We start from the raw sequence: 57,671 nt of genomic DNA, 5'->3' as shown, positions 1-57,671 counted from the left end.
ACCCAGGCCGACTGGATCATGGGCGACTACATCGAAGAAGCCGTGGCCAAGATCCGCGAGCAAGTCGGTGACGAAGAGGTGATCCTGGGCCTGTCCGGCGGTGTGGATTCCTCCGTCGCTGCCGCGCTGATCCACCGCGCCATTGGCGACCAGCTGACCTGCGTGTTTGTCGACCACGGCCTGCTGCGCCTCAACGAAGGCGACATGGTCATGGAGATGTTCGAAGGCAAGCTCCACGCCAAGGTTATCCGCGTGGATGCGTCTGACCTGTTCCTGGGAAAACTCGCTGGCGTGAGCGAGCCAGAAGCCAAGCGCAAGATCATCGGCGGCCTGTTTGTCGACGTCTTCAAGGCCGAGGCCGCCAAGCTCAAAGCAGGCGACGGCGGCCACAAGGGCGCGACCTTCCTGGCCCAGGGCACCATCTACCCTGACGTGATCGAATCGGGCGGCGCCAAGAGCAAGAAGGCTGTCACCATCAAGAGCCACCACAACGTGGGCGGCCTGCCAGAGCAGCTGGGCCTCAAGCTGCTCGAGCCGCTGCGCGACCTGTTCAAGGACGAAGTGCGAGAGCTGGGCGTAGCCCTGGGCCTGCCGCGCGGCATGGTCTACCGCCACCCCTTCCCCGGCCCAGGCCTGGGGGTGCGGATCCTCGGCGAGGTGAAAAAGGAATACGCCGATCTGCTGCGCCGCGCCGACGCGATCTTTATCGAAGAGCTGAACAACTGGGTGGACGACGCCACCGGCAAGACCTGGTACGACCTGACCAGCCAGGCCTTCACCGTTTTCCTGCCCGTCAAGAGCGTGGGCGTGATGGGCGACGGCCGCACCTACGACTACGTCGTGGCGCTGCGCGCGGTGCAGACCAGCGACTTCATGACGGCTGACTGGGCTGAGCTGCCTTATGGCCTGCTCAAGCGCGTGTCGAACCGGATCATCAATGAAGTGCGCGGGATTAACCGCGTTACTTATGATGTGTCTAGCAAGCCGCCTGCGACGATTGAGTGGGAGTGATTGAATTAATAAGTTGTTAATTTAGCTTATTAAAGTTTATGCCATTGATGGTGTTTTTGCATCATTAATGGCATTTTTTATTTAAGGTGCCAAGTACTTCTAGTAGCGAGCGTTGAATCCCTGTTTTGCGAAAAAATCAGTGTATCGGACTAGCCCATTGCTTCATTTTTCATAAAGGTTCATGGCGCGAATTTTCTGACGGCCATTCGAGCGCAGAATTTGTACTCATCAAGTCATCGAAGCCACAATCTTTAAGGAAGTTATAGATGGATTGATAAACTTCGGGCGCCCGAGTTGCATCTTCATCGGTTCCTTTCGGTACAAAAACTACCATTCCTTGTCGGCCGCGAGTCAACAGGACTCGGTAAGCGTTAGCGACATAAGTCTTGCGCGCTTCGTCATTGACAGCTTGCCATCGCGTACCTTTAAAATGGAAGGCTCGCCATTGTTTTCCCTCGCGCCGATAATTAGCATCCCAGCATAAGCAGGTCCAATCTAGCTCCAAGCCCTGGATATCGAACTCTGTGGCAGCATCTTCAAGCGCATCAGACGATCTCACGTCATTTTTTGGAGCCAAGAACCATTTCGCAGGCTCTATCTTAGATTTCACAAACACACCGTGCGGTTTGAGGCGAATGGCGTTTGACGAAGCCAGCAAGCCTGCACGTTCAGTGCCGCGACATTTGGAACGAAGCCACTGCCTTGCTTGCGCTAGATCCTGAGTGATGTAAAGTGAAAAATTACTTATTGTCTTTTTTACTTCTATTGCTGCTGCCGCATTTCCATCTACTAAATGACCAACAAAATCGGATAAGCGTTCTGCTCTGAAGGAGCGCAGTGAAGTGGCCAAATGCAGCGCGGGTGCGATCACGGAGTTAGTGAGCTGGCCTGAATAATTTAAACCATTGGGGATATGGGCTTGCCAATGCGGGAAACTCTGTTCTAGGGAGTGCAGCCATTCTTGAATGCCGGCCTCTCCTGTGTTGATTTCTTGGCCATTGCCTACCAAACAGATAATCGCGCACCAGTCTTGATGTCTATCCATTACAGACAGTAAAAATTCAGGCTCCGACATGGAAAAGCCGGACTGACCTTTCTTCTGTTGCATAAATTTTGACGTTTGTTTGGAATCCCAGGCGCGTTGCGCCTCATCGAATATGGCGACTTTTTCTATGGGTGCGTCTTGAGAAATAAGTGCATCATCGCGAAAGTGGTGGATGTTTTGTATGAAGGATGCGGCTCGGCGATCTTCTTGCACTTTAGACGTTCTAGTGCCTTTCTCCCTTGCTTTTGCTTGGGCATTCAAAGCTAGAGCTTCACGTAAAACGTCCACTAAAGGGCCATTGCCTGAAAGAAAAACAGCGTGTTCTTCGCTATGAGCACGTTGGCGGGCTGTGGCAAGATTAAGGCCTGCTAATGTCTTTCCCGAGCCAGGAACGCCAGTGATAAAACAGATTATTTTGCGTTTGTCGCGTTTAGCGATATCGATGGCCTTAGTAATATATTCGGCGGTCTTAGTAAGATTTTCAGCTCCAGCCTCAGAGCGGGCAATTTCTTCGACAGAATGCCCCTGATACAATGCTTGGGCGGCCTCTACGATGGTGGGAGTAGGGCGATAACGCCCATTTTTCCATGCAGTAGCGCTAATTGGGGTGCTCTTGTATACGCTGCATAGATATAGGATAGCCTGCAGAAGGCCTGTGGCATTGACGGTTAAAGGTCGTGCGAGGCCATCTTCATCCCACTGTGGATGCAAATATTCACTGCTCTGGGCATCGGTGGCAACTAGTATCGGCACGATACGTAGGGAATGACTAGTCTCGTGAAAGTGTTTTAGGTCTAGCCCATATCCGTAGACTTGATCCAGACTGGCACGATCAAATTGACGTGCGCCGAGCTTGTACTCAATTACAAACACGATGCCGTGGGTCAGCAAGATCAAGTCTGCTCGCCGGCCCATGCGCGGAATTAAGAACTCCATAAAGATGTGGGTATCGTCGAGTTCTTGTGTCAGGTAGCGCAAATGCTGGATCTGATAGTTCCATGCGGTGCGCTGCGCGGGTTCCAGACTGAAGGGTAGGTCCGATGCCAGTCGGCCCAAGAGTTCGGCATCACTTAAAGTTGTGAGGTCTTGGCTATGTAAGGAAAGATAGGCTCGTTTCATCGATCATTTCTAATGAGCATGCGAGGGATTGAAAAAATTTCAATTCCGTCTTCAAGTTACTCTAGTTCGTTTAACAGTGTCCATTAGAAAATAATGCTATAAGCCGCTTACGAATTCGTGATTTGAGCTAATCGTTGTTGGAATAGCACTTTGAGGTAATGATTGACGACTCAGAGTTGGATGCATGTGTTGTGCCCGCTACCGTTGTGCTGCGGATACTACCGCAGCAGCCTGAAGATCGACAGGATTCTCGTCCAGATTTTGAGAATCCACTCCTTAAGAATCGAGTACTCTTGCTGAAAAATCCTCCGGTGGGAGATCAACACAAGCCTAAACGCGCACGATACCTTGCATGGCTATTGCCAACCACTCCCTCGGCGACACCCCCACCTTCCCCGCAAACGCCCGCGACAAGGCCGACGGATTCGCATACCCCAGCTCCTCCGCCAGCACCTTGATCGAGCGCCTCTCGCGCAGCCCGTTCTGGGCCAGCGCCACGCGCCAACCCGTCAAATAATCGGCGGGCGTTTGCCCCACCAGATCGCGAAAGGTATTGGCAAAGGCGGTACGTGACATCCCCGCTTGCGCTGCCATGCGCTCCAAGGTCCAGGCGTCGCCCGGGGCGTCGTGCATGGCGACCAGGGCGCGGGCCAGGCGTGGGTCGGACATGCCATTGACCAGGCCAGGGCGGACGCCCGCGTCCTGCGGGTGGTCCAGCAGCCAGCGCAGCAGCTGGATCACGACGACTTCAAACAGGCGGTCGACCAGCAGGCGCTGGCCGCAGCGCAGTTGGTCGGTTTCGGACAGCAGCAGTTGCAGCGCCATGTCCATGCCGGGCACCTGGGCCAGCGGCAAGGCCACCAAGGGTGGCAGGGATCGGGCCAGCGGATTGGTGGCGCCGCCTTCGAACACCAGGCGCGCGCAGCTGAAGTCGGCGCCTTCTTGCGGTGGGTTGTGAAAGCGGTGGGTGAACGGGGCAGGGTAGAGCAGTACGGTGGGCTCTTCAAAGCGCAGCGATTGCGGCACATCGCGGGCGCCAGGGTGGCTCACTTCCAGCTCGCCACGGCGCAGCACATGCAGGTAACCAAAGCCCTCACTGGCATCAAAGTGGGTCAGGCCGCAGAGCGCGCCGGAGTGGTGCAGCTGCGCCTTGACGCGAAAGCGCTCCAGGATGCTGGAGAGACGGTCGATTGAGGCTGCGGGTTGCATGCTGTACGAATTGGTGTTATTTGTGAATTAATTAGTCCAAATTATACATTCGGGGCGCGCATACTGACTCTGCGTTTCAACCCCTTCAGGAGTCTTTCATGTCCCGCGTTTCTACCGACAACACCCCCGCCGCCAGCCAAGCCGTGATGGCCCAGATCCAGAGCGCCTTTGGTGCCACGCCCCATATGTTCAAGGTGGTTGCCAACTCTCCCGCCGCGCTGCACAGCATGTGGGCCGCCTTTGGCGCACTGGGCAAAGGCAGCATTGGTGCGAAGCTTGGCGAGCAACTGGCGGTAGCCATTGCCAACTACAACCGCTGCGAATACTGCCTGGCCGCCCACATGGTGCTGGGCCAAAAGGCCGGCGCCAGCCTGGCCGATATGTCGGCCGCCCAGATTGGCCAATCGGGTGATGCCAAAACCGCAGCCGCCTTGGCGTTTGCGTTGAAGGTGGTGGCGCAGCGTGCGCAGATCAGCGATGCCGACATTGCCAGCCTGCACCAGGTCGGTTTTGGCGATGAGCAGGTCGTGGAGATCATCGCGCATGTGGCTTTGAGCCTGTTCACCAACTACATCAATGTCGCCTTGGATGTGCCAGTGGATTTTCCGAAAGTCGCACTGAAGTGAGCCCGACGCCTGCGCTGCCCATCGACCTGTTGCAAGAGGTACTGAATGAAGATCGCTGTTTTTGACACCTATGTGCTGCGGCCCGATGGGCGCAGCATGCATTTCGATATCCTCGTGCGCGACCAGGAGCCCGATAAGGGGATCGATACCGTGCTCGCGCATGGCCGCCGCTATCTGGCCGCCAAGCGGCTGCCGGCTGAATCGTTGACAGCGCAGGAATGCCGCTTTTGCCATGTCCAAGCGGCTGCGCCAGCGGTGGAGCAAGAGATCGCGCGCAGCGGCTTTGCCATCATCGAGCTGCAGCATTGCGATTGATGCACCGGCAGATTCGCACCTACGCACCAGAGAAAGCATCGGCATGAAAGCAGACACTCAGCGGACCACCGTGACCCGGCATGACCAGCATGGCCGCTGGCCACAGGCCGAATCCGTCGATGACTTTCGCCACAACCTGGCCATCGTCCATGCCCGTATCGCGGCGGCCTGCCAGCGGGTGGGGCGCGACCCGGCCGCAGTGCGCCTGTTGCCTGTGAGCAAGACCAAGCCCGAGTCCAGTCTGCGCCTGGCCTATGCCGCCGGCTGCCGCATGCTGGGTGAGAACAAGCCGCAAGAGGCCTATGGCAAATGGAAGGCAATGCAGGATTTGCCCGATCTGCAGTGGTCGGTTATCGGCCACCTGTAAACCAACAAGGCCAAGCTGGTGGCGCGTTTTGCGACCGAGTTCCAGGCGCTGGACAGCCTGCGTGTGGCCGAGGCGCTGGAGCGGCGCCTGCAGGTGGAAGGGCGCAGCTTGGATGTATTTGTGCAAATCAACACCTCGGGCGAGGCGAGCAAGTATGGCCTGCCTCCTGAGGAAGCTGCTGCTTTCATCAAAGCGCTGCCCGCGTTCTCTGCGCTGCGTGTGCGCGGGCTGATGACCTTGGCGCTGTTTTCTGCCGAGGCCGCGCAGGTGCGCCAGTGCTTTGTGCGCCTGCGTGGCTTGCGTGATCAGCTGCGGCAGGACGCGCCGGCTGGTATCAGCCTGGATGGGCTGTCGATGGGCATGTCGGGGGACTACGAAATGGCGGTGGAGGAGGGGGCCACCGTTGTGCGCGTGGGGCAGGCGATTTTTGGCGCCAGGGCTATGCCGGACGGCCATTATTGGCCGGTGGCTGGCGAGTGCGCTGCCACTTGATGCCAAGTAACTTCTGTGCAGTGATGGCCGGAATTTCAGCGCGGCTAGGCGGCCTTTCAGCGGGGTCAGCGTTGAAGTTCCCTCCGGAGAACCCGATGCAGCACAGATCGGTATGGTGTCCACGCTGATGTCGAGCATGGCTAGCGCGGCAATGCTTATTCGTTGAATTTTCAGTGATATCGATAGCTATTAACTATTTTATTCCAGGTACTGGTACTCCTGGCTGAAATACATGCTTGACTACATAAATATCACTATTTTTGGGGATGGTAAAAATAGTAAATACCCACTAAATTACGCGCACGTCAATATGCAACAAAATGATGCGTGCGCAACATTTTGCTATGTGACGATTCTTTAACCGCAAGGTCTCCCATGCGCATACCCAATGTATTACGCGATGCATCTGCAGCGAAACGCAGTGCTCCCCCTATGTCCCAGAGGGGCCTGCAAAGAGGTGCTTCATGGCTTCTCGGTCTTGCTGCTTTGCTGGGTGTCGCATCGGCCAGCGCACAGAGCTGCGCAGTAGGTGAGACGCCTGCGGCCTTCGGCTTCACGGGCGGAGAGCAGACTGTCACAGTGCCTGCCGGTGTCTTTAGCCTCACGGCCTACCTCAGCGGAGCGCAGGGCGGCTCAGGCCGTAGCGGAGCGGGCAGTATTGGTGGCAGCCCCAATTCGCCCGGTGGCAGTGGCGGACTTGGCGGGCGTGTGCGAGGCACCGTGGCCGTTACTCCCGGTGCCACCTTGTCCGTCTGGGTCGGTGGGCAGGGATCGCAGGCTGTCAACCCTGGCGGCCTTGGCCAGGGTGCTGATGGTATTGGCGGTGGGGCGACAGACCTTCGCATAGGCGGCAATGGCATCGGCAACCGGGTTGCCATAGCAGGCGGAGGCGGTGGTGGCGGCAATGCGGGCTGGAGCACCGCCAATGTCATTGCCGGTGGCAGCGGCGGTGTGGGTGGAGGTGGAACTGGCGGCGCAGGTGCCACGGTACCTGGTGGCCCAGGCCCCTTTGGCGGTGGGGGCGGCACGGTAGGTACCGGTGGCGCTCGCGGTGGAGGGTGTGGAACCTTCCCCGCTACGCCTGGCAACGCCAGCAATGGCGATGGCGGTGACTCTTTCAACTTTTCTGGTTCGTTCAGCGGCGCCGGGTTTGGCGGCGGTGGCGGTGGCGGTGCCACTGTAGGTGCAGGCGGTGGCGGCGCGGGTGTTGGTACCACAGCTTGCCAGCAAAACTGGAATGGTGGTGGCGGCGGCGGTGCCGGTGGCTCCTCCGGGGCAACCGGTATGTCGGCAGTCACCATCAACAATGGCGTGCAGGCTGGAAATGGCGCAGCACTTCTTTGTTTTGCGCCAAGTACATTCTCTGTGGGCGGAGTTGCTTCAGGGCAGACTGCCAGCGTCACATTGCAGCTCAATGCAACCAATCCTGTCAGTTCCCAGCAAGTCGTGGTGTCGCAAGCCGCTAGCAGCTACAACTTTGCCACGCGGCTTCCACAAGGTGCCAACTGGAATATCAGTGTTTCAAGTGCGCCTTCGGGGCAGCTGTGCAGCGTGGCCAATGCATCCGGTGCTGCGATCAGCAGCAATGTGGTCAACGCCAATCTGAGCTGTGTGACCGTAGCCGTCGGCGTCAATCCGGTCACCTTGCCCAACGGCGCGTTCAATGGTGCGTACTCGCAGACCTTGACGGCAACGAGCGCTAATGGTGGCACTGGCCCCTACACCTTCTCGGTAACGGCAGGCACAACGCCCACTGGGCTGACGCTCTCTCCTGCAGGCGTACTGTCCGGTACAGCAACAGCGGCAGGTTCGTTTAACTTCACGGTGCAAGCGACGTCCAGCAACGGCTTCAGTGGTTCACGGGCTTACACCGTTGCCATCGCACAAGGCAGTCAGGCCATCAGCGGCTTTGCGGCAACCCCCGGCAGCCCTGTTTATGCCCCAGGCGGCACATTTACCGTCACGGCCACTGGCGGTGGCTCCGGCAACCCGGTGGTATACAGCTCGACGACGCCAGGTGTATGCACCGTTGCAGGCAGCACCGTCACTATGGCTGCCAGCGGCGTTTGCGCGCTGCAGGCCAACCAGGCGGGTAATGCCAACTACAGCGTGGCCAGCCAGGCCGCATTGAATGTCACCATCGGCAAAGCCGCGCAAGCTATTTCCGCCTTTATTGCGACCCCTGCCAGCCCGGCGTACAGCGCCGGTGGTTCGTTCTCGGTGGCGGCCACTGGCGGCGCCTCTGGGCTGCCTGTGGTTTTCAGCGTGGCAGCGTCCAGCAGTGCAGTGTGTTCGATCAGCGGCAACACCGTCTCCATCTTGGGTAGTGGGGTCTGTGCTTTGTTGGCCAACCAGGCCGGCAATACCAATTACAACGCTGCCACTGAGGCAACTTTGAATGTCACCATCACCAAAGCTGCACAAGTGATTTCCGCGATCGATGTGACTCCCGCTGTTCCGGCCTATAGTGAGAACGGCACCTTCACGGTGGCGGCTACCGGTGGTGCCTCGGGCCTGCCGGTGACCTTCAGTGTTGCGCCGGCCAGTGCTGCGATCTGCTCGTCGGGCGGGGCCAATGGCTCGGTCATCACCATGGTCGCTGCGGGGGTCTGCACAGTCCAGGCGGACCAAGCTGGCAATGACAACTACTTGGCCGCCCCGCAAATACAGCGGAATGTGACCGTTGGCAAGGGTGCACAGGTGATTAGCTTTAGCTCCAGCGTCCCTGCGACACCCAAGGTTGGTGGTACCTACATGGTGACAGCCACCGGAGGTCAATCCGGCAATGCGGTGACTTTCGCGATTGACGCTGCAAGTGCTTCTGTCTGTAGCGTGACTGCGGCTGTGGTGGAGTTCAACGGCGTGGGTAGCTGCGTGATCAATGCCAACCAGTTGGGCAATGCCAATTTTGATGCGGCTGAGCAGGTGCAGCAGACCATTGCAGTGGGCCAAGGGGGCTCGTCGATCACGGTCTCGTCCAGCCTTAATCCCTCGCAGCCTGGTCAGAACGTGACCTTTAGCGTAGCGGTAGCCTTTGATGCTGCCAAGCGTGCTGCGCTGCAGACCAAGGCAGCGCCTGTGCCCACGGGCAGCTTGGAGGTGTTTGACGGCGCGACTTCGCTCGGCGTTGCCCCCTTGGTGGATGGCGCAGCCAGCCTGACCACGAACAAGCTGTACGCGTTGGGAGCGCATGAGATCGTGGCGCGGTACAGCGGTGATGCGAATTACCCGGCAGAGGACAGCCCGGTCTTTGTGCAGACGGTCGTCGCGCCTACGCCGGTGCCGAGCGTCAGCGCATGGGGCATCTTGCTGGTCTCCGGCCTGCTGGCGGCGATGGGCATGTTTGGTGTGGCAGGCAAGTGCCGCCGTCGCGGATAGCGGCTCGGGCTGTCGCCCTCACAAGCCGCCTTCGGGCGGCTTTTTGCTGGGTAACGCTGGTGTCGGTTCATCACGGCACGAAAGCGATGGCGTACACATGCAAGCGGCGGTTCGCATGCAACGTGCTCGCGTGTCGCGTCTGCAAAGGCGAGTCCCGTGCTTGGGCGCAGAAGGCGGGCATGATCAGCCGCAGGGCGTGGTCAGCACTCGAAGTCCGCAGACGCTGGCCCCTATCCGTTTTCTTTTGTATGATGAATGACTCTATACCACCACCGATTGCCATGTCCTTATCCTCACAGCCCGGCAGCAGTCTGCACCACCAGGTGATGGACAGCCTGGGGCGGCTGATTGCCAGTCCCGAGTACGGGCCTGGCGCAACCTTGCCCAATGAGGAGGAGCTGTGCGAGCGGCTGGGGGTTAGCCGAACCGCAGTGCGCGAGGCGATCAAGGCGTTGAGCGCCAAGGGCATGCTGGAGGCGCGGCCCCGCACCGGTACGCGCGTGCGGCCGCAGGAGCAGTGGAGTCTGTTTGATGCCGATGTGCTCGGCTGGCTTTGCAGCCAGGGGGTGGACCAGGCGCTGGGCCGGCACCTGATGGTGATGCGCGGCATTCTTGAGCCGGCGGCCGCCTCGCTGGCAGCGCGCATGCACACCGATGCGCAACTGCAGGCGCTGCAGCAGGCCTTTGCGGCGATGGAGGCCGCGACATCAATTGATGAATGGGTGGTCGCCGACCTGGCCTACCACCAGAGCATCTTGCAGGCCACCGGCAACCCCTTGCTGATCTCGCTGGGCGGTATTGTGGCCTCGGCGCTGGAGTCTTTGCTTACTGTCAATGCCCAGCAGGCCGGACAGTTCAACGATGGCCTGCTGATGCACGGCAAGGTGCTGGCCGCCATTGAGCGGCGCAGTGCCGACGATGCGCAGCTGTGGATGCGGGCGCTGCTGGCTGACACGATTGCCCGCTGGGGGGCGCCCGCCTAAAAGCCTGCATATCCAGGTTTCGCGCGGCTGTCGCGCAAAGCGCAAGGGCGGTAAATTCCTAGGGTTTGCTCTGATTTAATCATCATACAAATAAACCGATGATGGCGACTTCTGAAATTCTCAAGGTCGCCATTCCATGTCTCGTTCCCTGTTTGATCTGTCGGGCCGTACGGCGCTGATTACCGGCTCCTCGCGCGGCATTGGGCTGGCGCTGGCCCAGGGCCTGGCGGAATCGGGGGCAACGGTGGTGGTCAACAGCCGCCAGCAGGCAGCGGTGGACGTGGCCGTGGCGCAGCTGCAAGGTCTGGGCCTGAAGGTGCAGGGGGCGGCGTTTGATGTGGCCGACCAGGCGGCAGTGGAGGCGGCCTTTGCCGCGTTTGATGCCCAGGGCCTGGCGATCGACATCGTCGTCAACAATGCCGGCATCCAGCACCGCGAGCCCTTGCTTGATGTGTCGCTGGAAGACTGGAGCCGGGTCATCAACACCAACCTGACGGCGGCCTTTGTCGTGGGCCGCACGGCAGCGCGCCGCATGATCGAGCGCGGCACCGGCGGCAAGATCATCAATATCGGATCGCTGACCAGCGAGGCGGCCCGTGCCACGGTGGCGCCCTACACGGTGGCCAAGGGCGGCATCAAGATGCTCTCCAAGGCGATGGCGGCCGAGTGGGCCATGCATGGCATCCAGGCCAACTCGATCGGCCCGGGCTACATCCTCACCGACATGAACGAGGCGCTGGTCAACAACGTCGCGTTCGATGCCTGGGTCAAGGCCAGCAATCCCACGCAGCGCTGGGGCCGGCCCGATGAGCTGGTGGGCACGGCCATCTACCTGGCCTCGGGTGCATCCAATTACGTCAACGGCCAGATCATCTATGTGGATGGCGGCTGGCTGGCGGTGCTGTAAGCGGGCGCACCACCATGGCTACCTTGATTACCGACGTCAAAGTCATCGCGACGGCGCCCGAGGGCATCAACCTCCTGGTCGTCAAGATCGAGACCAACCAGCCCGGTCTCTACGGCCTGGGCTGCGCCACCTTTGCCTACCGGCATCTGGCCGTGCAGTGCCTGGTCGAGCAGTATCTGCGCCCGCTGCTGATCGGCCGCGATGCCAGCCAGATCAAAGAGCTGTGGCAGCTGATGCACCAGAACGCCTACTGGCGCAACGGCCCGATCGAGAACAATGCGATCTCGGGCGTGGACATGGCGCTGTGGGACCTCAAGGGCAAGCAGGCCGGCATGCCCCTGTACCAGCTGCTGGGCGGCAAGCTGCGCGAGGGCGTGCCCATCTACCGCCATGCCGATGGGCGGGATCTGGAAGAGCTTTGCGACAACATCCAGAAGTACCGCGAGCAGGGCATCACCCATATCCGCTGCCAAAGCGGCGGCTATGGTGGTGGCGGCTTTGGCGCGGCGCCCGTCACGGCCCCCCAAGGTGCCGCTGACGGCATCTACCTCGATGCGCGCAAGTACATGCGCGAGACGCTCAAGATGTTTGACGCCATCCGCAGCCGCATCGGCTTTGAGGTGGAGCTGTGCCATGACGTGCACGAGCGCTTGAAACCCGCCGATGCGATCCGCTTTGCGCAGGCGCTCGAGCCCTATGAGCTGTTCTTTCTGGAAGACGCCATCGCGCTGGAAGAGGGCGACTGGCTGCGCCAGCTGCGCGACAAGACCAATGTGCCGCTGGCCCAGGGCGAGCTGTTCAACCACCCGTTTGAGTGGCGCGGCATCATCGCCGAGCGGCTGATCGACTTTATCCGCGTACACCTGAGCCAGGTGGGCGGCATCACCCCGGCGCGCAAGCTGCAGCTGTTTGCCGAGCAGTACGGCGTGCGCACGGCCTGGCATGGCCCGGGCGATATGTCGCCGCTGGCGCATGCGGCCAATATCCATATCGACCTGACCTCGCGCAATTTTGGCGTGCAGGAGTGGTCGGGCACGGAGCCGCCCAATTTTGTGATCCAGGAGCTCAAGGGCCCGCGCGACGCGCTACTGGCCGTGTTCCCTGGTTTGCCCACATTCCGCAATGGCTATGTCTACGCCAATGAGCAACCCGGCCTGGGTGTGGACATTGACGAGCGCGAAGCGGCCAAGTACCCCTGCAGCAGCGCAGTGACCACCTGGACGCAGACGCGCCTGGCCGATGGGAGCCTGCAGACCCCCTGATTCCCAGCATGCCGGGCCAGCAGCGCCGGCTTTTTTCGATTGACAACAAAGACGGAGACAGACAGATGACCACTCACTTCCAACTGCGCCGCATCGTGCTGGCCACCCTGGCGGCATCAGCAATGGGCGCTGGCGCCGCTTATGCTGAAGTCAAGGCCCGCGTGGGCCATGCGATGCCCGAGAGCCACCCGCAAGCCATTGCGATGAACAAGTTCGCCGAGCTCGCCTCCACCTACACCAATGGCAATGTCAAGGTGCAGGCCTACCACAGCGCGGTGCTGGGCAGCGATGAGAAGCAATTGCAGGCCGTGCAGGCCGGCACGCAGGATCTGTACATCGGCACCCTGGCGCCGCTGTCCTCGCGGGTCAAGGAAGTGCAGGTCTGGGATCTGCCCTTTATGTTCCGCAACTCGGCCGAGGTCTATGCGGTGCTTGATGGCGCCTCGTCCAAGAAGATTTTCGAGAAGATCGCACCGGCCAACCTGGTGGGCCTGACCTGGACCGGCATGGGCTTTCGCAACCTGTCCAACAGCAAGCACCGCGTGGCCAAGCCCGAGGATGTGAGCGGCCTCAAGATCCGCGTGATGACCAACCCGGTGGCCCTTGATACCTGGAAGACCCTGGGCGCCAATGCCACCCCGATGGCCTTTGCCGAGGTGTTCCCGGCGCTGGAGATCAAGGCGCTCGACGGCCAGGAGAACCCGCTGCAGCACATGTGGGCCAACAAGATGCAGGAAGTGCAGAAGTTCATCACCATCACCAACCACGTCTACACGCCTTCCGCTCTGGTGGCGTCCAAGAAGTTCTGGGATGGCCTCTCGCCCGCCGACAAGGCCGGTGTGCAAAAGGCCGCGACCGAAGCGGGCCTGCTGCAGCGCAAGCTGCTCGATGAAGGCGACAGCCAGGCCATCGACAACTTCAAGAAGGCCGGTGTGACGGTGGACACCATGCCCGCTGCCGAGCTGGCGCGCATGCAGGACAAGGTCAAGCCCGTGCTGGCCAAGTTCTCGCCGCAGATCGGTGATGAGTTCGTCAAGGGCTTCTTTGCCGAAATCGAGCAGGCGCGCAAGGCCCAGTAAGGACCAGGAAGGGTATGGGCCCAGGCCGGCATAGGCTGGGTCCGCTCCCTGCATTTCTTTTCAAGGTTCTGGCAGCGCCCCATGGCGCGGCGCTGCCGGCTTAGACATACAAGCATTCAGGTGGCGGCACGGCACAAGGCCGCGCTGCCGGGAAAGGTGTTGCCATGGGCAAGGTACTCAAAATGCTCGCCGACGGGCTGACGCGCGCGCTGGAAATCGCCATGGTGCTGTGCATGCTGGTCATGCTGGTGATGGTGTTCGGCAATGTGATGCTGCGGCTATTTTTCAAAACCGGCATTGATCTGTCGGAAGAGGTGCCGCGCTTTGCCTTTGTGTGGCTGACCTTTCTGGGCGCCATCGTGGGCATGCGCAAGCGCGCCCATCTGGGGGTGGATCTGATGGTGCAGATGATGCCGCTGGTGGGCCGCCGCGTGTGCTGGGGCCTGAGCCAGGCCATCATGCTGCTGTGCTGCGTCTACATCGTCTACGGCACCTGGCTGCAGCACGACATCATCGCGGGCAATGCCTCGCCGGTGGCGCAGCTGAGCATGCTCTGGGTCTACGGCGTGAGCTATTTCACCGGGGCGGCCATTGGCTTTATCTGCCTGTCGAACCTGGTGCGTCTGGTGCTGGGCAAGGTGGCGGACTATGAGCTGATTGACGTGCAGGAAGAGGGCATGGAAGAGGCGCGCGAGGCCGAGCACGCCATGCAGGAGCAGACCCAATCGCAGGCCCGGTCCCAAGGAGGTCGCGCATGACCATCTTCATTTTTATCTCGTCGCTGCTGGGCCTGATGGCTCTGGGCATGCCCATTGCCTTTGCGCTGATTGGCTGCGGCCTGGCGCTGATGTACTACATGGGTTTTACCGATCCGCAGATCGTGGTGCAGAACATGTGGGATGGCGCCAACAGCTTCCCGCTGCTGGCCGTGCCGTTTTTCATGCTGGCCGGTGAATTCATGAACGCCGGTGGTATGACGCGCCGCATCATCCACATGGCGATGGCCTGGATTGGCCATATCCGGGGCGGCCTGGGCTATGTGGCCGTTGGCGCTGCGGTCATCATGGCCTCGCTCTCGGGCTCGGCCGTGGCCGATACGGCGGCACTGGCCGCCGTGCTGGTGCCGATGATGCGCAAGGCCGGCTATGAGGTCAACCGCTCCTGCGGCCTGATCGCCTGCGGCGGCATCATCGCGCCGGTGATTCCGCCATCGATCGCGATGATTCTGTATGGCGTGACCGGTGGCGTGTCCATCACCAAGCTGTTCATCGCCGGCATTGTGCCGGGCCTGTTGATGGGTGTCGCGATCTTGCTGGCCTGGCGCTGGTGCATTGGCCGTGACCCGATCGTGACCGAGCCCAAGCGCAGCACTGCCGAGCGCCTGGCCGCCACACGCCAATCGCTGTGGGCGCTGGTGCTGCCCATCGTGATCATCGGTGGCCTGAAGTTCGGCTGGTTCACGCCGACCGAGGCCGCCGTCATGGCCGCGATGTACTCGCTGCTGGTGGGCATGTTTGTCTACCGTGAGATCAAACTGAACCAGCTGTTTGCGCTGATCTACCGCGCCGCGGAGACCACGGCCATCATCATGTTCCTGGTGTCGGCCGCTGGCGTATCGGCCTGGCTGATCACCACCGCGAACATTCCGCAGCAGCTGGCCGCGCTGGTCGAGCCGCTGATGGACAACAAGATGCTGCTCACCTTTGCGCTGATGGTGCTGGTGCTGCTGGTGGGTACGGCGCTGGATTTCACGCCCACGGTGCTGATCATGACGCCTGTGTTGATGCCGGTGCTCAAGCAGGCGGGCATCGACCCGGTCTACTTCGGCGTGCTGTTCATCATGAACAATGCCATTGGCCTCGTCACACCTCCGGTGGGCACCGTGCTCAATGTCGTCTGCGGGGTCGCCAAGATACCGATGAGCGGTGCCATCAAGGGCGTGATTCCGTTCATGGTGGCCCAGACGATCGTGATGTTCCTGCTCGTGGTGTTCCCACAGATCGTCATGTGGCCGCTGGAGATGATGAGCCGCTAAGCCTCAAACCGTCACCCCAAACCCATTCATTGAAGAGCCTTGGGCGCTTGCCAGCCGCAAGCGCCAAGGGCGGGCTTTGCCCAAAAAAGACAAGGAGCCGACCATGAAACTGATTCCACGCCGCAGCCTCGTTGCAGGCCTGGCCTGCGCCACCTTGGCGATGCTGGGCCTGGCGCCCGCCCAAGCCCAGGAGGGCAAGCGCGCTCGCCTGGGCCATTCCTTTGCCGATTCGCACCCCCGCGCCATCGCGATGAAGCAGTTTGCTGCCGATGTCGCCAAGTCCACCGATGGCAAGGTGCAGATCGATGTGTACAGCAGCGCCACCTTGGGCAGCGAAGACAAGATGCTGATTGCAGTGCAAAGCGGCACGCAGGACCTGTACATGGGCGCGCTCTCGCCCATCGCCGCACGCAAGAAGGCGCTGCAGATTTTTGATTTTCCGTTTCTGTTTGCCAGCGATGCCGAGGCCGCCCATGTGCTCGATGGTCCGGTGGGCCGCCAGATGTTGGGCGACATTGCCGATATGAAGATGCGCGGCCTCGTCTGGGCGGGCGGTGCCTTCCGCAATATGTCCAACAGCAAGCGGCCGCTGGCCTCGCTGGCCGACATGAAGGGCCTGCGCGTGCGCGTGATGCAAAGCCCGATGGCGCTGGCCAGCTTCAATGCCATGGGCATGAACGCCGTGCCGATGGCCTTCTCCGAGGTCTACCCGGCGCTGGAGATCAAGGCACTGGACGGCTATGAGCACCCGGTGGTCGACATGTATGCCAACAAGATGTACGAGGTGCAGAAGTACCTGACCATCACCAACCATGTCTACACACCCGTCGCGCTGATCGCGTCCGAGAAATGGTGGTCGGGCCTGACGCCCGCGCAGCAGCAGGCGGTGCAGCAGTCTGCCGAGAAGGCCCGCACCCTGCAGCGCAGCGAAGAGCTGCGCCAGGCCGGCGAGGTGGTCGTCCAGCTCAAATCGCATGGCATGCAGGTGGGCGAGATGCCGGCTGCCGAGCTGGAAAAGATCCGCGCTGCGGTGCAGCCGGTGATCGACAAGAACCAGGCGACCGTCGGCCAGGAGTTTGCCCAGTCGTTCTATGCGGCGTTGGCCAGCTACCGCAAAACCAAGCCTTAAGCCACTCACTTATCCAAGCCAATTAGGAACTTCTGATATGGAAGCGCTTGTTATCCACGCACCCGGCGATCTGCGGGTGCAATCCGTCCCCGCGCCTGCGCCCGGGCCTGGCCAGATGCTGGTGCGGGTGCGCTGCGGCGGCATCTGCGGCTCTGATCTGCATTACTACCAGCACGGCGGTTTTGGCACGGTTCGCATCAAGGAGCCGATGGTGCTGGGCCATGAGGTCTCGGGTGTCATCGAATCGGTAGGCGCCGAGGTGACGGGCTTTGCTGCCGGCCAGCGCATCGCAGTCAGCCCCAGCTGGCCTTGCGGCCAGTGCCGCTTTTGCCAGATGGGCCTGCAAAACCACTGCCTGGACATGCGCTACTACGGCAGCGCGATGCGCACGCCCCATGTGCAAGGGGCGTTCCGCCAGCAGATCGTCATCGAGTCGCACCAGGCCCATCTGCTGGCCGCGCAGGTGAGCGACGCCGAAGGCGCCATGGCCGAGCCGCTGGCAGTTGCCCTGCACGGCGTGCAGCGGGCAGGCCCCCTGCTGGGCCGCAAGGTGCTGGTGACGGGATGCGGGCCGATTGGTGCGCTGGCCATCATTGCCGCGCGCCGCGCAGGCGCCGAGCACATTGTGGCCACCGACATGAGCGCGCACCCGCTGGCCAAGGCCTTGCAGGTGGGCGCCGATGAGGTCGTGCATGTGGGCGAGTCGCCCGATGGCCTGGCCCGCTACGCAGCCGACAAGGGCCAGTTCGATGTGCTGTTCGAGGCCAGCGGCAACCCGCATGCCTTGCGCGGTGCCTTCGATGTGCTGCGCCCGCGCGCCACCATCGTGCAGCTGGGCCTGGCCGGTGCCGAGATGACCCTGCCGATCAACACGCTGGTGGCCAAGGAATTCGACTGGCGCGGCTCCTTCCGCTTTCATGAGGAGTTCGCCACTGCGGTGGCCCTGCTCAACAAGGGCCTGGTCGATGTGAAGCCGCTGATCTCCGCCACCTTGTCCTACCGCGATTCGGCCCGCGCCTTTGCGCTGGCGGCCGACCGCTCGCAGGCGATGAAGGTGCTGCTGGACTTTGAGTGAGCCCCCGCACCAGCCCCAGTCACCACTGCTGATTCCCACCCCCATTTTTCTCAGTTCGTCCCATGAAAATCGTCAAGCTCACCACCTTTATCGTGCCACCGCGCTGGTGCTTTCTCAAGATCGAAACCGACGAGGGCATCGTTGGCTGGGGCGAGCCGGTGGTTGAAGGCCGCGCCCACACGGTGGCCGCAGCCGTCGAGGAACTCTCCGACTACCTGGTGGGCCGCGACCCGCGCAATGTGCAGGACCTGTGGAATGTGATGTACCGCGCCGGCTTCTACCGGGGGGGGCCGGTGATGATGAGCGCCATTGCCGGCGTGGACCAGGCGCTGTGGGACATCAAGGGCAAGGCGCTGGGTGTGCCGGTGCATGAGCTCTTGGGCGGCAAGGTGCGCGACCGTATCCGCGTCTACTCCTGGATCGGGGGTGACCGTCCGGCAGATACGGCCGCGCAAGCGCAAGCGGCCGTCGCCCGAGGCTTTACCGCCGTCAAGATGAACGGCACCGAGGAGATGCAGTACATCGACAGCCATGCCAAGGTGGAGCAGGCCGTGGCCAATGTCGCGATGATCCGCGAGTCGGTGGGCAAGCACATCGGCATTGGCGTGGACTTCCACGGCCGGGTACACAAGCCCATGGCCAAGGTGCTGATGCGCGAGCTGCGCGACTTCAACCTGATGTTCATCGAAGAGCCCGTGCTCAGCGAGCACCTGGAGGTGATCCCGGAGCTGGCTGCCATTGGCGCCGCTCCGATCGCGCTGGGCGAGCGCCTCTATTCGCGCTGGGATTTCAAGCGCGTGTTTGCCCAAGGCGGTGTCGACATCATCCAGCCCGACCCCTCGCATGCTGGCGGCATCACCGAGACCTGCAAGATCTCCGCGATGGCCGAGGCCTACGATGTGGCGGTGGCCCTGCATTGCCCGCTGGGGCCGATTGCGCTGGCCGCCAACCTGCAGATCGATGCGGTCTGCTACAACGCCTTCATCCAGGAGCAAAGCCTGGGCATCCACTACAACCAGGGCAATGACCTGCTCGACTATGTGCACAACCGCGATGCCTTTGACTACCAGGACGGCTATGTCGCGATGCCCGGCGGCCCGGGCCTGGGCATCGAGGTGAACGAGGCCTATGTGGTCGAGCGCGCCAAGGAGGGCCACCGCTGGCGCAACCCGGTATGGCGCCATGCCGATGGCAGTGTGGCAGAGTGGTGAGGCCAGGCGCCTCAACCCGGGTGTCTTGCCGGGTGGGGCGGCGGTTTAAGCAATGCCGCCATTGGCGCGCAGCACCTGCCCGTTGATCCAGCCCGACTCCTTGCTGGCCAAAAAGGCGACCACCGCCGCGATGTCCTCGGGCTCGCCCAGGCGCTCCAGCGGCGGCATCTTGGCAAAGTGCTCAATTTGCGCCTCGCTCTTGCCGGCAAAGAACAGCTCGGTGGCGACCGGGCCGGGAGCGACCGCGTTGACGGTGATCTGGCGGCCGCGCAGCTCCTTGGCAAACACGCGGGTAAATGCCTCGACGGCGGCCTTGCTGCCGTTGTAGATCGCGTAGCCGGGCAGGTTCAGTGCCAGCGCGGTGGTCGAGAGGTTGATGATGCGCCCGCCTGCGTTGAGGCGTGTGGCCGCTTCGCGCAGCGTGTTGAACACGCCCTGGGTGTTGATCGCAAAGGTCTTGGCAAACAGCGCGTCGCTGGTCTCGGCCAGGGTGCTGGTGGCGAGCACGCCGGCGTTGTTGACGAGCACATCAATCTGGCCCAACTGCCGCTCGACGGTGCTGAACATCGCCTGCACCTGGTCAGCCTGCGAGATATCGGCACGGATGGCGATGGCTCGGCCACCTTCTTGCACCAGCGCCTGGGCCAGTGCTTCGGCCTCTTGCGCGTTGTTGGCGTAGTTGATGGCGATGGCGTGGCCGTCCTGGGCCAGGCGGCGGGCAATGGTGGCACCGATGCCGCGCGATGCGCCGGTGATCAGGGCAATGGATGTGGGCTTGGTCATGTCTGCTTTCCTGTCGTTGATCGAATGGCTGGATTTTTCACTATTCCATTCAAAAGATCATTGTGCTGATTTGAATTTTATAATTCGGTTTACTTTAATAATATGCGCCGCATTGGGTAGGCGTTGTTGCGATGGACCGCTTTCAGGAAATGCAGGTATTTGTGCGGGTGGCCGACCGCAGCAGCTTTGCGCAGGCGTCGGACGATCTGCAGATTCCGCGTGCCACGGTAACCAACCTGGTCCAGCGGCTGGAAGCGCGGGTGGGCGCACGCCTGCTGGACCGCACCACGCGCCAGGTGCGGCTGACGGCCGAAGGTGAGGACTACTACCGCCGCTGCACCCGGCTGCTGGCCGATCTGCAGGAGGCCGAGAGCGCCTTTCGCCATGCGCCGCCGCAGGGCCTGCTGCGGGTCAACCTGCAGGGCACCTTGGCGCGCTTTTTTGTGATGCCCCATCTGGGCGCGTTTGCGGAGCAGTACCCTGAGGTACAGCTGCACATGGCCGAGGACGACCGGCTGGTGGACCTGGTGCGCGAAGGGGTGGACTGCGTGCTGCGGGCCGGCAGCCTGCAAAGCTCGTCGCTGATCGGGCGCCAGGTGGCGTCGCTGCGCCAGGTGACGGTCGTCAGCCGGGCCTATGCCGAGCGCCACGGCCTGCCGCAGTCACTCGATGACCTGTCCCAGCATGCCGCTGTGGCCTATGTCTCCAGCGCCACGGGCCGGCCGGTGGCGCTGGAGTTTTGCGTGGGCAAGCAGGTGGTGGAGCGGCGGCTCAAGCCCAGCATCACCGTCAACGGCGCCGATCTGTACACCGGCGCAGCCATGGCGGGCTTGGGGATGGTGCAGGTGCCGCGCTACCGCATTGCGCAGGCGCTGCAAGAGGGCGAGCTGCTGGAGGTGCTGCCCGATCTGCCACCGCCGCCGATGCCGGTCTCGGTGCTGCACCCCTACAGCCGCCAGCCGTCGGCGCGGCTGCGGGTGTTTATTGACTGGCTGGCAGAGCGCTTTGTGGATGCGAATTAGTGGCGCATTGGGTGGAGCCGAAAGGCAAGGCAGCCCAGCCATTGGGCCGGGCACTTGCACGAGCGGATGCGGACAGCGGACAAAAAAACAGGCCCACAGCCTGGAGGGCGGTGGGCCTGGGTTCAGCCAGCAGTGGCTGGCATCTGCGGTCGCTTAGCGGTTGGCGCGGGTTGCAATGCCGGCCACCACATGGGCAGGCGCTTCGGTGTAGCGCTTGAACTCCATCGTGTAGGTGGCGCGGCCCTGCGTCATCGAGCGCAGCTGCGTGGCATAGCCAAACATCTCGGACAAGGGAACCTCGGCCTTGATGCTCTTGCCGCCACCGGCGATGTCATCCATACCTTGCACCATGCCCCGGCGCGATGACAGGTCGCCCATCACCGTGCCGGCATAGTCCTCGGGCGTTTCGACCTCGACGGCCATCATCGGCTCCAGGATGACCGGGTTGGCCTTCTTCATGCCTTCCTTGAAGCCGAAGATGGCCGCCATCTTGAAGGCCTGCTCGGACGAGTCCACATCGTGGTACGAACCAAAAGTGAGGCGCACGCGCACATCCACCACCGGGTAGCCGGCCAGCACGCCGCTCGCCAGCGCCTCGCGCACACCTTTCTCAACGGCCGGGATGTACTCGCGTGGCACCACGCCGCCCTTGATCTCGTCGACAAACGCAAAGCCTTCGCCGGACGCCATCGGCTCCAGCGTGAAGACCACATGGCCATACTGGCCCTTGCCGCCCGACTGGCGCACAAACTTGCCGTCCACATCCTTGACCGTGTTGCGGATGGTCTCGCGGTAGGCCACCTGGGGCTTGCCCACATTGGCCTCCACATTGAACTCCCGCTTCATGCGGTCCACGATGATCTCCAGATGCAGCTCGCCCATGCCGGCGATGATGGTCTGGCCCGATTCCTCATCGGTGCGCACGCGGAACGACGGATCCTCGGCGGCCAGGCGCGACAGGGCAATGCCCATCTTTTCCTGGTCGGCCTTGGTCTTGGGCTCGATCGCTTGCGCAATGACGGGCTCAGGAAAGGACATGCGCTCCAGGATGATGGGCGCGCTCGGGTCGCTCAAGGTCTCACCGGTCGTCACCTCCTTGAGGCCCACACAGGCGGCAATGTCGCCGGCGCGGATCTCGTCGATTTCCTGGCGCTCATTGGCATGCATCTGCACGATGCGGCCAATGCGCTCCTTGCGGCCCCGGATCGGGTTGTAGACCAGGTCACCCTTGCTGAGCACGCCCGAGTAGACACGCACAAAGGTCAGTTGGCCCACAAAGGGATCGGTCATCAGCTTGAAGGCGAGGGCAGAGAACTTCTCGCTGTCGTCCGCGCGGCGCGTGAGCACCGTGCTGTCGTTCTCGTCTTCGCTGTGGCCAGTCACCGCAGGCACATCCAGCGGCGACGGCATGAGCTCGACCACGGCGTCCAGCAGGCGCTGCACACCCTTGTTCTTGAAGGCCGAGCCGCACAGCATGGGCTGGATCTCGGTGGCAATCGTGCGCAGGCGCAAGCCGGCAATGATGTCGGCCTCGGGCAGGTCACCATCGCTCAGGTACTTGTCGGTCAGCGCTTCGCTCGCTTCGGCAGCCGCTTCCACCATCTTGGTGCGCCACTCCTGCGCCGTGGCCTGCAGCTCGGCGGGAATCTCCCGGTACTCGAACTGCATGCCCTGCGAGGCCTCGTCCCAGATGATGGCCTTCATCTTGATCAGGTCGATCACGCCAGAGAACTCGGCCTCGGCGCCAATCGGAATCACGATGGGCACGGGGTTGGCTTTCAAGCGGTCCACCATCATCTGGCGCACGCGGAAGAAGTCCGCACCGATGCGGTCCATCTTGTTGACAAAGGCCAGGCGTGGCACCTTGTACTTGTTGGCCTGGCGCCAGACGGTTTCGGACTGGGGCTGCACGCCGCCCACCGAGTCATAGACCATGACGGCGCCGTCGAGCACGCGCATCGAGCGCTCGACCTCGATCGTGAAGTCCACGTGACCGGGGGTGTCGATGATGTTGATGCGGTGGGCCGCAAAGTTGCGTTCCATGCCCGACCAGAAGGCCGTTGTTGCGGCCGAGGTGATCGTGATGCCGCGCTCTTGCTCCTGGGCCATCCAGTCCATCGTGGCGGCGCCATCATGCACCTCGCCCAGCTTGTGGCTCACCCCGGTATAGAACAGGATGCGCTCGGTCGTCGTGGTTTTTCCGGCATCGATGTGCGCAGAGATGCCGATGTTGCGATAGCGTTCTATGGGGGTATGGCGGGCCATGTTGACCTCCTTGGGTCGGTTTTTCAGCCGGATTCAGCTGCGTGTTACAGCCCTGTGCGCTCCCACTTTGCGACATCCGGCATCCTCTCAGAGGCGCCGGCACAGGGCCAGAAAAGAGCAATATTAATAGTACGAAGACAGTCGTACTGTCGTCATGGGTATTGCCCGATTGGGGACAATAGCGTTCATCGTGCTGCCAGTGCTGCAGACCCAGGCAGAATGGCGCCCTTTGGCAATGAACCGGCTATTGCAGCCGATGCGCGCCCCTTTGGCGCATGGACCCCGGATGATTCCTCACCACCCTGAAGCTGCGCAGATCCATTTGGAAAATGTGCTCACCGCCCTGGGCAACCCCACGCGCCTGGCGGTAGTGCGTGTGCTGGCCGATGGCCAGGAGCGCAGCTGCACGGCGCTTTTGCGCGACCAGACCAAGTCGACGATGACGCACCACTGGCGCGTGCTGCGCAGCAGCGGCGTGATCTGGCAGCGCCCTGCCGGGCGCGAGAACCTGTTGTCGCTGCGGCGCGAAGACCTCGATGCCCGCTTTCCCGGCCTGCTCGACGCGATACTCTCGGCCACGCGCAGCGATGCGCTGACCGATGCCAGCACGGCCTGGGGTGAGCGCAGCTAAGCGCCTAATACAGGCTTGGTTTTTAGATTTTTGATGGATGGAGAAGCGCAGCATGCAAGACGCCAAGGCGCTGGTACTTTTTTCGGGTGGACAGGATTCCACCGTCTGCCTGGCTTGGGCCTTGAGCCGTTATGCCCAGGTCGAAACGATTGGCTTTGACTACGGCCAGAACCACCGGGTGGAGCTGGAATGCCGCAGCACCGTGCTAGCCCACCTGCGCGCGCAGTTCCCGCAGTGGGCGGCGAAGCTGGGTGAGGACCACCTGCTCAATATCGATGTGCTCGGCCAGATCAGCGATACCGCGCTGACCCGCGACGCTGCGCTGGCCTACCAGGCCGATGGCCTGCCCAATACCTTTGTGCCGGCGCGCAACCTGGTGTTCCTGACCCTCGCCTCTGCGGTGGCCTACCGCCGCCAGTGCACGGTGCTGGTGGGCGGCATGTGCGAGACCGACTTCTCCGGCTATCCCGACTGCCGCGACAACACGATGAAGGCCATGCAGGTGGCGCTGAGCCTGGGCCTGGGCCGGCAGTTGGTGGTAGAGACCCCCCTGATGTGGATCGACAAGGCTGCTACCTGGCAGCTGGCGCAGGACCTGGGTGGCGACGCCTTGACCGCGCTGGTGCAGGAAGACACCCACACCTGCTACCAGGGCGACCGCAGCGAGCGCCATGACTGGGGCTATGGCTGCGGCGAATGCCCGGCCTGTGCGTTGCGCGCGCAGGGCTTTGCGCGTTGGAAGCAAGCGGCCTAAACAACAGCGCTGGTATCAGCGCGGCGCCACCAGCTGCACCTTGCGGTTGGCCATTGCCCGCGCAAACAGCGCCATAAAGCGGGGCGCCACCTTGGCGATATGGTAGGCCTTGCCGGTCTCCAGCGCAGCCTGGGCATAGCGCTGGCGCCGGGCCGGGTCACGGCGCAGCTGCCGTATCGCCTCGATCCAGTCGTCGTCGTTGTCGGGCAGCAAGAGGCCGTTGACGTTGTGGGCAATCAGCTCGGGTGCAAAGCCCCAGTTGGAGCCAATCACGCAGCCCCCGCGCGCCAGGATCTCCATCAGCCCCCAGTTGGCCACGCCATAGCGCAGCGGGTAGAGGAAGAGATCGACCTCGGCCAGCAGCGCCGAGAACTGGTCATAGGGCAGGTGGCCGGGGAACTCGATCACATCGGCGGCGGGGTAGACCTTGAGCAGGTGGTCGCGAAAGCTTTCCACCTTGCCGCCATAGCGCCGCTCCACCCATTGCTGCTCATAGCCGTAGGTGGAGGCCTTGGCATCACCGATGGCGATAAAGCGCGTGTTCTGGCCATCGCCTTCGCGCACCATGCGGTCCACCAGCCGGATATAGGTCTCAAAACCCTTGGCACTCGACAGATCACGTGCTGAGAACGCGATCGTGAAAGGCTTTTGGGTATCGTCCGCTGCATCACCGGCAGCGCCAAAATCCCGCAGCGGCGGCTGGATATCAAAGCCCTCGAACTGCACCGCAATCCGGTCCTGCAGCAGCGGTGGGAACATGGAGCGCGCATAGGCGCTGGGCACGATGGTCAGATCGCTGCACAGCACCTGGTGGAAGCTCAGCATCTCGGTGTTGCGGTCACCCAGGCGCTGGGCCTGGTCCGGCGGGTAGGCGGCATCCCAGCCATGGGCCAGGTAGCTGGGGAACTCGATATAGCTGATGATGGCGGCTTGCAGCTCGCCATAGAGCCAGTTGGGCGCGCCCCAGAGCGAATGGGCGACGACCACATCGATCTTGCGGCCCTGAGCGGCTTCAAAGTCTTCCAGCGCCTTGAGCACGCCCCGGCAGATGCGCGCCGAGCGCTCGACCTTGTCCGAGTAGTAGTAGCTCTGGGGGCCGACGATCAGCCCATCGGGCTGGAAGGACAGCAGGTGGTCGCAGTGCTTTTCATGGTTGGCCTTGTGGCCGGGCGTGGTCATGAACCAGGCATCTGCGATGCCCTGGGCACGCAGGTGGCTGCACAGCAGGCTGTACTGGCTCGGGTAGACGGCGCCTACAAAAACGATCAGGGGTTTGTCTGTCATGGTCGGCAAGGGCTCGGCGTCAAGGGTCACAGGGGCAGGTGGTCATTGGGCTGCGCGGCGGCCGGTGCCAGGGGCACGAGCGGCTCGCCGTCCGAGATCTGGTATTTGCGCATCTTCTCCCACAGCACCTTGCGGCTGATGCCCATCTGCTGGGCGGTGTTCTGGCGCTTCCAGCTGTTGGCGTGCAGCGCTTCGATGATGCGGTTGCGCTCTTCCTGGTCCCAGTTGCCGCGCTCGGCCAGCAGCGGTCCGGCCGCATGGGATTCCAGCGGGAAGGTTGCCGCCGACAGGCTCTGGGCCTGCAGCAGCAGGCGATCGGTGGCGCCGCCGGCATGCCAGTCCTGGGTCTGGCGGGCGGCCACGCCAATGCGCTCTGCCAGATTGCGCAGCTCGCGCACATTGCCGGGGAAGTACATCTGCGCAATCGCGTCGAGAATGAACATCGGCGGCCCACCCAGGCGCTCCATCATCTCCTCGCCCACCACCTTGCGCAGGATGCTGTTGAAGATGGCCAGCTTGTCGGCCTCGCCCCGCTCTTCGAGGCTGGGCATCTGCAGCTCGATCACCGCCAGGCGAAAGAACAGATCGGCGCGGAAGCGCCCGGCATGCACCAGCTCGCGCAGCGATTTGTTGGTGGCCGCCACCAGGCGAAAATCCAGCGCCACTGGCGATGTGGCGCCCAGCCGGGTGACCGTGCGCTCTTCGAGCACGCGCAGGAGCTTGACCTGCTGGTAGAGCGGCAGATCGGCGATTTCGTCGAGAAACAGGGTGCCGCCGTTGGCCTGCTCAAAAAAGCCCTTGTGCGCCGTCACCGCACCGGTGAACGAGCCTTTGGCATGGCCAAAGAACAGCGACTCAAAGAGGCCGTCGGGGATCGCGCCGCAGTTGACCACGACAAAGGGCCCCTGGCCGTAGTGCGTGTTGCGTTCATGCAGGCGTTCGGCCACGCGTTCCTTGCCGGTGCCCGTCTCGCCAAAGATCAGCACGCTGTGCTCGCAGTCGGCAAAGGTGTCCACATCGCGCAGCAGGGCCAGCATGCACTCGGCCTCGGCGATGATGTCGTCGCCCCGCGGCTGCTTGTGCTTGGTGCTTTGCAGCCGCCGCACAATGCGCACCAGCATCGCGCGCAGCTCAGCGCCGGTAAAGTCAAAGGGCAGCACATGGGAGTACTCGGTGGCATAGGTGCCCGGCCCTTCGCCACGCGGCTTGGCGCTGACCCACAGCACCGGCATGCCGCCAAAATTGCCCTCGATCCCCTGGCGCGTAAAGCGCGCACCTTCCAGCACCGACACACTCACCACGGCAATGGCGTTGCCCCCCTGCGCCACCACGGGCGACAGGTTCAGGCCATCGGCGCGCACCACGTCCACATCCAAGTTGACCATGCAGCGCTCCACGCGCTCTGCAATGTCCGCTTGGCCTTCCCAGACGTAGATGACCAAATCGTTCTGATTCACGTTCTATTCCCTCGGTTCTTCATGTCGCTGCGCTCACTCCTGTCTTCATTGCACGATCTGGGCGGTATCGCACTGGATGCCCAGCAAATCCACGCTGGCGCGGCCCAGCTCGATGCCCAGGCCCTGCAGCAGCAGGTCCAGTGCGCCGCCAATGGTGTTGAGCAGGGGCGCTAGCAGGGCGCTCACGACCGTGACGATCACATTGAGCAGCGCATTGAGGCCGCCCAGCAAGCCGCCCAGCAGCCCCCCGAGCAGGCCGCCCAGCACGCCGTAGTACTCGGCGTTCTGCACATCGCCCACCAACGCGGGCACCTGCTTCAACAGATTGCTGACCGTCGTGCCCAGGCGCAGCCCATTGGGACCGCTGGAGCGCTCCACGTCCACCTGCATTCCGACCAGGCATTCGTCCACATTGCTGCTGTTGTAGGGGCAGGCCTGGGCATTGGGCGGCGATGTGTAGCTGGCGCCTTGCAGCAGCGATGTAGACAGCTTGCTTTGCACGCGCAGACCGCCCAGCAGGTTCAACAGGTTCAGGTCCACCAGCTCGGTCTTTTGGCAGATGCCATTGGCATTCAACTGGCCGATGCAGACATCACCAATCGCCGAGCGCACGGAGATATTGGCCCGCCGGTCATTGCGGGCTGGTGTGCATTGGATGGCTTCGAGCGTGCCGGTGCTGCGCACCAGATCGACCTGAATGGGGATGTGCACGCGGATACCCAGCAGGTTGCCCAGCAGTGCGGTCAGCAGGCCGGGCGTGCTGACATTCTTTTGCTCACCAATGTTGACGGTCAGTCGCACCTGAGCGCTGCGTGCCTTGGTCTGGCCATTGGCCGGGCCGATGGCATTGCGTGGTGGCTCCACCACGGTGAGGTTGGCGTCCAGAATGCCCGGCAGCCCCAGGCCCAGCGCCACGCTGTTGGTGCCGTTGGCAGCGACCAGATGGGTGCGTACCAGGTCGCCCAGGCCGATGGCGGCATCGAGCCCCGCGCCGATGGGCGAGGCAGCGCCCCCTGCGGAGATCACGGCCAGCAGGCCCTTGTCACCGCCCAGTGGCAGTTTGATGTTGGCAAGCTGAAAGGCCGCCAGGTAGGCGCGCAGATCGACCAGCGCGGCAATGTCGACGCCGGCATTGAGCAGGCTGTCGCTGCCGGCATTGATTGCCGCGTCGATCAGGTCGATCACCGAGGCATTCACATTGGCCAGGTCATTGGGGGTGAGCAGCGCCAGGTCGTTGACGCCAATGGGCAGGCCCAGCACCTTGAGCAGGCCCGAGGGCGTGATCTTGGCATTGGCGATGCCGTCCTTGTCGAGGATGGTGAGCCGCTGGATATCCAGCCCCACCAGCGCGGTGATGCGGCCCAGCAGGCCGTTGTTGTTGAAGCGCAGCAGCTGCGAGCCGATCGAGAACGCGGCCACCGGCTCGCTGTCCTTGGCGGCGGTCGCAGCCGCTGCCACCAGGCGCGAGCCCACAAAGGGCAGCAGCTGCAGCACCTCGCCTTGCAGCTGCACGCGCACCGCGTTCATCGGGCTGCTGCCCAGGCCAAAGCGCAGCGCATCGGCCTTGCTGTTGTCCCAGTGGCCGCAGTCGATGCGGCGCTGCTCATTGTCCAGCGACAGGCGCAGCTGGGTGGTCACGCTGTGGTTGGCTGCCGCCTGGCCGAGCCCGCAGGTGGCCGAGTTGCCATAGGTGATGGCATTGACCGCTTCGAGCGCAGCCACATCGGCGATGCGCTGCAGATCGCGTTTGGCGTAGTACATATAGCCAATCTGCACGGTGCCCAGCAAGGTGACCAGCACCGCGGCGAGCAGCGCAAACTGCAGCAGCACGGCGCCGCGCTGGGCCCAGGGCAGGGCGCGTTGGGGGGATGGGGGGCTACAGGCGGACATGGTGCAGATCCTCCTTACAGCAGCGATGCAAAGTGCACCACGCTTTTTTCATAGAGCTGCCGGGGCTCGGTGACCCACACGCCCTGCGTACCAAACAGCGGCGCGAGCTGGTAGCGCAGCTCAAAGCTGGCGCTGCCGGTGCCCGTGCTGGGGCAGGCCGCTTGCCACTGGATGGGGCTGACCGTGAGCTGGTCGGCCACCGTGCCGGGGACGTCACTGCGCTCCAGGCTGGAGCGCACCGATTGCAGCACCCGCAGCTGGATGGTGGCGCGGTTGGCTGCAGCCTGCGTGGGGTGGCAGGGGTCGCTGACCCCCGCTGCCAGCACGCCCAAAATGGCGCGTGCGCCATCCCCTGCTGCCCGCGTGAGCGACTGCTGCGCCTGGAATGCGCGCCAGTACACCGTCAGGCCCAGCAGCATGACGATCATGAAGACCGCAATCAGCGCGAACTCGATGGCCGCGACGCCACGCTGTGGTCCCAGTGCGCCCGCGCGGCGGCTGGTGCAGCAGTGCTTCATAGCATCCTCCTGTCCACTAACAAGCTGGCCTGGGCCTGCAGGCTGGCCGGCAGTATGAGACCCAGCCCGGGGATCGCCGGCGCAATCGCGCCCTGGCGGTAGTTGGCAATGCGGTAGCTGACCAGCACCAGGCATGGGGTCTCGATATTGCAGTCGAGCGCCGGATTGAGCGCAGTGTCCTGGTTGCAGGCGGTGTCGGCCAGATGGCAAAGGGTGAAGTCGATATCGCCCTCGGCTGGCCGCAGCTCGGCGGGCAGCCAGCTGAGCGCATTGGCCGTGGTGCGGCGCGCCTGCAAGCTGCGGAAGGCCCAGGTGGGCGGGTTGCTGCCAATGATCGTAGAGCTGGGGTAGCGCAGTGCCGCCCGGGCCCCTTCTTCGACCGCGTACTGCATCGACTGGCGCACCAGGAAGGTGAGGCCATAGCAGACGATGCCATAGAGCAGCACAAAAAACACCGGGAAGATAATCGCCCACTCCAGCGCATACACGCCGCGCTGCTGGCGCGAACGCCTGCAGCGGTGCATGAACGGGGTGGGGTGCGGGCGCATGGCGGGCTCCTGGGCGGCCAGTGTTACTGCTTCACATCCATGCCGGTCTCAAAGCGCTCGGGGATCTTGGTCTCAAAGCTCTTGAGGTAGCGCTGGTAGCTGCGGCTGGCCTGCTCGCCATCAATGGTGCGGGGGTGTACGCCGGGTGACGCGGTCTGCATGGCCAGCAGGCGCTCGGTGGCGTTGCCGATGATGATCGGGCGGCTGCGCCAGATGACGGGGTTCTCCAGCGAAGGATTGCTGTTCTCCGTGGCCAGCGGGATATAGGGCTGCGTGGCGGGCGAGGCGCGCTCGGGGATATCTACCACGGGGGCTTGCCGTGTCATCTCCAGGCTGGGCACCTCGGCTTCGACCGATGCCACGGCGCGGCTGGATTCGGCACGCACGGCGGTGACCGAGAACCCCGCACAAGCAGCAAGGCCCAGCAGCACGGAACGCCAGGTGGGGAGAGAAAGAGGCTGAGACATGGGGGACTCCTGGTGGTGCTAAGGCACGATGGGGCGTGCCGGGGTATCGGTGATGTGCGGGCTGCCGTTGCCGGCGGCTGTACTGCGCAAGGCCGTGGGCACGGCAGGCCCAGGGCCGGCAGCAGGCCCTGCGGATGGCGTTGCAGCCGGCGCTGCGATTGGCTCTGTAGCCGCAGCTGGAAGCGGGCTGGCCGCAAGTGCTGCGCCGTCCACCAAGGGCGCCGCCGCAGCCGGTACTGGCGCTGGCAACTCGCCCCCATTGCGCCGGCGCATGGCGGTCTGCACCGTCTGCAACTGCGCTTGCAGGGTCTGCATCGAGTTCGCATCAATCAGCGCGGGCACATTCTTGGCGGCGGGCTGGCTCAGGCGCTGCAGCAGTTGCGAGGCCTGTGCCTTCTGGTCGCTGGCCATCAGGTAGAGGGCCAGGTTCAGCTGCACCCGGGCATTGCCCGGCGCCAACTGCGCCGCCTGCAACACTGGCAGATGGGCGGCCTCGGTCTGTCCGTCCAGCATATGGGCGTAGGCCAGGTCGCTCAGCACATCGGCATCGATGGGGTTGATCTGGCGCGCCATCTCCAGCTGCGCAATGGCGTTGGGGTACTGGGCCTGGCTGGCATACAGCAGGCCCAGGCCGCGCCGCGCACGGGCCACGGTGCTGCTGTCGGGGTCTGCCAGCAGGGCCTGGTAGCCTTGCTCAGCCAATGGGCCCTGGCCGGTATTGCGCAGTGCATCGGCGCGCATCAGCCGGATCTGCGGCTGGCTGCCGTACTGGCGCTCAAAGGCCTGCGTGTGCGCCAGTGACGCATACCACTGGTTGGCCTGCTGCATCTGGCGAATCAGGTTCAGATAGGTTTGCTGCGGGTCGATCTGGGTTAGCTGCGCGGCCTTTTCCATTTGCTGCTGGGCTTGCGCTGCCGTGCTTTGTTCGGCTGCGCCATAGCCTTGCGGGCCCTTGGAGGCGCAGCCGGTCAGCAGCGCAACGGCCAAGGCCAGCAGCGGCATCGACCTTGTTCGGGTGTTGCTGAGGTGATGGCGCATAGTTATTTCCCTCCTATCGCCGACAGTGAGCGGATCACCGCGGTAAAGCCAGGCCCTGCGGTAATCACGATCAAGGCGGGCAGCAAGGTCAGCACCATCACGCCGGTCATCTTGACCGTGATCGTGCCGATCTTTTCCTTGAAATTGGCCTGGCGCTTTTCACGCAGGCGCAGGCTGAACTCGCGCAGTGGTTCTTGCACGGCGCCGCCATGCCGGTCCACCTGCACCAGCAGATTGACCACGGCACTCATGTCGTCGTCCGCGCCCAGCATCGCCAGGCGCTGCAGCGACTGTTCACGGGTGCGGCCCGAGCTGTAGAGCCGATTGGCCAGGCCCAACTCGGCACTCAGCACGCGCAGCACACTGCCAAATTCAGAGGCCAGAATATGCAGGCTCTGGTCAATGCTCAGGCCCACGCCCTGCAGCAGGCGCAGCAGGTCGACAAACAGGGGTAGCTCCTCGACCACTTGCTTGCGCCGGTTATTGGCCTTGGAGCGCAAGTACCACTTGGGCAGCATTAGGCCCAGTCCAAAAGCCACAAAGGCATAGGCCAGGGCCTTGGGCCCCTGCGGCTGCAGGAGCAGCAGCAACAGCGCAGGCAGTACCAGGCACAGAACGGTACGGGAGGCGACAAATACCAAGCCACCGCGCGCCATCTCGACACCAGCCTGCTCCATCAGCTTGCGGTCTTCGTCAGCAAACAATGCCTTGGACAGTCCGCTGTCCAGCCAGGCTGGGCGCTTGAGCCGGTCAATGACATGCTGAGCGGCATCCTGGTCTGCTTGCGATGAGGTGCTGGGTAGCGGCTGAAGACCGGGCATCGGGAATGGCTGTATGACGCCCGCTGCTGCCTCCCGCTGCTGCAGCAGTTGCGCCACGCGATGCTGGGCACGGGCGGCACGGTGTTCGCGGCGCAGCAGCAGCACGGCCAAGAGCCCCAGGCCCAGACCCGCAAGTGCCAGGCTGGCAATCCACAGGGGCTGGCTGTTCATGGCTGGCCTCCCAGGCCGTAAGAGCTCATGCACCCAAGGCCAGCCATAAGGGCTGCGCCTGCCTGTGCAGCAGGTGGAAGGTCGCAAAGAATGGTTTGCATGTTCATCTCTGGTCTCCTTACCTCAGACGTGCCAGGCGATACAGCAAAAACGAGCCAAACACCTCCAGGCCCGCTGCGGCAAAAATCATCTTCTGGCCGGTACCGTCGTTCCACATGCGCATGAAGTAACCCTGGTTCAGCAGCATGATCAAGGTGCCGACAATGATGGGCAGCAAGGCCAGCACCCAGGCGGACAGGCGCACCTCGGCCGACAGCGCATGGAGCTCGCGCTCGGCCGATTGGCGGTCGCGGATATAGGCGGACACACGTTCGAGCACCTGGTCCACCCGGCCGCCGTAGCGCGTGCTCATGCGGAAGACGGCAGCGAGCAGCCCGAACTCGGCCAGTTTCCAGGTACGCTCCAGCTGGGTCATCGCCTGGCCCAGGTCGGGCGAGACGCTGAGGGACGCATTGACATGCTGCAAGGCACTGCCCAGCGGCTCGGGCACATTGCCGCTGGCAAACTGGAAGGCGGCGTGGGGCGAGTTGCCGATGGAGATCAGGCGCACCATATTGTCCAGAAAGCCTGGCAGCAGCGAGAGCATCTTGGCGCGGCGCTTGCTCACCCGGTGCCAGATGCCAAACCAGGTCAGCAGCGCATAGACGGCCAGCACCATCAGACCCAGCAAAGCACCTGCTTGCAGTGCCACCAGAAACGCGAGTAACAGCCCCAGCCCGGCGATCATGACCAGGCCGCGCGGGCTGATGCCCCAGGCGCCATAGCCCAGATGGTCATACAACCATTGCCGCGCCGAGGCCGAGGGCGTGAGCGCAGCAGGCAAGGCTGCAGAAGCTCTGGGGTCGGCTGCCATGCCGGGCATCGGTGTGGCGGCTGAGGGGGCAAGCAGATCGCGCTGGATATCGCGGCTGCGCTGCATATGGCCGGTAATCGATTGCCGGGCCTGCTGCTGGCGCGCACGGGAGAACAGCCACAGCGCCAGGGCCAGCAGCGCGCAGGCGAGGGCGGCGATGACCAGGACGGCGGGATGGAGGTTCATCGTGGTCCTCCGCTGTTGCCGGCCTGCTGCTGGCCCCGCCACCAGGCCAGCAATTTGGGCGAATGCGGCGAGATGCCCATGGAGACCCACTGGTCCTGTTCCTGGCCGTCGGGGCCGGTCTGGGCCTCGTAGCGGTAGAGCTCCTGGGTGGAGATCATGTTGTCCGTCATGCCAGTCACCTCGGTCAGTGACAGCAGGCGCCGGCGGCCGTTGGAGAGGCGGCCGATCTGCACGATAAAGTCCACCGCATTGGCAATCTGGCGGCGCAGGCTCACTTCGCTGCCCTGAAAGCCGGCAAAGCCGGCCAGCATCTCGGCGCGGTAGAGGCATTCGCGCGGCGAGCTGGCATGGATGGTGCCCATCGAGCCATCGTGGCCGGTGTTCATCGCCTGCAGCAGCTCCAGCACTTCACCGCTGCGCACTTCGCCCACGATGATGCGGTCGGGCCGCATGCGCAGGCTGTTGACCAGCAGGTCGCGGATGCTCACATGGCCCGAGCCATCGAAGCTGCCCGGGCGGCTCTCCAGCCGCACCACATGGCTGTGGTTGAGGGCGAGCTCGGCGGTGTCCTCGATGGTCACAATGCGCTCGTTGCTCGGGATAAAGCTGGCCAGGGCGTTGAGCAAGGAGGTCTTGCCCGAGCTGGTGCCGCCGCTCACCAGGATGTTGCAGCGGGCCTTGACGGCCATCTCCAGAATGCGGCAGATGTCTTCGCTGAAGCTGCCCAGCTCGACCAGGTCTTTGGGCGTGAGCGGGTCCTTGCGGAACTTGCGGATCGAGACCGTGGGGCCGTCGATGGCCAGTGGGCCGATGATTACATTGATGCGGCCGCCATCGGGCAGGCGGGCATCGACCATGGGGCTGGATTCGTCCAGGCGCCGCCCCAGCGGCGCCAGAATACGCCGCACGATGCGCAGCACATGCTCGTCGTCCTTGAAGTGCGAGGCCTCGCGCTCGAGCATGCCGCCGCGCGAGACATAGATGTCGCGGTAGCCATTGATGAGGATGTCCTCGACGCGCGCATCTTCCAGGAGCGGCTGCAGCGGGCCCAGGCCGGTGAGCTCACGGCTGAGCGCCTCGGCCACCTGGCGGGCCTCTTGCTCATTGACTGGCACCGCATGCAGGCGGATAAAGCTGTCGAGCTCGAGCTTCACAAACTGCGCAATCGCCGCCTGGGACCAGCGGCCAAACTCCGCCCCCAGCTCCTCGATGCGGCTGAGCAGGTGCTCATAGGCATGGTTCTTGAGATCGGCAAGCAGCTGGGCATGCTGCAGGTTCTCGCTGGCAGCGGCGGCGGAGGTGGTGTAGTCCGTGGTCGTCATGGTGGTTTTCAGTGTCCGCGCAGGCGCTGGAGAAGGTGTTGCAAGGGACCGACCGCGCCGCTGCGGTGGCCCACACGCTGTGGATGGTGCGCGGCCAGCAGCTGGTCGGCGAGCTGGCCGACCGCCTTCACATAGGGCTCGCTGCGGCGCTGCGCCTGCAGCAGCAGGCCCCGGTTGACCTCCTGCATCAGTGACCGGCGGCGCTCGGGAATGCTGCCAAGCAAGGGCAGTTGCAACTGCGCCGCCATGTGGCTGGCCGCCAGCTCCAGCCGGCTGTCATGGCGGTTCACGATCAGCTCGATGCGCTCGGGCGCGATGCCGATGGCCTGCAGTTGCTGCAGGAGCTCGGCAGTCCAGACCACGCTGGCCACGCTCTGGTCGCAGACCAGCCAGATCTGGCTGGCCTGGGGCAGCACCTCGGCCATCACCGGCAGGGGCGTGTCGGCGCCCAGGTCCAGCACCAGGTGCTCAAAATACTGGCCCAGGCGCTGGACCAGCGCGTCGATCTCTCCGGCCGCTGGCAGCGCGGCATGGCGGGGCATGGTCAGCAGCCGCAGGCCGCTGGGGTGTCGCGACAGCGCGCTGGCCGCCATGCGCTTGTCCAGGCGCCGCTGCTGGCTGAGCGCATCGGCCAGGCTGAACTCGCCCGGGGTGTTGAGGTAGATGGCGCAATCTCCGCCCGAGGCGCCCATGTCCAGCAGCAAGGCATGCAAGCTCTGCGCATCGGCTGTGTGGCTGGCAGGCACAGCAGCCTTGCCGCTGCGCGCAGGGCTCAGGCCCTCTTGCAGATGCCAGGCCAGGTGCGATGCCAGCAGGCTGCAACCCAGGCCGGCACGCGCCGAGAGCAGCGCGGTGAGGGGCGCGGCATCGGCACGGCGCTGGTCTAAGGCCGCCGGGCGGGCCAGCAATTGGCTCACCACGCGCTGGGCCGGGTCCAGCGGTGCATCCAGATCCAGAAAATCCTGCACGCCAGCGCGCAATGCTGCCAGCAGGCATGGGGCGTCTTGTGCATGGCCAATCGCCAGGCGCGGGATATGCGGAAAGGCTTGCTGCAGCTGGGCCACCAGCGCCGTGGCGGCATCGACATTGGCGCTGTCGAACTGCACCAGCACCGCCTGGGGCTGCAGCTGCTGCACTTGCTCGGCCACCGTATACAGGCTGGGGGCGACATAGGGCTGGGCACCGCCCAGCAGCCGCTGCATCCAGACCAGCGCCAGCGCGCCTTGCGGCGCGGGCGCCTGCACCAGCAGCAGTGGCACGGTGGCCGGGCTGTCGCCTGCGGGGTTGGCGGTGGCAGGCACGGGGGTCAGTGAGGGCGGCACGGCGCGCAGGGCCGGGCGCTCGCTGGCATCTGCCGGCGCAGGCCGGACCTGCCCGGGCCTGGGGGTGAGCAGGTCGGCCAGCGAGGGGCTCTCGGGCGCGGAGCCTGCGCTGTGGGGGGCGAGCGAGTCCTTGTTCATGGCATCAGTACGAAAAGCCGGGCAGGGGGGAGTCGGCATAGGGCGCGCCCACGGCATACGGTGCCCAGACGCGGCCCGCATTGGGCAGCTCCTGCTGCGCGCCGGGCAGCAGCGCCTCCAGGTTGGTGCCGGCCGGCAGCGGCTGCACCAGGCGGGGCGTGACGATGATCACCAGCTCGGTCTCTTCCTGCGAGTAGTTCAGGTTCTTGAAGAAGGTGCCCAGGATGGGCAGGTCACCGAGCAAGGGCACCTTGTTGACATTGGACAGGGTCGAGCGGCTGACCAGCCCGCCAATGACAAAGCTCTCGCCATCGGCCAGCTCGACAAAGGTGTCGGCACGCCGGGTGCGCAGCGCGGGCACCGAGATGTCATTGATCGTCACGCCCTGGGTGTAGTCCAGGTCGCTCGCTTCGGGCGCCACCTTGAGGGCGATGCGTTCGTTGGACAGGATGGTTGGCGTCAGCTGCAGCTTGACGCCAAACTCCTTGTACTGGATGGAAATATTGTTGCTGCCGCCGCTGGGCACGGGGATCGGGATCTCGCCACCGGCCAGAAAGCTTGCGGTTTGGCCGCTGTGGGCCACCAAGGTGGGCTTGGCCAGCACGCGCGCCAGGCCATTGCCCTCCAAAAAACCCAGCTGCGCGGTAATGCCCCGGCCGCTGAAGGCCCGGCCAAAGCCAAGCACCAGGTTCATCGCGCTGGCGATGGCTGAGGTGCCCCCGTCGGTACCGCTGCCACTGCCACTGCCACTACCACTGCTGCCACTCGACGAGCCACTGCTGCTGCCATTGCTGCCCGGGGTGTAGACCCCAAACTGGAAGCCATGGTCATTGGCGCCGCCGCTGTTGAGCTGCACGCCCGCGCGCCGCATGGCCGACTTTTTGAACTCCACGACCTGCACATCGACCTGCACGGTATTGCTGCGCACATCCACCTGGGCGCGGTCGGTCAACGGCGTGCCTTTGGGCGCAGTGGCCGCCAGCTCTGCCGAGGCGCGCGCATGCTCGGGCAGAGACTGCAGGCGCCGCTCCAGCAAGAGGCGCGGGCCGCTGACCACAACGCTCCAGGTCTGCGGTTCGCCCTGGCTAGGCCAGACCATCAAGGTGGTGCTGCCAGCAGCCTTGGGCGTCAGCAGCAGCTCGGCCGGCCGGGCGGGGCGCGGGGTGGCAGCCTTGCCAGCGGCGGGATTGCCCGTTTGGGGCAATTCGCCCAGCACCTGCACATCCAGCACGGCAGGGTCGCCAATGGCGATGCGTGCAATCGCGATGCCAGGTTTGAACAGCTGCTGCTGGCCTTGCACCAGCGCCAAGGGTTGCGCGCTCAGGGCAGCGGTGGCCAGAGGCTGGGCCTGCACGGCCAAGGCGCTGGCCAGCAGCGGCAGCCAGGCGGCGGATGCGAGTGCGGTGGTTCTCATAGTCGGTTCCCTCGTCTGTCTCGTTCTGGTTCCGGGCCTTGCGGGCCCGTGTGCGCCTGTGTGGCGCGGTCAACCGGGGCTGACAACCCCGGCGCCGCCGTCAATAACGTACGGTCTGCACGCTCGCGCCTTGGTAGACCTCCAGCGTGCGTGGTGGCGCCAAGGGCGCGGCCGGCGCTGGCGCCCTGGCCTGCGTGACGGTGGCAGGGCGGCGCACTGGCTTGCTATCGGCGCCGGTTGCCAGGTCCTTGAAGCGCAGGCCGGCAAAGGAGCGGTCCATGTCCTGCAGTTGTTCGCCCTTGGCCAGCTTGCCTGCCACTGGCTGCAGCACCGTGGGCAGCGTCGCGAACAGCGCTGGATCGGGCACGCGGCTGTCATCGGGGTGGCGCAGTGCCAGGCTCAGCTGGCCGTATTTCTCGGCCAGGGTCAGGCGCTCCACATCCTGCAAAGGCACGGCCAGCACGGCGGTGGCGGCATTGCGCGCCGCCTGGGTATCCTGGGTATTGCGCCTGGCCGCATTGGCGCTGCTGCCGGTCTTGGCCGCCTCTTGCTCTTCCTGCTGGCGCTGGGCCTGGGTGAGTGGGGGGTTCTCCACACTGGCTGCGCCATAGGCCAGCACCCGGGTGCGCGCCAACAGCAGCCGGGTCTGGCTGTCCACCTCGGCCGCGTCGGTCTTGCCGTCCAGCGTAAAGAACACATCTACAAAATCGCCGGGTCGCACATGGTGGCCGGCGGCCATGGCCTCGCGGATACCGACAGACACCGCGCGTTGGCCGGGCTCGACCTGCAAGGCCAAGCCGCTGATCAGCTGCTGCTCAAAGAGCGGTGCATCGGCCACCAACGCCATCGTGGTCGTGCGGCCCAGCAGTGCATCGGTGTTGGAGAAGCTGGAGGCCACGGCGACTGGCAGCTGGGCGATCTTGAGGTCGTCTGCCACCAGGCGCTGGCCTGCCGCAATGGACTTGGCTGCGACCACGACGGCATGGGTGGGCGCTGGCTTGCCGGCATCACCGCTGCTGGCATCTGCTATTGGCGTAGTGGGCCGGTTGGCTGATTGGCGGCCCAGCAGCAAGGCGCCCAGGCCCAGGGCCAAGGCAAGGACCAGCAGCAGGCCGGCCAGTATCTTGGTGAGGTTCATGGTCGAGGGCTCCTAGAAGTTGACAGCTGCATATGCTTTGCTGTCGCGGCAGCGTGTGCGGCCCAGGGGGCGACAGCAAAGCACATGGAATATGGAAAGAGGTGGAGGGACATCGCTGTCATCCTTTAGCCGGTGATGGGGCCTGCATTGCGCATCAACAGCACGATGGCGACCAGGGCCATATAGCCTGCATAGGGGATGCTGCGCGCGGGGCCCGATGAGCGGCTGGGTGCAGCGGTATCCGTTCCAGTTGCAGTAGCGGGTTGCAACAGCGGCGCCCAACGCAAGGGCAGCTTGGCCTGCAGCAGAGCCCCTTGGGGGCTGCGCACCAGGTTGCGCCATGCCAGCACCGCCATGCCATGCAGACCGGCCAGCACGCTGGCGCCGAGCCAGATCACCAGCAGATGGGCAGACAGACCAAACCAGAGCCCAGCCACCGCCGCAAACTTGACATCGCCCGCGCCCATCCAACGGATGGCATAGAGCGGCAGCAAGGCGGCAAAGGCCACCGCCATCCCCGTCAGGCCTTGCCAGGCCAGCAGGTCGAACGGTTGTGCACCTCCGAACAGTGCTGCCAGGCCGGTCGCCAGGCCCAGCAGCACCATCCAGTTGCGCACCTTGCGGCTGCGCAGGTCCATCACTGCTATGGCGATAAGCCATAGCAGCAGGATCCAGGTGAAGGCAGCGGATGCCATCTCTGTGCGCTTAAGCAGGTACCAGCGCAGCCAGCTTGTCACCGATCAGATCAAATAGATTGCTCAAATTGGTACCCATGGTGGTAAGCACCCCGATGATCGCCACCGCAATCAGCCCCGCAATCAATCCATACTCAATGGCGGTCGCGCCTTCTTCATCGTTCCAGAAGTTCTTGATGATGTTGGTCATGATGCTCTCCATTTACATAGCCCAGCTGAAAAACAGTGGCAGGCGTGGGCAAGCGCCTGTCGCTGTGGAAACCGGTACCTCTTACCAGCGCAGAGCGCGCGGCGCACCAGGGCCTTGCGGCTGGCTGAGCAGCAGCGTGTCCCATCGGTGGTCCAGGCGCAGCGGCAGGTGCTGCGCAGTCAAAACAGGGGCAGAGGTATACGTTGTTCCAGGCCGGGCGGGGGCTGCGCGGCTGCCAGCCAGTGGCGCGGGGCCAGGGCCGGTAAAGGGGCGCTGCGCAGCGGCAGGCGCGGGGGCATTCGCAGAGCGCTGGGCAAAGAGCTGGTCCAGCCAGTGCTCGGGCAAGTCGCGGGGCAGCAACTGGCCGGTGGTGCGGGTCAGGCGCAATTCATTGATGCGCTGGTCATACATGGCGTCGGCGGCGTCCAGCATCAGGCGCTGTACGTCGAGCTGGGCATCGAGCACCTGCGAGAGGTTACCCCGGCCCACTTCCAACAGGCGCCGGTAGCCCTCAAAGGCAGCACTGGCTTCGCGCACGGCATCGCGCAGCTGGGCCTCGCGGGCGCGGCCTGCCTGCCAGCGGCCCCAGGCGGACGACGCAGCCTCATGCACCTGGCGGCGCACGGCCTCTTGCTGGGCTTGCTGGGCCTGCAGCTCGCTGATGGCCTTGAGGATGCGGTCGCGCAGCTCAAAGCCATTGCCAAAGTTCCAGTTCAGCTCCACACCGTAGCGCGTGCCTTCGGTGTAGAGCACGCTCTTGGGATCGCGCGTGTGCGAGACCACCGCAGCCACCGTGGGCCAGCGCTGGGCCTTGCTGCGCTCGACCTCGGCCTGGGCGCGCTCGATCAGGTGGCCGATCTCGCGCAGCTCGGCGCTTTGGTCCTCGGCGGCCAGCAGCGCCGCTTGCTCATTGGTCGGCACCCAGAAGCTGGGCACCTGGGGCTCGGGCAGCCAGGACAGGCTGGGGATGTAGTTGAAGTAGCGGGTAAAGCGGGCCTGCGCATCGATGCGCTGGGCCTCCAGCGCATTTTGCTGGGCCAGTGCGCTGGCGCGGCGCGATGCAGCCTGGCGCAGGTCATTGCGGCCGACAGCGCCCAACTCGGCGCGACGCTCTTCCACCCGGGCCAACTGGCCGATGATCTCAGCCGACTCGGAGGCAATGCGGGCCTTGGTTTGGAAGCGATGCAGCTCCAGCAAGGCCGACAGCGCATCGAGCAGCACATTCTGGCGCGTGGTGTAGAGGGCGCTGCCTTGCGCCGCTTCCATGGCCTGGGCCGAATCGATGCCGGCGCTGATGGCGCCGCCATCGAGCAGGTTCATGCGCACCTCGGCGTTCACTGCCGTGTACGAGCTGCGCCTCCCGCCCTGGGGCAGGGCCGCATTGCCGGCCGAGGTGCCCAGTTTGAAGCTGGGCCAGCGCGCGCCCTCAGCCGTGTGGGTGTCGTAGCCTGCTGATTCCACGGCGGCACGTGCCTTGCGCACATCGGGGTGGTCCCTCAGCATCGTGTAGAGCGCTGTGAGCAGCTGCTGCTGGGACGCGTTGCCCGCGAGTGTGCCGGGCATCAGCTTGGGTGCCAGCTGCAAGGCGGCGGCAGGTGCCGTGCTGGCGGGAATGACAGGGGCGGCCGGCGTGGGAGCAGCCATTTCTGCGCTCGCGGTGGGCGCGTTGCTGCTGGCAAGCGCAGGCGCGCTATCGCGGCTTTCTGGCGCAGCTTCGGCCATCTGCACGCGCAGCGGCATCTCCAGCACCGGCGTGGCATCGGACTGGCTGGCCTCCTGCGCCGGCACGGTGCCATCGGAGAAGCCCTGCGCCTGCAGATCGCTGCTCGCCCAGGCCATGGTGAGCGCGCAGACAATCCCCCAGACCGAGGCGCCCTGCGGCTCGGCGCGCCCGGGGCAAGCCAGGCGCGGCTGGGCCGCCAGGTAGCGCGCTGGCAGGCTGGCCGCCTGGCCAAGCGGCATGCTGCTAAGGGGTGCGGGGGCAAAGAGGCGCATCGCTCAAGGCTCCCGGAAAGCTTCGCTCTGGATATGCAGCACGGGGCGCAGCAAATACCAGATAAAGGGCTCACGGCCCAGCAACAGATCGAGCTCGGCCTGCATGCCGGTGGTGATGCGGTTGTCCTTGCGGCCGACCCAGGGCTGGGCCAGGCTGGCCTGGATGCGGAAATACGAGGGCGCATCAGGCACGTTCGGGTCGTGGTCGGCGTCGGCCGAGACCAGGGTGACCTTGCCGGGCACAAAGCCATAGCGCAGGTAGTCATAGGCGCTGACCTTGGCCTTGGTTTCCTGGCCTGCGCGCACATAGCCCCGGTCGGCCGGGTTCAGGCGGGCTTCGACGATGACCTCATCTTTGTCGGGCACGACTTCCAAGATCGCCTCGCCAGGCTTGACCACCCAGCCGGCGCCCGAGCTGCGCAGCCCTTTGACGACGCCATCGGTCGGGGCCAGCACCACCGTGCGGCTGCGCTGGTTGCGGGCGCGGGACAGGTCTTCGCTCAGGCTGAGCAGTTCGCGCTCGGTCTGGGCCAGCTCTTCGGAGGCTCGGCGGCGGAACGCGCCCTGGGTCTCCAGAATCTTGGCCTGGGCCTGCTCGACCTTGGCGCGGTTGCTGACCAGGCTTTGCACGGCGGCGGCCAGATCGGTGCGCACCAGGGTCAGGGCACGCTGCTTGTCCAGCACTTCGAGCTGGCCAATCAGCTGCTCAGCCGCCAGTTGCTGGGCAATGCCGGCCTCTTGCTCGTGCAAGGCCAGGCTGCTGCGCAGGCCGTCGATACGGGCCTGGCTTTGGGCCACATCGCCCCGGGCCTGCAGCAGCATGGCCTGGCTGGACGCGAGACTGCCCTGGTATTCCAGCGCCCGTGAGGAGAAGGCGCCCAGCTCGGCGCGCACAATCTTGTTCTCGAGCTCGCGCGGGAAATCCGTTGCCTTGAGCGCCAGGCCCTGGCTCTCGGCCGTGAGGCGCGTGCGGCTGGCCTGCGCGGTGGCGCTGCGGGCCGTCAACTGCTCCAGGTTCAGGCTGCTGCCGCCCAGGTCAATTTCGAGCAGCGGCTCGCCCTTGTGGACTTCCTGGCCTTCCTTGACATGGACGGTGGTAACGATGCCGCCTTCCAGATGCTGCACGGTCTGCACGCGGTCGGAGGGAATCACCTGGCCGCTGGCAACCACGACATTCTCCACCGGGTAGAACAGGCCCACCAGCACCAGCACGCCCAGGGCCGCCAGCACGATGCGGCGCTGGTTGCGGCCGGGCTGCGGCGTGCCGGGTAGCGCTGGCCGCTCCAGGTTTTGCAGCACCTGGGGCAGGTGGTGAAGGGAGCGGGCCGTCATGATGCCAACTCCTGGGCCTGCGCCGGGCCGGATGCGGCCGATGGCTTGGCGGCAGCCGCTGGCTTGCTGCTGACGCCAAAGAGCAGCGGCAGCATCTGCTCGGGCTGGCCCTGGTCCACCTGGCCGTCACCACGCACATGGTAGATATGCTGGGCAAGCGATGCGACGCGCAGCGAATGGGTGACGATGATGACCGTGTGCTTGGTCGCAATCTGGCGCAGGGTTTGCAGCAGCGCGGTTTCGCTCTCGAAATCCAGGTCGTTGCTGGGCTCGTCCAAGATCAGCACCGAGGGGTTGCGCAAGAACAGCTGGGCCAGGCCGAGCTTGCGCAGCTCGCCGGCCGACAGGCCCGCGCCGCCTTCGCCCAGGATGGTCTGGTAGCCCTGGGGCAGGCGGCTGATAAAGCTGTGCGCGCCCGACAGCTGGCAGGCTGCCAGAATCTGGCCGTCATCGGCATCGGGGCTGACCATGCGCAAGATATCGACAATGGGGCCGCTGAACCAGTAGGTTTGCTGGGCCAGGCAGCCCACCCAACGGCCCAGGTCATTGCGCGGGAACTGCGCCATGTCGTACTCGTCGATCGAGATCGTGCCCTGCGTGGGCTGGTACAGGCCGGCGAGCAGCTTGGCCAGGGTGGATTTGCCCGCGCCATTGCGGCCCAGGATCGCATGGATGCCGCCGGGGCCGATCTGCAGCGACACCTGGTCCAGCGCCAAGTGGCCTGAAGGGTACTGGAAGCTGGCCTGCTCCAAGCGAAACACGCCGCGCGGGCGGGGCAGCGCAATGCGCTGGCTCTCAGGCTCCAGCGGCTCTTCCAGTGCTTCTTGCAGGCGGGCTGTGGCTTCGTTGGCACGGGCGAGCGAACGCCAGTTGCTGGCCAGCTGGGCAATCGGGCCCAGGGCCTTGCCCGACAGCAGATTCACCGCCATCAGGCTGCCGATGCTCATCCACTGCGCATTGATGGCCAGCGCGCCCACGGTGATGACGGCGACCGAGAACAAGGTCAGCAGTACATGGCTGGTTTCCTTGGCGTTTTCCATCTCGCCGTTTTTGTCAAAGCTCTCGGCCAGCCAGCGGTCATAGCCCGATTGCCAGGCCTGCTGGGCCGCCGCGTCATAGCCGAGCACCTTGAGCGTGCCGCGCGCATTGCAGATCTCGGCCGTGCCCCGGTCGAGCTGGCGCGCCTGCTCGACTTCTTCGACCCGGCCACTGCGCACCTCATCGGCCCACCACCAGGCCAGCACGCCCAGCACGACCATGGCCACCACGATCACCGGCAGCACGGGCCAGGCGATGATGCCGATCACGATCAGCGCGAGCAGGGCCATTGGCAGATCCAGCACCGAGGAGGCCACGCCGCCCGAGATGCACGAGCGCATCGAGCCGACATCGCGAAACAGCTGCAACCACTGCGTGGCCGAGCGCTGCTCCAGGGTGAGCAGCGGGTGCGCCAGCATGGAGCGCATCAGGCTTTGTGAGACTTCGCGGTCGATCGTGGCGCCCGCTTCCCGCAGCGCACGGGCGCGCTTGCGGCGCAGGTACAGCTCGAGCGCCAGCATGCACAGCACGCCGGCCACCATGGCGGTGAGCGTGGCGGTGCCGCCGCGCGAGATGACACGGTTATAGACCTGCAGCAGGAAGATCGAGGGCAGCAGCCCCAGCAGGCTGATGGGCAGTGACAGCCAGACGGCCTGGTGCAAATGGCCTTTGGCATGGGCGAACGACGTCGCCATAGCAGCAGCGAACGGGCTGGCCGTCGCCGCTTCGGCCTCCTGGGCCTGCGCCGTGGCTTCGGTGCGTGACACCAAGGCGCGGGGTAGCAGGTACTCGATCATGTTGGTCTCTCCCAATTCCTCTCAGCGATCCACTGTTGCGCTGCACAAATACACTATTTATTTATTGGTTTTTCTTATTAACTCGGAAACTCGACTGCGGTTTAGTCCGCCATTTCTTGTAATTTACTTTGATTTTTATCAAACATAGCGCGGATCGGTGATGGTAAGAAATTGTATTTTTTTATGACAAATGTCTCCCGCCCAGATACTAAATATAGGGGTTGTATAAATATTGGCAGAGCGGGAGTCTTAAAGCTTTTTTCTATGTAAATGTTCAACAAATTGTGGGTATTTGCTAATCAAAAATTAATTAATTGCGGAACAGCAATATGGTGAATCCACTGGTAAATACGCCAGCTGTTGGCCTGTAAAGGGTCTGCGCCCGTAAATGGCTCAATAAAAGCGGCTTGCTCTCGCGCATCGGGCGCCATAAACATGGCCGCTTCGGGGTGGAGGTATTGCGGCAGCTGGGCTTGCAAGGTTTTGCGCAGCGCAGCCAGCCAGCTGCAGCTTTGCAGGTGGCTGCGGGCCTGGGCCAAGCCCGGTTGCAGGGCCAGCTCGGCCACTGCCACCACAGACCAATCGGGCTGCGCCGAGGAGGCGCCCCCATGGGCCAGCAGGTGCCACTGCAGCCAGTGCCGGGTCAGCGCTTCGAGCGCAGCCATCTCAGGCGTGGCCATGCTGGTGGTACTGGTGCTGCTGCCTAGGGCGGCGCCGGGTGGGGGGGCTGGCGCATCGCTGGGCGCTGCGACCGCAGTGGATGCGCAGCCCAGCGCACTCATGCCATCGGCATAGGCGGCCAGCGCCACCAGGCGCCAGGCAGGCGCCAATGCGGCCGGTTTGGGCGTGGGCAGTGGCGGCTGCAAGTCGCTGTGCGCGGTCTGGCCCTTGCCGGGGGCCAGGCGCTGGGCCAGTTCGGCCATGACTGGCAGCACGGCGTCCAGCGGCTCGCTGCGCTGGCTTTGTGCATAGCGGGCCAGTACCAGCAGGCACAGCGCGTGGTGCAAGCGCTGCGTCCCTTCTGCCTGGTGGATCTCGATCTGCTGGCACAGCTGCAGCGCAGCACGGCCCAGCAGTTGGGACAGGCCGCGCTGCTGGGGGGGCGCCTGGCCCGTCTGTTGCTGGCAGTGCTGCTGCACCAGCAGCAGTGCATAGATGCGCGCGCAAAAGGCCTCCAGGCGCTCGTTGCTCCAGGGGCTGTTTGCCGGCTCGGGCACGGCCAGCGCCTGCAGCATCGCGATGCTGGCCTCGCTCTGGGGCAAGGCGGCGCCGCTGGCCTGCAACGGGGGCAGGTCAGCGCGCGGCAGCTGCGTCAAATAACCTTCGCTGTTGACAAACAGGCCTTGCAGATGCAGCAGCCAGTACGCACGGGGCAGGCGTTCCGGCTGCTCGCCCATGCCGGGCAGCCATGCGCTCGGTGCCGGGGCCGTGCTGGACCAACGCTGGGGCGGCACCAGTTGCACCTGCTCCAGGCTCTCGTCGGCCAGCGCCCAGGCCGAAACCGCCGGGCGCGGGCTAGCCGGTGCAGCACCGCCTTGCAGCGCACTGATATGCGAGGGCCAGTCAATGCGCAGCTCCAGGCAGTCGAGGCTGCGGCTCCAGGCCCATTGCCGCACCTGGGTGGTGCCGGCGCGCCAGGCCGCCTCCAGCGTGGCGCGGCGCACATAGAAGGTCGCCACAGGCTCTCCTGGTGTCGCCACGCTCAGCAGCAAGATGCAGTCGCCAAACGGCTCGGGCAGGGGGCTGGTGCGGGTTTTCAAATAGTCCAGGCCCAGGCCCAGTTGCTGGACCAGGCTGGGCTGTTTGCTCCAGCGGTGGGGTGCTTGGTGCGCCAACACATGTCCTCCAGGGGCTGAGACAAGGGAAGCGGCATGGCGATGCAGGGCGCCATGCCTTGCCAGGGCATGGGGCACTCAGCGGTATTCGAACTCGACCCGGCGGTTGCGCTGGTGGGCCTCTTCGCTGCTGCCGGTATCGGCCAGGCGTTCCTTGCCATAGCTCACGGCCTCGACACGGGCGGGGTCCACCCCCAGGGTCTGCAAGCTGCTGCGCACCGACTCGGCCCGTTTTTGGCCCAGCGCCAGGTTGTATTCGATGCCGCCGCGTGCATCGGTGTGGCCCTGCAAGGTCAGCGACTGGCCAGGGTGGCTGCGCATCCAGCGTGCATGGCTCTCCAGCACGGGGCGGTCAGCCGGGCGCACGGTGTAGGAGTCAAAGTCGAAATACACGGTATGGGCCGTATCGGCCGGCCCTTTGTTGCCCGGCTGTGCGGTGGCCACGACCGGCGCCACGCCCGATTGGGCGGGCTCGGCCGCAGGTTTGGACAGTGCGTAATGGTGCTCCTCACGTTTGGAGGTGGTGGAGCTGCTGCCGCAGGCTGCCAGGCCCAGGGCCAGAGCGGCGGCGACAGAAAGAGGGAGAAGTTTGAACATGGCAATCCTTGATGGGGCCCCGCGCTTGCCTGGAAACCAGGCAAGCGCTGCAGACCCATGGGGATGGAAGCGGGTCACTGATCAGCGCAGGGCGCGCTGTGCATCAGGCCAGTTGGTGGTGCAGCAGGTCTTGCGGCAGCACGCTGTGTGCATCGCCGCTGGCCACACTGCTGATGGCAGTAGCCACCGGCTGCAGCGCGCTGCCGGCCGTGCTGGCCACGAAGTGCGGCGCTGCCGTGCCGCCCAGCAAGCCACCCAGCCCGCCGCTGCCGCCCAGCAGACCCCCTACGAGGCCGTGCTCACCGGTGATGCCCGAGAGCAGACCGGTGCTGCCGCCGAGCAGGCCGCCGACCACGCCGCTGTCACCCAGCAAGCCGCTGACCAGGCCCGTGTTGCCGGTCAGGCCGCCCAGCAGCCCCCCCGTTGCGCCGCTGCTGCCCAGCACGCTGCCCAGTACGCCCTGGTCACCGAGCAGGCCGTCCACCACACCGCCCAGGCCCGCTGCTGCGCCGCCCGAGGTGGTGCCACTCAGCCCGGCCAGGACATCGTGTACGGCCGAGACCACCGGCTCCAGTGCCTGACCCGTCTCCTGCGTCAGGCCATTGACCGCCGAGGTCACGACGCCCAAGGGGCCGCTGCTGGTGCTGGTCAGGTTGTCGACCACACTCGTCACCGGTGCCAGTACGCCGCTTTGCGGATCCAGCAAGGTATCGACCACCGCGTTGACCGGCGCTGCGACGGTGCCGCCGACCAGATCACCGACCAGATTCTGCGCCGTGGTCACAACACCGCTGCCATCGGCGCCGCCGGAGCCATTGCCCAGCAATCCGCCCAGCAAGCCGCCGTCACCGGTCAGGCCACCGAGCAGTCCGCCTTCGCCAGTGATGCCACCCAGCAAGCCGCCATTGCCGCTGATGACGCCACCCAGCAGACCACCGTCACCAGTCAGACCGCCGAGCAGGCCAGCTTCGCCGGTGATGCCGCCCAACAGGCCGCCATTGCCGCCGACGACGCCGCCCAGCAGACCACCGTCACCGGTCAGGCCACCCAGCAGGCCGCCTTCTCCCGTCAATCCGCCCAGCAAGCCGCCGACCGCACCACCGGAGGTGCCGCCGCTCAGGCCCGCAATGACATCGTGCACGGCAGAGACGACCGGCTCCAGCGCCTGGCCAGGCACTTGGGTTAGGCCATTGGCCACCGAGGTCACGACGCCCAAGGGGCCGCTGCCGCTCTGGGTCAGACCTTCGACAATGCTGGTCACTGGCGCCAATACGCCGCTTTGTGGATCCAGCAGGGTATCGACCACCGCATTGACCGGCGCTGCGACGGTGCCGCCAACTAGGTCACCCACCAGGTTCTGTGCCGTAGTGACTACACCGCTGCCATCGGCCCCGCCGGAGCCGGAGCCCAGCAATCCGCCGAGCAGACCACCGTCACCGGTCAGCCCGCCGAGCAGTCCGCCTTCGCCGGTGATGCCACCCAGCAAGCCGCCATTGCCGCCGACCACGCCGCCCAGCAGACCGCCTTCACCAGTCAGACCGCCGAGCAGACCGCCTTCGCCGGTGAGGCCACCCAGCAAGCCGCCATTGCCGCCGACAACGCCGCCGAGCAGACCGCCTTCACCGGTCAGACCGCCGAGCAGACCGCCTTCGCCGGTGAGGCCACCCAACAGGCCACCATTGCCGCCGATGACACCACCCAGCAGACCGCCGTCACCGGTCAGGCCACCCAACAGGCCTCCTTCACCAGTAAGGCCGCCGAGCAAGCCGCCGACTGCGCCACCGGATGCGCCGCCGCTCAGACCTGCGACAACATCGTGCACGGCAGAGACGACCGGCTCCAGCGCCTGGCCAGGCACCTGGGTCAGGCCATTGGCCACCGAGGTGACAGCGCCGAGCGGGCCGCTGCCGGTATGGGTGAGGCTTTCCACCACGCTGGTCACAGGGGCCAACGCGCCGCTTTGTGGATTGAGCAGGGTATCGACCACGGCATTGACCGGTGCTGCAGCCGTGCCGCCGACCAGGTCGCCCACCAGGTTCTGTGCCGTCGTCACTGCGCCGCTGCCATCGGTGCCGCCAGAGCCGGAGCCCAGCAGCCCGCCGAGCAGACCGCCGTCACCGGTCAGGCCTCCCAGCAGGCCGCCATTGCCGCCAACAACGCCGCCAAGCAGACCACCGTCGCCGGTCAAGCCGCCCAGCAGACCGCCTTCACCAGTGAGGCCTCCCAGCAGGCCGCCATTGCCGCCCACAAGGCCTCCCAGCACGCCGCCGACCACGGTACCAATCAGGCCGCCGCCCAGTCCGCCGCCGGCACCACCGTCGCCGATGCTGCCCAGGCCGGCAATCAGCTCGTTCAAGGTACCGATGACGGGTTGCAGCCCTTGGCCTTCCACCTGGGTGAGGCCGCTGACCAACTGGGTCAATACGCCCAGCGGGCCGCCTTCGACCGAGGTCAGGCCTTCGAGGACCGAAGTCACCGTGGCCAGGGTGCCCGTGCCGGGGTTGAGCAAGCTGTCGAGCAGCTGGCCCACTGGCTCGGCGACCGTGCCGCCGAGCAGGCCATCGACCACATCCTGCGCCGTGGTCACCAGGCCGCCATCGGTCGCGCCGCCACCAGGGACCAGGCCGCCCAGCACACCGCCGACGATGCTGCCGATCAAACCGCCGCCCAAGCCACCGCCCAGGCCGCCTTCACCGATGCTGCCCAGGCCGGCAATCAGCTCGTTCAAGGTGCCGATGACGGGCTGCAGGCCTTGGCCTTCGACCTGGGTCAGACCACTGACCAGCTCGGTCAGCACGCCCAGCGGGCCGCCTTCGACCGAGGTCAGGCCTTCGAGCACGGTGGTCACCGTGGCCAAGGTGCCCGTGTCGGGGTTAAGCAGACTATCGAGCAGCTGGCCGACCGGTTCGGCCACGGTGCCGCCCAGCAGGCCATCGACGACATCCTGCACCGTGGTGACCAGGCCGCCATCGGTGGCGCCGCCTCCGGGCACCAGACCGCCCAGCACGCCGCCCACGATGCTGCCGATGATGCCGCCGCCCAGGCCGCCTTCGCCCACATTGCCCAAGCCGACAATCAGCTCGTTCAAGGTGCCGATGACGGGCTGCAGCGCCTGGCCTTCGACCTGAGTCAGGCCACTGACCAGCTCGGTCAATACACCCAGCGGGCCGCCGTCTACCGAGGTCAGGCTTTCGAGCACCGAGGTGACGGTGGCGAGGGTGCCGCTGCCGGGGTTGAGCAGGCTGTCGAGCAGCTGGCCGACCGGCTCGGCCACGGTACCGCCCAGCAGGCCATCGACAACCTCTTGTACCGTCGTCACCAGACCGCCGTCGGTCGCGCCACCGCCAGGCACCAGACCGCCGAGGATGCTGTCGACGATGGAGCCGATCAGGCCGCCACCGATACCGCCTTCACCAATGCTGCCCAAGCCGGCAATCAGCTCGTTCAAGGTACCGATCAGCGGTTGCAGTGCCTGGCCGTCCACTTGGGTGAGGCCATTGACCAACTCGGTCAAAACACCCAGCGGGCCGCCTTCCACACTGGTCAGGCCTTCGAGCAAACCGGTCACGGTTGCAAGCGTGCCATCGCTGGGGTGCAGCAGGCTGTCGATCAGCTGGCCCACCGGCTCTGCCACGGTGCCGCCCAGCAAACCGTCCACCACTTCTTGCACCGTGGTCACGATGCCGGGGCCGTCCGTACCACCGGGAGGCGTGCCGGAGCCGCCGCCCAGCAAGCCGCCCAGCAGACCACCAACGCCCGCTAGCAGCTCACCCAGCGGGCTGTTCTCACCGAGCAGGCCGCCCAGCACCTGGTTCACCAGACCGGGAATGCCTTCGGTCGATGTGGGATCGCCCAGGCCTGCGATCAGCTGGTTGAGCGTGGAAACCAGCGGCTCCAGCCCTTGGTCCTGGATATTGACCAGGCCATCGACCAGCTCGGTCAGCACACCCAGAGGACCACCATTGGTGTTCGTCAACTGCTCCAGCACGCTGGTCACCACCGCGAGGGTTCCCGTCGATGGGTTGATCAGCGAATTGACCAGGTCCGTGACGGGCGCCACCAAGGTGCCACCGCCCAGCGCCCCCAGTACGTCCTCGACCGAGGTGATCAGCCCATGGCCGTCCGTCGGATCGGTGGGGTTGGTTGGATCCGTAGGGTTGGTCGGGTTGGTTGGATTCGTCGGATCCGTGGGGTTGGTTGGATTGGTTGGGTTCGTGGGGTCCGTTGGGTTAGTCGGATTGGTAGGGTTGGTCGGGTCCGTGGGGTTCGTCGGGTTGGTTGGATTGGTGGGATCCGTAGGGTTGGTCGGGTTCGTCGGATTGGTGGGATCCGTGGGGTTGGTTGGGTTGGTCGGGTTCGTAGGATTCGTCGGATTGGTAGGGTCCGTCGGATTCGTAGGGTTGGTGGGGTTCGTCGGATTGGTGGGATCCGTGGGATTGGTTGGATTGGTCGGGTTCGTAGGATCCGTCGGGTTGGTGGGGTTCGTAGGGTTGGTTGGATTCGTTGGATCCGTAGGATTGGTTGGATTGGTCGGGTTCGTAGGATCCGTCGGATTGGTCGGATTCGTTGGGTTAGTCGGGTTCGTTGGATTGGTGGGGTTGGTCGGGTTCGTTGGGTTCGTGGGATTGGTAGGGTTGGTCGGATCCGTGGGATTGGTCGGATTCGTTGGGTTGGTTGGGTTGGTTGGGTTGGTGGGATCGGTGGGGTTGGTCGGATCCGTAGGACTGGTGGGGTCCGTCGGGTTGGTAGGGTTGGTCGGATTGGTCGGATTGGTCGGATTGGTCGGATCCGTGGGGTTGGTAGGGTTCGTTGGATTGGTGGGGTTGATGGGCGGCGTGCGGTCGTCGTCGTCATCGCCGCTGTCCAGCGCCGCAGCGATCAGCGCGCCGCCACCAATGCCGACCAGGCCGGCGAGCAGAAAATCGCCCAAGGTGGAGCCACCGGCTTCGGCCGTTTCCTGGGTCACCACCAGGCCCAAGGCGTCGGTGTCGTCACCGGCAGGGGCTACATCGACCTTGCCCGAGGCGAGGTCCAGCGCCATCGCGCCTGTGCCGTCGGCGCCTGCCTGGTAGCCCAGCGTGGCCTCGGTGCCACCTGCAAATGTGCCCACCAGCTTCTGGCCACCGGCACCGCTGAACTGCGCCTGCGCGCTCCCATCGGCTGGCACGATGATCTTGTCGCCCACTTGCAAGGCCGTGCCTGCGGGGGCCGCCATCGTCTGGCCGTCACGCACGATCTGCACGCCGGCGCTGGCCTGGGATAGCGTGGCAGGGGTGCCTTTGGCCGATGCGGCCATCGCTGCGCCACTGCCGGTTTGGGATGCCATGCCGTGGGTGGCCAGTGCAGCAGCTGCGGTATTCGAGGGGAGGGCGGTGGAGGTGGTCATTTTCTCTGTCCTGTAGAAAATTGAAATATCAAACGCAAGGGCTCCGACTTGCCTCGCGAGGCTTATCTGGGCGGAGACTGTGCAACTTGCGTGCCATGGATTTGTTTTTTATCTGCGTTCATTTGGTATTTCATAAGTCATTGAAATTTATGAATAAATATATTTGCTTGCGGATGGATTGCAGTTTAAAAACTATGGTTTGATCTGGCGTTTAAGCAATGTCCAATGTTGTTCCCTCAGGCGTTACGTAACGTTCTGCGGTTATGGCGGAGCATTTCTGTAAATATTTGCTGCTTGGCGTATAAATAGGATTTAAATCATGATCCTGTGGTATCCATAAAAATTTACATAATGAATCGGGTGGCGGGCTCGCATACTATTTCTGCTGTCTCTTGCCGCATCCGTGTTTCTCCTGGTCACTGCGGCGCCGGCTTAAAGAAGCTGTTCAAAGAAATTCGTTGTATTTCCCCTGATTCCATGACTTTTAAAAAGCCATCTATGCGCATCGCGTCTCGTCACTTCTCTCCCCCTCTCTGGTTAAGGCAGGCACGGTTGCCAAAGTTGGTGGCTGCGCTGTGCGCAGGCGGTGCGGCTGTATTGCTGGCACTGCCTGCCCATGCCGCACGCGAAGTGGATGCGGTGGCCCAGCTGCTGGAGCAGGGCCAGACCGAGCAGGCGGCGGCGCAGGCCGACCAGTTTTTGCAGCTGAACCCCCAGGACGCCGAGATGCGCTTTTTGCGCGGCGTGATCGCCACCGAGCAAAAGCAGCAGACGCAGGCCATCCAGATCTTTTCGGCGCTGGCACGCGACTACCCGGCCATGCCCGAGCCCTACAACAACCTGGCCGTGCTGTATGCCGCCCAAGGCCAGGACCGCAAGGCCGTCGATGCGCTGGAGCAGGCCATCCGTGCCCAGCCCGGCTATGCCACCGCCTATGAAAACCTGGGTGATCTGTATGCGCGCATGGCCAGCCAGTCCTATGGCAAGGCCTTGGAGTTGGACAGCGCCCGCCAGGGCATTGCGCCCAAGCAGGCGCTGATCGCGCAGATTGCGCCGGGCAGGCATGGGGCTGCGGTGCCAGTGACAGCGGTGGCAGCAGCCGCGCCGCCCGCCCAGGGCTTGACCCCGGTGCAAGCTGCGGCTGCGGTACCTGCACCCGCACCTCCAACTGCACCCGAGCCTGTGCTGGCAGAGCGCATATCCTCGGCAACCCCGCTGCAGCTGGCCGCTGCAGAGGCGGCACGGTCATCGGCCAAGTCATCGGACAGGCCCGCAGCCAGTGCCGCCGCCAAAGCAAGCCCGGCGCCGGACGCCGCACCTGCCGCGACGGACTTGCAGACGCTGGATAGCTCCCCTGCCGCGGTGGAGGCCGCCGTGCAGGCCTGGGCCCAGGCCTGGGCCCAGCAAGACATGGATGCCTACCTGGCCGCCTATAGCCCCGCCTTCAAACCCGCCGATGGCAGCAGCCTGGCAGCGTGGAAGCAGTCACGCCGCCAGCGCATTGTGGGCAAGTCTGAGATCAGCGTGGCGCTCAGCGATGTGCAGGTGGCCGTTGACGGCGCCCGCGCCACGGCCCGCTTTGTGCAGGCCTATGCGGCAGGCGCGCTCAAGAGCAACTCCCGCAAGACCTTGGTGCTGCAGCCCGAGCAAGGGCAGTGGCGCATTGTGCGTGAGACCGTGGGGCGCTGACACCCCGTTTGAACAGAACAAGGCGCCTGCCCTTTTGGAGCAGGCGCCTTGGTTTTGAGGGTGCAAAGGGCCGTTACGCCAGGCGCTGCGGCTGCCGGGTACCTATAGCGCTTATGAGCGTGCCTGCGACAGGTTGGCGAAGCTCACCGCCGCGCTGATGGTGATCAGCAGCTGGCTGGCCACGCGGCAGTCGGTAACGGGCGCCTGCAGCGCGCCGCTGCTCCAGCGCTGGCGGCTGGCCTGCGTATGGGGCAGCTTGGGCCAGACCATGCGCTGGTAGCAGGTCTTGAACAGCGACTGCATGCCTGAGAAAAACTGGCTGCGCTGGGCATGGCTGGCAAACAGTGGTTTGCCGTGCTGCAAAGAGCATTCCATCAGCGCGGCCGACACCCAGGGCTCGGGGTGCAGCTTGCTGTGTTCCTCGTCCTGCGCCAGGGCCTGCAGCTGCTGCCAGGCGGCATGCAGCCATGGGCTGTCGCCGTCTGCAGCGGGGCTGCCAGTGGCAGCTTGCAGGTCCGAGGGCTGCTGCCCACTCTTTTGCAGGCTTTGCAAGGCCAGCTGGGCCCAGGGGGCGGTGGCACCTGCGCCGCGAGCGGCCTTGCCATGGAGCTGCTGCGACAGCAGGCCGATCAGGTCGCGCAGCGCGGTGGCGCAGCCGGCGCCCGGGTAGAGGTGGACATACTGCACCAGCACGATCAGGCTCATGGCCTTGAGCAGGTCGCTGCCGCATTCATGCAGGCTCCAGCGCTGCATCTGCTCGGCCTGGTAGGCAATGGCGCGGTGTATGGTCATCGACGCGCTTGGCGTCGGTGCGCTTTGGCGCTGGGTGAGCAGCAAGGCGTAGGTGATGCCCAGGTGGTCGACCAAGGTGCTGGCTTCGGGCCAGCTGCCGTCTTCGCTTTGGCTGCGGGCCAGCAGCTCCTGCGTGGCCTGGTAGATGGCCGAGGCCGCGCTGCCGTGGCTGCCCCGGGGTGCCGAGGGGTCGGGGCGGGGCAGGGTGCGCATCTCGCCGAGCGGGCTGATGTGCAGGCCTTCGAGCAGCAGTTGCCAGCGGCCCTGCGTGCTGGCGGGCACCGGATCGCTCAGCAGCTGCAGGCGGGCGAGCGAGCGCGTCATGCGGTGGCTGAGCAGGGCGAGCATCTCGGCGCGCTCCTGCGCGCTGTCGGCCAGGCTCCAGGACTGGCGCAGGTCGGACAGCGCATCCTGCGGGTCATCCCCGGGCAGCGGCAGCACGGCGGTCGCCCAGTCAATGCGCAGCTCCACGCCGGTGGCATTGAAGGCCCAGGCCCATTGGCGCATGCGCGCAGCGCCTTCCGTCCAGGCATCGGCAACGCTGGGCTGCTGGATGCTGAAGCTGGTGATGGGCAGGTTCTGCGCGGTGATGGTGAAGAACATCAGGCAGCCGTCATAGGGCTGGGGCAGATCCACCGCCTGCTGCGCCACAAAGCGGGCAGCCAGGCTCAGCTGGTGGGCCAGGCCGGGTGCGCAATGCACCTCCATGCACAGATGGCGCTCCTGCGCTTCGTCGAACAGCGTCTCGCAGACCTCTGGGCTGAGCAAGGGGGCGTTGTGGGTCATGTGCAGGTCTCCGGTCTGGGGGCTGGCCTCAAGGGCAAATGCCCAGGCCTTGTTTTTAAGAGTGCAACTCCTGTGCCAGCCTGCGAACCCGTTTTTGTTACATCTGTGAAATTTGGAAGTTTGTTGTTTTAAATGATTATTTTTAATTTCAGTAGCCTTTGGGTGCGGCGCAGGAGGCAGTTTTTCGGCCACTTGTTACGGAGGTGTTACGTAACGTTCTTGCTTTGTGCGGGGAGCGTTCCACCGCCCGGCAGCCGGCCGCTGGCGCAGGCAGGGTCTGTATAATCGGCCGGTTTTTGGCGCGCGCCAGGCGGGGCTTTTTCTGCCAACGGATGTGTGTACAGATACGCAAGATTTCTGGCTGTTTTCTGCGGCTTTGGTCCACTGCAACGAGAAAATCCCCCATGCAAAGTGCTTTCCCAGCGCGCTCTACCCTGCGATCCCTGGTGCCCGTCCTTTTTCACCAGCGCTGGGCGGCGGTCTGCGTAGGTGTGCTGATGGGGGGCGCAGCGCTGCAGGCGCAAGCCGCGCCCACGTCGCCTGCATCGCCTGCTGTGGCAGAAGTGAGCCAGTTGCTGCAGCAGGGCAAGGCAGCGCAAGCGGCCAAAGAGGCCGATGCCTACCTGCGCAAGCAGCCCGGCGATGTGGAAATGCGGTTTTTGCGCGGCGTGATCGCGACCGAGCAAAAGCAGCATGCGCAGGCGATCAAGATCTTCCAGGAGCTGACCCGCGATTACCCCGGCATGCCCGAGCCCTACAACAACCTGGCCGTGCTGTATGCCGCTGATGGCCAGGACCGCAAGGCCGCGCAGGCGCTGGAGCAATCGATGCGCACCAACCCCAGTTACACGACGGCGCATGAGAACCTGGGCGACCTCTACGCCCGCATGGCCAGCGATGCCTATGCCAAGGCGCTGCAGCTGGAAGGCGCGCCCAAGCAACAGGGCCCCCAACTGGCGCTGATCACGCAGATTGTTCCGGCCTCACTCGCCAATGGAAAGAACGCGCTGGTGCAGGCCCGAGCCGATGTGCCGCCCAAACCGCTGGCACCGCCGCCCCCGCCGCCACCACCTGCGCCTGCGCCGGTGCCAGCGCCCGCCCCAGCACCAACCCCGGTTGCCGCGCCCAAACCGCCTGCGCCTAGCCCTGCACCGGCTGTCATTGCCCAAGCGGCATCCACGCCGGCGCCGGCTCCCGCCAAGGCGGCCGCGGCG

Annotated in this window: 45 protein-coding genes and 1 pseudogene (1 of these 46 running past the window's edge); 19 read left to right on the top strand and 27 right to left on the bottom strand. The window is 64.4% G+C overall.

Features of this window, described 5'->3' with window-relative positions:
• Positions 1 to 1,011: the 3' portion of a glutamine-hydrolyzing GMP synthase gene (guaA, locus tag WH367_RS12975; protein WP_021027254.1), read on the top strand. Its footprint begins 606 nt before the window's first position; the window shows 1,011 of its 1,617 coding nt (coding positions 607–1,617); its start codon lies beyond the left edge, outside the window; its stop codon occupies positions 1,009 to 1,011.
• Positions 1,012 to 1,180: 169 nt separating this feature from the next.
• Here guaA and WH367_RS12970 read toward each other — a convergent pair whose 3' ends face one another.
• Positions 1,181 to 3,175, bottom strand: a complete 1,995-nt coding sequence (locus WH367_RS12970) for a DUF2075 domain-containing protein (protein ID WP_339536470.1) — start codon at positions 3,173 to 3,175, stop codon at positions 1,181 to 1,183.
• Positions 3,176 to 3,505: 330 nt separating this feature from the next.
• Positions 3,506 to 4,384, bottom strand: coding sequence for an AraC family transcriptional regulator (locus tag WH367_RS12965; protein WP_339536469.1), 879 nt, complete (start codon positions 4,382 to 4,384; stop codon positions 3,506 to 3,508).
• Between the two features lie 98 nt (positions 4,385 to 4,482).
• Between WH367_RS12965 and WH367_RS12960 the strand changes: the two genes are divergently transcribed.
• The 3 genes and pseudogenes from WH367_RS12960 (at position 4,483) to WH367_RS12950 (ending at position 6,184) form a co-directional block, all read left to right on the top strand.
• The gene (locus tag WH367_RS12960) at positions 4,483 to 5,010 is read left to right on the top strand and encodes a carboxymuconolactone decarboxylase family protein (RefSeq protein WP_339536468.1); all 528 of its coding nucleotides are present in this window, start codon (positions 4,483 to 4,485) and stop codon (positions 5,008 to 5,010) included.
• 45 nt (positions 5,011 to 5,055) lie between these two features.
• The gene (locus tag WH367_RS12955) at positions 5,056 to 5,325 is read left to right on the top strand and encodes a DUF2024 family protein (protein ID WP_021027246.1); all 270 of its coding nucleotides are present in this window, start codon (positions 5,056 to 5,058) and stop codon (positions 5,323 to 5,325) included.
• A 43-nt stretch (positions 5,326 to 5,368) separates the two neighbouring features.
• A pseudogene (locus tag WH367_RS12950) lies at positions 5,369 to 6,184 on the top strand (YggS family pyridoxal phosphate-dependent enzyme).
• Positions 6,185 to 6,817: 633 nt separating this feature from the next.
• Here the strand turns inward: WH367_RS12950 and WH367_RS12945 are convergent.
• Positions 6,818 to 7,414, bottom strand: a complete 597-nt coding sequence (locus tag WH367_RS12945; RefSeq protein ID WP_021027244.1) for a hypothetical protein — start codon at positions 7,412 to 7,414, stop codon at positions 6,818 to 6,820.
• 219 nt (positions 7,415 to 7,633) lie between these two features.
• Between WH367_RS12945 and WH367_RS12940 the strand changes: the two genes are divergently transcribed.
• The 10 genes from WH367_RS12940 to dgoD all read left to right on the top strand — a co-directional run bounded on the left by WH367_RS12940 (position 7,634) and on the right by dgoD (position 19,243).
• On the top strand, positions 7,634 to 9,562 hold the full coding sequence (locus WH367_RS12940; protein WP_339536467.1) for an Ig-like domain repeat protein: 1,929 nt from the start codon (positions 7,634 to 7,636) through the stop codon (positions 9,560 to 9,562).
• Positions 9,563 to 9,843: 281 nt separating this feature from the next.
• Positions 9,844 to 10,545 carry a FadR/GntR family transcriptional regulator gene (locus WH367_RS12935; protein WP_021027241.1) on the top strand — a complete coding sequence of 234 codons (702 nt, stop codon included), beginning with the start codon at positions 9,844 to 9,846 and terminating at the stop codon, positions 10,543 to 10,545.
• Between the two features lie 136 nt (positions 10,546 to 10,681).
• Positions 10,682 to 11,452, top strand: a complete 771-nt coding sequence (locus WH367_RS12930) for an SDR family oxidoreductase (RefSeq protein WP_339536466.1) — start codon at positions 10,682 to 10,684, stop codon at positions 11,450 to 11,452.
• A gap of 14 nt (positions 11,453 to 11,466) precedes the next feature.
• Positions 11,467 to 12,714 carry an enolase C-terminal domain-like protein gene (locus WH367_RS12925; RefSeq protein WP_339536465.1) on the top strand — a complete coding sequence of 416 codons (1,248 nt, stop codon included), beginning with the start codon at positions 11,467 to 11,469 and terminating at the stop codon, positions 12,712 to 12,714.
• 65 nt (positions 12,715 to 12,779) lie between these two features.
• Positions 12,780 to 13,793 carry a TRAP transporter substrate-binding protein gene (locus WH367_RS12920; protein WP_116924073.1) on the top strand — a complete coding sequence of 338 codons (1,014 nt, stop codon included), beginning with the start codon at positions 12,780 to 12,782 and terminating at the stop codon, positions 13,791 to 13,793.
• Positions 13,794 to 13,957: 164 nt separating this feature from the next.
• Positions 13,958 to 14,551: a TRAP transporter small permease gene (locus tag WH367_RS12915; protein WP_339536464.1), complete on the top strand. Its 594-nt coding sequence runs from the start codon at positions 13,958 to 13,960 to the stop codon at positions 14,549 to 14,551.
• Positions 14,548 to 15,828, top strand: coding sequence for a TRAP transporter large permease (locus WH367_RS12910; RefSeq protein WP_021027237.1), 1,281 nt, complete (start codon positions 14,548 to 14,550; stop codon positions 15,826 to 15,828). The genes WH367_RS12915 and WH367_RS12910 overlap by 4 nt, the downstream gene beginning before the upstream one ends.
• 103 nt (positions 15,829 to 15,931) lie before the next feature.
• Complete coding sequence (locus WH367_RS12905; protein WP_339536463.1) at positions 15,932 to 16,957, top strand: DctP family TRAP transporter solute-binding subunit; 1,026 nt, start codon at positions 15,932 to 15,934, stop codon at positions 16,955 to 16,957.
• Between the two features lie 37 nt (positions 16,958 to 16,994).
• Positions 16,995 to 18,032, top strand: a complete 1,038-nt coding sequence (locus WH367_RS12900) for an L-idonate 5-dehydrogenase (RefSeq protein WP_339536462.1) — start codon at positions 16,995 to 16,997, stop codon at positions 18,030 to 18,032.
• A 62-nt stretch (positions 18,033 to 18,094) separates the two neighbouring features.
• The gene (dgoD, locus tag WH367_RS12895) at positions 18,095 to 19,243 is read left to right on the top strand and encodes a galactonate dehydratase (RefSeq protein ID WP_339536461.1); all 1,149 of its coding nucleotides are present in this window, start codon (positions 18,095 to 18,097) and stop codon (positions 19,241 to 19,243) included.
• Positions 19,244 to 19,288: 45 nt separating this feature from the next.
• On the opposite strand, the gene WH367_RS12890 is transcribed toward dgoD, so the two are convergent.
• Entirely contained in the window at positions 19,289 to 20,026 is a 738-nt protein-coding gene (locus WH367_RS12890; RefSeq protein WP_339536460.1) for an SDR family oxidoreductase, read from the bottom strand.
• A 131-nt stretch (positions 20,027 to 20,157) separates the two neighbouring features.
• Here WH367_RS12890 and WH367_RS12885 point away from each other — a divergent pair, with 131 nt between their 5' ends.
• On the top strand, positions 20,158 to 21,048 hold the full coding sequence (locus WH367_RS12885; protein ID WP_339536459.1) for a LysR family transcriptional regulator: 891 nt from the start codon (positions 20,158 to 20,160) through the stop codon (positions 21,046 to 21,048).
• Between the two features lie 153 nt (positions 21,049 to 21,201).
• Here the strand turns inward: WH367_RS12885 and fusA are convergent, their stop codons facing one another.
• A complete protein-coding gene (fusA, locus tag WH367_RS12880; RefSeq protein ID WP_339536458.1) occupies positions 21,202 to 23,313 on the bottom strand; it encodes an elongation factor G in 2,112 nt (703 codons plus the stop codon).
• A gap of 286 nt (positions 23,314 to 23,599) precedes the next feature.
• On the opposite strand from fusA, the gene WH367_RS12875 reads away from it, so the two are divergent.
• A complete protein-coding gene (locus WH367_RS12875) occupies positions 23,600 to 23,944 on the top strand; it encodes an ArsR/SmtB family transcription factor (RefSeq protein WP_133858464.1) in 345 nt (114 codons plus the stop codon).
• A gap of 52 nt (positions 23,945 to 23,996) precedes the next feature.
• Positions 23,997 to 24,698: a 7-cyano-7-deazaguanine synthase QueC gene (gene queC / locus WH367_RS12870; RefSeq protein WP_339536457.1), complete on the top strand. Its 702-nt coding sequence runs from the start codon at positions 23,997 to 23,999 to the stop codon at positions 24,696 to 24,698.
• Between the two features lie 15 nt (positions 24,699 to 24,713).
• Here the strand turns inward: queC and WH367_RS12865 are convergent, their stop codons facing one another.
• The 21 genes from WH367_RS12865 to WH367_RS12765 form a co-directional block, all read right to left on the bottom strand.
• Positions 24,714 to 25,982, bottom strand: coding sequence for a glycosyltransferase (locus WH367_RS12865; RefSeq protein ID WP_339536456.1), 1,269 nt, complete (start codon positions 25,980 to 25,982; stop codon positions 24,714 to 24,716).
• A 26-nt stretch (positions 25,983 to 26,008) separates the two neighbouring features.
• Entirely contained in the window at positions 26,009 to 27,439 is a 1,431-nt protein-coding gene (locus WH367_RS12860) for a sigma 54-interacting transcriptional regulator (RefSeq protein ID WP_052330014.1), read from the bottom strand.
• 45 nt (positions 27,440 to 27,484) lie between these two features.
• Entirely contained in the window at positions 27,485 to 29,329 is a 1,845-nt protein-coding gene (locus tag WH367_RS12855) for a TadG family pilus assembly protein (RefSeq protein ID WP_339536455.1), read from the bottom strand.
• A 14-nt stretch (positions 29,330 to 29,343) separates the two neighbouring features.
• On the bottom strand, positions 29,344 to 29,847 hold the full coding sequence (locus WH367_RS12850) for a TadE/TadG family type IV pilus assembly protein (RefSeq protein WP_021027225.1): 504 nt from the start codon (positions 29,845 to 29,847) through the stop codon (positions 29,344 to 29,346).
• Positions 29,844 to 30,395, bottom strand: coding sequence for a TadE/TadG family type IV pilus assembly protein (locus WH367_RS12845; RefSeq protein WP_116924060.1), 552 nt, complete (start codon positions 30,393 to 30,395; stop codon positions 29,844 to 29,846). Before WH367_RS12845 ends, WH367_RS12850 begins: the two co-directional genes overlap by 4 nt.
• 23 nt (positions 30,396 to 30,418) lie before the next feature.
• Positions 30,419 to 30,862, bottom strand: a complete 444-nt coding sequence (locus WH367_RS12840; protein WP_339536454.1) for a DUF3613 domain-containing protein — start codon at positions 30,860 to 30,862, stop codon at positions 30,419 to 30,421.
• A gap of 18 nt (positions 30,863 to 30,880) precedes the next feature.
• Positions 30,881 to 31,900: a tetratricopeptide repeat protein gene (locus tag WH367_RS12835; RefSeq protein ID WP_339536453.1), complete on the bottom strand. Its 1,020-nt coding sequence runs from the start codon at positions 31,898 to 31,900 to the stop codon at positions 30,881 to 30,883.
• A 2-nt stretch (positions 31,901 to 31,902) separates the two neighbouring features.
• Entirely contained in the window at positions 31,903 to 32,892 is a 990-nt protein-coding gene (locus tag WH367_RS12830) for a type II secretion system F family protein (protein ID WP_339536452.1), read from the bottom strand.
• Between the two features lie 118 nt (positions 32,893 to 33,010).
• Positions 33,011 to 33,991 (bottom strand): type II secretion system F family protein, encoded by a 981-nt coding sequence (locus WH367_RS12825; protein ID WP_339536451.1) that lies wholly within the window; start codon positions 33,989 to 33,991, stop codon positions 33,011 to 33,013.
• Positions 33,988 to 35,313: a CpaF family protein gene (locus WH367_RS12820; RefSeq protein ID WP_339536450.1), complete on the bottom strand. Its 1,326-nt coding sequence runs from the start codon at positions 35,311 to 35,313 to the stop codon at positions 33,988 to 33,990. The genes WH367_RS12825 and WH367_RS12820 overlap by 4 nt, the downstream gene beginning before the upstream one ends.
• 8 nt (positions 35,314 to 35,321) lie before the next feature.
• A complete protein-coding gene (locus WH367_RS12815) occupies positions 35,322 to 36,773 on the bottom strand; it encodes an AAA family ATPase (RefSeq protein WP_339536449.1) in 1,452 nt (483 codons plus the stop codon).
• A 4-nt stretch (positions 36,774 to 36,777) separates the two neighbouring features.
• The gene (locus tag WH367_RS12810) at positions 36,778 to 38,187 is read right to left on the bottom strand and encodes a type II and III secretion system protein family protein (protein ID WP_339536448.1); all 1,410 of its coding nucleotides are present in this window, start codon (positions 38,185 to 38,187) and stop codon (positions 36,778 to 36,780) included.
• Positions 38,188 to 38,287: 100 nt separating this feature from the next.
• Positions 38,288 to 39,325: a Flp pilus assembly protein CpaB gene (cpaB, locus tag WH367_RS12805; protein ID WP_339536447.1), complete on the bottom strand. Its 1,038-nt coding sequence runs from the start codon at positions 39,323 to 39,325 to the stop codon at positions 38,288 to 38,290.
• 125 nt (positions 39,326 to 39,450) lie between these two features.
• A complete protein-coding gene (locus WH367_RS12800; protein WP_339536446.1) occupies positions 39,451 to 40,020 on the bottom strand; it encodes an A24 family peptidase in 570 nt (189 codons plus the stop codon).
• A gap of 10 nt (positions 40,021 to 40,030) precedes the next feature.
• Positions 40,031 to 40,210, bottom strand: a complete 180-nt coding sequence (locus tag WH367_RS12795) for a Flp family type IVb pilin (RefSeq protein WP_339536445.1) — start codon at positions 40,208 to 40,210, stop codon at positions 40,031 to 40,033.
• An 81-nt stretch (positions 40,211 to 40,291) separates the two neighbouring features.
• Entirely contained in the window at positions 40,292 to 42,205 is a 1,914-nt protein-coding gene (locus WH367_RS12790) for a TolC family protein (protein WP_339536444.1), read from the bottom strand.
• Positions 42,206 to 42,208: 3 nt separating this feature from the next.
• Positions 42,209 to 43,537, bottom strand: a complete 1,329-nt coding sequence (locus tag WH367_RS12785; RefSeq protein WP_021028373.1) for an HlyD family type I secretion periplasmic adaptor subunit — start codon at positions 43,535 to 43,537, stop codon at positions 42,209 to 42,211.
• On the bottom strand, positions 43,534 to 45,372 hold the full coding sequence (locus WH367_RS12780) for a peptidase domain-containing ABC transporter (protein WP_339536443.1): 1,839 nt from the start codon (positions 45,370 to 45,372) through the stop codon (positions 43,534 to 43,536). Before WH367_RS12780 ends, WH367_RS12785 begins: the two co-directional genes overlap by 4 nt.
• Before the next feature lie 299 nt (positions 45,373 to 45,671).
• Entirely contained in the window at positions 45,672 to 47,210 is a 1,539-nt protein-coding gene (locus WH367_RS12775; protein ID WP_339536442.1) for a hypothetical protein, read from the bottom strand.
• A 75-nt stretch (positions 47,211 to 47,285) separates the two neighbouring features.
• Positions 47,286 to 47,804, bottom strand: a complete 519-nt coding sequence (locus tag WH367_RS12770; protein WP_021028371.1) for an OmpA family protein — start codon at positions 47,802 to 47,804, stop codon at positions 47,286 to 47,288.
• A gap of 103 nt (positions 47,805 to 47,907) precedes the next feature.
• On the bottom strand, positions 47,908 to 53,190 hold the full coding sequence (locus tag WH367_RS12765; RefSeq protein ID WP_339536441.1) for a hypothetical protein: 5,283 nt from the start codon (positions 53,188 to 53,190) through the stop codon (positions 47,908 to 47,910).
• Between the two features lie 552 nt (positions 53,191 to 53,742).
• Between WH367_RS12765 and WH367_RS12760 the strand changes: the two genes are divergently transcribed.
• A complete protein-coding gene (locus tag WH367_RS12760; RefSeq protein ID WP_339536440.1) occupies positions 53,743 to 54,879 on the top strand; it encodes a L,D-transpeptidase Cds6 family protein in 1,137 nt (378 codons plus the stop codon).
• Positions 54,880 to 54,990: 111 nt separating this feature from the next.
• On the opposite strand, the gene WH367_RS12755 is transcribed toward WH367_RS12760, so the two are convergent.
• Positions 54,991 to 56,457 (bottom strand): hypothetical protein, encoded by a 1,467-nt coding sequence (locus WH367_RS12755; RefSeq protein ID WP_339518546.1) that lies wholly within the window; start codon positions 56,455 to 56,457, stop codon positions 54,991 to 54,993.
• Positions 56,458 to 56,861: 404 nt separating this feature from the next.
• On the opposite strand from WH367_RS12755, the gene WH367_RS12750 reads away from it, so the two are divergent.
• A partial coding sequence (locus WH367_RS12750) for a tetratricopeptide repeat protein (RefSeq protein WP_339536439.1) occupies positions 56,862 to 57,671 on the top strand: 810 nt, incomplete at its 3' end.

The sequence above is a fragment of the Comamonas sp. MYb21 genome (genome assembly GCF_037479395.1).
Taxonomy (GTDB): domain Bacteria; phylum Pseudomonadota; class Gammaproteobacteria; order Burkholderiales; family Burkholderiaceae_C; genus Comamonas.
This window is presented reverse-complemented; position numbering and strand designations above follow the sequence as displayed.

Coding starts and splice junctions, on each gene's coding strand:
- WH367_RS12970 (WP_339536470.1), bottom strand. CDS start 3,175: ATGAAACGAGCCTATCTTTCCTTACATAGCCAAGACCTCACAACTTTA.
- WH367_RS12965 (WP_339536469.1), bottom strand. CDS start 4,384: ATGCAACCCGCAGCCTCAATCGACCGTCTCTCCAGCATCCTGGAGCGC.
- WH367_RS12960 (WP_339536468.1), top strand. CDS start 4,483: ATGTCCCGCGTTTCTACCGACAACACCCCCGCCGCCAGCCAAGCCGTG.
- WH367_RS12955 (WP_021027246.1), top strand. CDS start 5,056: ATGAAGATCGCTGTTTTTGACACCTATGTGCTGCGGCCCGATGGGCGC.
- WH367_RS12935 (WP_021027241.1), top strand. CDS start 9,844: ATGTCCTTATCCTCACAGCCCGGCAGCAGTCTGCACCACCAGGTGATG.
- WH367_RS12930 (WP_339536466.1), top strand. CDS start 10,682: ATGTCTCGTTCCCTGTTTGATCTGTCGGGCCGTACGGCGCTGATTACC.
- WH367_RS12925 (WP_339536465.1), top strand. CDS start 11,467: ATGGCTACCTTGATTACCGACGTCAAAGTCATCGCGACGGCGCCCGAG.
- WH367_RS12920 (WP_116924073.1), top strand. CDS start 12,780: ATGACCACTCACTTCCAACTGCGCCGCATCGTGCTGGCCACCCTGGCG.
- WH367_RS12915 (WP_339536464.1), top strand. CDS start 13,958: ATGGGCAAGGTACTCAAAATGCTCGCCGACGGGCTGACGCGCGCGCTG.
- WH367_RS12910 (WP_021027237.1), top strand. CDS start 14,548: ATGACCATCTTCATTTTTATCTCGTCGCTGCTGGGCCTGATGGCTCTG.
- WH367_RS12905 (WP_339536463.1), top strand. CDS start 15,932: ATGAAACTGATTCCACGCCGCAGCCTCGTTGCAGGCCTGGCCTGCGCC.
- WH367_RS12900 (WP_339536462.1), top strand. CDS start 16,995: ATGGAAGCGCTTGTTATCCACGCACCCGGCGATCTGCGGGTGCAATCC.
- dgoD (WP_339536461.1), top strand. CDS start 18,095: ATGAAAATCGTCAAGCTCACCACCTTTATCGTGCCACCGCGCTGGTGC.
- WH367_RS12890 (WP_339536460.1), bottom strand. CDS start 20,026: ATGACCAAGCCCACATCCATTGCCCTGATCACCGGCGCATCGCGCGGC.
- WH367_RS12885 (WP_339536459.1), top strand. CDS start 20,158: ATGGACCGCTTTCAGGAAATGCAGGTATTTGTGCGGGTGGCCGACCGC.
- fusA (WP_339536458.1), bottom strand. CDS start 23,313: ATGGCCCGCCATACCCCCATAGAACGCTATCGCAACATCGGCATCTCT.
- WH367_RS12875 (WP_133858464.1), top strand. CDS start 23,600: ATGATTCCTCACCACCCTGAAGCTGCGCAGATCCATTTGGAAAATGTG.
- queC (WP_339536457.1), top strand. CDS start 23,997: ATGCAAGACGCCAAGGCGCTGGTACTTTTTTCGGGTGGACAGGATTCC.
- WH367_RS12865 (WP_339536456.1), bottom strand. CDS start 25,982: ATGACAGACAAACCCCTGATCGTTTTTGTAGGCGCCGTCTACCCGAGC.
- WH367_RS12855 (WP_339536455.1), bottom strand. CDS start 29,329: ATGTCCGCCTGTAGCCCCCCATCCCCCCAACGCGCCCTGCCCTGGGCC.
- WH367_RS12850 (WP_021027225.1), bottom strand. CDS start 29,847: ATGAAGCACTGCTGCACCAGCCGCCGCGCGGGCGCACTGGGACCACAG.
- WH367_RS12845 (WP_116924060.1), bottom strand. CDS start 30,395: ATGCGCCCGCACCCCACCCCGTTCATGCACCGCTGCAGGCGTTCGCGC.
- WH367_RS12840 (WP_339536454.1), bottom strand. CDS start 30,862: ATGTCTCAGCCTCTTTCTCTCCCCACCTGGCGTTCCGTGCTGCTGGGC.
- WH367_RS12835 (WP_339536453.1), bottom strand. CDS start 31,900: ATGCGCCATCACCTCAGCAACACCCGAACAAGGTCGATGCCGCTGCTG.
- WH367_RS12830 (WP_339536452.1), bottom strand. CDS start 32,892: ATGAACAGCCAGCCCCTGTGGATTGCCAGCCTGGCACTTGCGGGTCTG.
- WH367_RS12825 (WP_339536451.1), bottom strand. CDS start 33,991: ATGAACCTCCATCCCGCCGTCCTGGTCATCGCCGCCCTCGCCTGCGCG.
- WH367_RS12820 (WP_339536450.1), bottom strand. CDS start 35,313: ATGACGACCACGGACTACACCACCTCCGCCGCCGCTGCCAGCGAGAAC.
- WH367_RS12815 (WP_339536449.1), bottom strand. CDS start 36,773: ATGAACAAGGACTCGCTCGCCCCCCACAGCGCAGGCTCCGCGCCCGAG.
- WH367_RS12810 (WP_339536448.1), bottom strand. CDS start 38,187: ATGAGAACCACCGCACTCGCATCCGCCGCCTGGCTGCCGCTGCTGGCC.
- cpaB (WP_339536447.1), bottom strand. CDS start 39,325: ATGAACCTCACCAAGATACTGGCCGGCCTGCTGCTGGTCCTTGCCTTG.
- WH367_RS12800 (WP_339536446.1), bottom strand. CDS start 40,020: ATGGCATCCGCTGCCTTCACCTGGATCCTGCTGCTATGGCTTATCGCC.
- WH367_RS12795 (WP_339536445.1), bottom strand. CDS start 40,210: ATGACCAACATCATCAAGAACTTCTGGAACGATGAAGAAGGCGCGACC.
- WH367_RS12790 (WP_339536444.1), bottom strand. CDS start 42,205: ATGCGCCTCTTTGCCCCCGCACCCCTTAGCAGCATGCCGCTTGGCCAG.
- WH367_RS12785 (WP_021028373.1), bottom strand. CDS start 43,537: ATGACGGCCCGCTCCCTTCACCACCTGCCCCAGGTGCTGCAAAACCTG.
- WH367_RS12780 (WP_339536443.1), bottom strand. CDS start 45,372: ATGATCGAGTACCTGCTACCCCGCGCCTTGGTGTCACGCACCGAAGCC.
- WH367_RS12770 (WP_021028371.1), bottom strand. CDS start 47,804: ATGTTCAAACTTCTCCCTCTTTCTGTCGCCGCCGCTCTGGCCCTGGGC.
- WH367_RS12765 (WP_339536441.1), bottom strand. CDS start 53,190: ATGACCACCTCCACCGCCCTCCCCTCGAATACCGCAGCTGCTGCACTG.
- WH367_RS12755 (WP_339518546.1), bottom strand. CDS start 56,457: ATGACCCACAACGCCCCCTTGCTCAGCCCAGAGGTCTGCGAGACGCTG.